We start from the raw sequence: 57,671 nt of genomic DNA on the forward strand, positions 1-57,671 counted from the left end.
GCAGCAAGTGAATAACAAATCGGTCGGGAACCGATTTGAACAGCATTTATGCTAGCCGTAGGGTGAGCCTCAAGGATGAGGCTCATTAATCCCGATGAGCTTACTTATATAAGGTCAACGACAAGTCAGTGATTCGGGTGAGTAAATATAGCTAACCCCCTGCAACTTCATGTAAGAAAGGTATATAATTGTATCTTTGTGTTTCCGTAATTTCCGTAAGGTGTAAGGCACAATGTTTGAATGGATTGCCGATCCAAATGCTTGGTTGGCGCTAGGCACACTGACTATCCTCGAGATCGTTCTCGGTATAGACAATATTATTTTCCTTTCTTTAGTGGTCGCAAAATTACCTAAAGCGCAGCAAAACAAAGCTCGCCGAATTGGTTTGGCCGGAGCAATGTTAATGCGTTTGGCATTACTTGCTTCTATTGCTTGGGTGATCCGCCTGACGGAGCCGTTGTTTACAGTGGCCGGCCATAGCATTTCCATGCGAGATCTCATTTTGCTGCTGGGGGGCTTATTCCTGATTTGGAAAGCTAGCAAAGAAATTCATGAAACCATTGAGGGCAGTGATACAGAGCACAGCAGCAATGTCAGCTCTTTCTTTGCGGCTATCGTGCAAATCATGCTGTTGGATATCATCTTTAGCCTGGACTCAGTGATAACCGCGGTGGGGCTGTCAGACCATTTATTTATTATGATGGCTGCTGTTGTTATCGCCGTGGGCGTGATGATGTTTGCCGCCCGGCCGATTGGTGAGTTTGTTAACCGTCACCCATCCGTCAAAATGCTGGCCTTGTCTTTCCTGATTCTGGTCGGGTTTACCCTGATGTTGGAAAGTTTTCAGATTCACATTCCGAAAGGTTATATCTATTTCGCCATGTTCTTCTCGATGGGTGTTGAAACCCTTAATCTCATGCGCGGGAAGAAAAATAAGCCAACGAAATAAAAATATCGGGGGTGCGATTCGTCGCCCCCGTTTCCCACTATTTTCTGCACTTTCTCCTTGTCCTCTTCCCCCTGCCGCAGTGCTTAGTTATAGTCGGATAAGGCGGGTTTGACTTAGCCTGATAACTTCAGACACAAAGGAAGGTCGGCAATGCAATATCATCGTATTCCCCACAGTTCATTAGAAGTAAGCCTGCTGGGTCTGGGCACCATGACTTTTGGTGAACAAAACAGTGAAGCCGATGCCCATGCTCAACTGGATTACGCCGTTGCAGCCGGTATTAACTTGATTGATACCGCAGAAATGTACCCGGTCCCCCCAAAGCCAGAAACCCAAGGGTTAACTGAGCAATACATTGGTAGCTGGATAAAAGCTCGCGGTAGCCGAGACAAAATCATTTTAGCCAGCAAAGTCTCCGGGCCATCACGTGGGAGCGATAAACCCATTCGCCCCAATATGGCGCTGGATCGGAAAAATATTCGTGTCGCATTGGAAGATAGCCTCCGACGCCTCAATACCGATTATCTTGATATCTATCAGTTACATTGGCCGCAGCGAGAAACCAACTGCTTTGGTAAGTTGAATTATCGTTACAGTGAACAAACCGCGGTTGTCACCTTGCTCGAGACACTGGAAGCCCTGAACGAACAGGTGCGCGCCGGTAAAATCCGTTATATCGGCGTGTCGAATGAAACACCTTGGGGTGTGATGCGTTATCTGCAACTGGCTGAAAAACATGATTTACCGCGTATCGTGTCGATTCAAAACCCCTACAGTTTGCTTAACCGCAGCTTTGAAGTGGGTTTAGCCGAGATAAGCCAACACGAAGGTGTGGAGCTGCTGGCTTATTCTAGTTTGGCGTTTGGCACTCTGAGCGGTAAATACCTGAATGGCGCACAACCTGCTGGGGCGCGTAATACTTTATTCAGCCGATTCACCCGCTATACCGGGCCACAAGCTCAGTTAGCAATAGCTGAATATGTGGCGCTAGCCAAACATCATGGGCTGGATCCCGCGCAAATGGCACTGGCTTTCGTGCGCCAGCAACCTTTTGTTGCCAGCACATTGTTGGGCGCAACCACACTGGAACAACTGAAAAGTAATATTGATAGCCAAGATGTGGTGTTGAGTCAGGAAGTATTGGATGCATTGGAAGAGATTCACACCCGTTTTACCTTTCCAGCACCATAATTTCTGCTCGATTCAATCGCCAAAAGGCCGCTTAGGCGGCCTTCAGATTGCTGACAAAGTAAAATGAAGGAGAATCGTGCCGTTGGGGTCGTAGTGGCGTAAGCCACCGAAGTGCCCCTAGGTGCGGTAAATCCTTCTATTACAGGGTTATAAGTAGGTTTAAGTTATTACACCGCTTTGCGCCGCTGTTGCCGCCACTGCCAGCCCCAGAGCAGCACTATCGCCAGTGCAAATATCACGCCGAAGCCAACGCCTACTGCCACCACTGGCACTCCTAGTTTCACCACCACCGAGAACAAACCCAGCATCAGTAGCATCGCGGTGTTTTCACCCAAATTTTGTACCGCAATAGCATTGCCCGCACCGACACTATTTTTACCGCGCTCCTGCAATAAAGCATTGAGCGGAACCACAAAGAATCCGCCTAAAATCCCGATGATAATCAACAGTAAATAAGCCATTGGCATACTGTGTTGTAGAGCAAAAATCGCCACTGCCACACCAATCAATACCCCGGCCGGTAAGCAGCGTTTCACCGTTTTTAAGGTGATAAAACGAGCCGCAGCCCCTGCCCCGACAACAATGCCAATCGCCACCATGGCATTGAGCAGTGTCGGAGTCGTGTTATCCGTAATTCCTAGCGCAATAGGCACCCACAGCACCAGTAGAAAACGCAATGTGACCCCCGCGCCCCAAAACAAGCTGGTTCCCGCCAGTGAGAAGCGTGTTTCGCCATCGCGCCATAAAATCCGGCAAGCTGCAAAGAAACTGCCGGTCATTGCCCGTGGCCGCCATGAGCTACCGGAGCGAGCGGCAGCTAACCTTGGGATAAACATATTCGCGACCACCGCAATAGCATAAACCAGCGCACACACCCCCAATGCCGCCCCCAGATGCCAATCAGCCAGCACGCCCCCGGCAACCGAGCCGAGTAAAATGGCGGCGATGGTGGAAGCTTCCATCATGCCGTTGGCTTTAACCAACTGTTCTCCGGAGGTAATTTCTCCCAAAATCCCATATTTAGCGGGTGAATAAGCCGCAGCCCCCACGCCCACCAGGCTATATCCCAAAAACGGATTAAAGCCAAAGCAGATAACCAACGCACCGGCCAGTTTCAAGCCGTTCGCCACCATCATCACCCGCCCTTTGGCAAAGCTATCGGCAAATTGCCCGACAAACGGCGCTAGAATGATATAGGTCGCGACGAATGCCATTTGTAAAATTGGCTGGCTCCAGTCGGGGTATAGCTGCTGCTTAATTAATGCCAATGTGGCGAAAAGCAGTGCGTTATCGCCAAAAGCCGAGAAAAACTGTGCGCAGAGAACCGCGACCATCCCTTTTGATAACAGTGGCTTATCTGCTAATGCTTGCTGACTCATGCGCTCATCTCCGGATCTTCCGCCATTTTAGTTAACGTCACAAAGTCAGGTTTGCCGCTCCCCAGCAAGGGCAAGGCATTCACCAGCCGAATATCACGCGGGACGGCCAGTTCAGGAACTCCGTTTTCCCGTGCTGCTTTGAGTAGTTTCTCGCGAGTTATTTCACTGTCGGTGGTAAACAGCACCAAGGCTTCCCCTTTGGCGCTGTCTGTTTTCGTGGCTACCGCATGTTGCTCAGCCGGTGAAATTCGCAGTGCAAGCTGCTCGACACTCTCCAGTGAGACCATTTCTCCGGCTAATTTAGCAAAGCGCTTCATCCGGCCACGAATGGCACAAAATCCTTGTTCATCAATTGCCACAATATCCCCGGTGTCATACCAACCGGCTTCCTGCTCACCCTGAGCATTTTCGGCTGTGGGTTGCTCCAGCACCCCTGGGTTTTCTACCCGCAGATAGCCGCGCATAATATTCGGGCCACGCAATTGTAACCGCCCGCCCTGCTCAATACCGGAGACCGGAATCACGCGGGATTCCATCGCGGGCAGAATACGGCCCACAGTATTCACTTTGGCCGCCATCGGCACATTAATGGCCACCACTGGCGCACATTCCGTGACGCCATAACCTTCCAAAATACGAATACCAAATTTATCCTGCCAAATCTGTTTGGTGCTATCGGCTAACTTTTCAGCGCCAGCCACCACATAACGCAAGCGGGCAAAATCATAAGGATGGGCAAAGCGGGCATAATTGCCCAAGAATGTGGACGTGCCAAACAGCACGGTACAGTTGCGGTCATACACCAGTTCAGGTACTACCCGATAATGCAGCGGGCTGGGGTAGAGGAATACACGGCTGCCAGTCATTAACGGGGTGAATAAACCAACCGTCAGGCCAAAAGCATGGAACAGCGGCAGTGACGACATAAAACGATCACGCGGTGTGAAGTCTGCGATGGTGCGGATCTGCTCGACGTTTGCCAATAAACTGGCATGCGAATGCACCACACCTTTAGGATTACCCTCTGAGCCGGAGGTGAATAAAATCAAGGCGCTATCGTCAGCCTGCTGTGGCACCATCGCCCGACGAGGGCAACATAAATGGAATAAAATCCATAGCTTATCGGCCAGAGTCACAGTGTCTTTTAAATCTTCCAGATAGACCCAATTAGCCTCTGTTACCTGCTCAGGCAAATGTGTCAGTTTGCCCTTTTCCAAAAACTGGCGCGAAGTGACGATAGTCTTCAATGAAGCTGCGGTAATGGCGCTTTTTAGGCCTTTAGCGCCGGAAGTGTAGTTGAGCAGCGCCGGGATACGGCCCCGCAAAGTCGCGCCGAAAATCGCCGCAGCCGTGATTGTGGCATTGGGCAAAAGCATCCCAACATGCTCTCCCTGCGCGGTAAAACGTTGCAGAATACGGCTGACACCTAAGATTTTCTTTAGCAGTGTTTGATAGCTATCTTCTTTAAAGGAAATGTCTTCGATGCAGGGCTTAAAGCGCCCATAGCGCGTTTGTGCGGATAGCAGCGCTTCGAATAGCGTTTCGCGCGGCACAATAGCCATACGCGCCGCCATCATAATGGTGTGTAAACGCTCACCCGCCAACACTCGGCGGTCACGAGCACGCAGAGCTTGCGGCATGGGTAAGGGGGTTGCGGGCAGCACATGAATACTGATTTTTGGGAACCAACGGACTTTTAGCACGTCGCCCAATCGGCCAAAATGAGTAAATTCCGGGCCTTCTAAACGGATAGGAACCACCATAGCGCCTGATTTCGCGGCCACAAATGCAGCGCCATCATAAATTTTCATCAATGAGCCGGTCACGGTAATTCGGCCCTCAGGGAATACCACCACCGGTCTGCCCTGCTCGACCATTCTGACCAAGTGTTTGATGGCCATCGGCTTGGTCGGATCAAGCGCGACAAAATCCACATAGGGCCGCAACCAGCGCATATACCAGCTTTCAGTGATGTTGGAATAGACCGCAAATACTGGTTTTATTGGGAGAAACAGCGCTAACAAAGCACCATCAAGGAAAGAAACATGATTAGGGGTAATAATCAGCTTTTGGTGTGAAAACTGGTCAGTAATACCCTCGATGGTGACGCGAAACAACCCACGAAAAAGAGCACGTAACAAGCGATAAGCCATATCTGTTTCTCTATAACTCGATGAATATGATAAGAAGAGAATACTATAATAGTGGCTGATTTATCTGTAAGAGGAGGCTGGAAATACGCGATGAAAGAACAAATAAAAAAAAACCTACGCATCTGCGTAGGTCGGTGCAAATAAAAAACTGGCTTTAACATACAGCGTATGTTGATTATTCACCAATTAATACCTCTGGGATCACTACTGTATCTGTTTCTGCGAACCCTCAGCCAGCAAGCAATCGCAACATTTACGTGCAAAGTGTAACCAGGAGTGAACATTGTGAGTAAGCCGAAAAGTTTTGTAATTCATTAGGGTACATTCTGCGCATTAGTACAGCGCCACCTCAACCAGGCAACTCATCGCATTCGGGCCTTGCGTCAAACGAGAAGTCCCAATATCCAATGTCAGGACATTCGGGTTACCGGATTGCTCAACCTGATGTTGTTGACTATCAATAGGTTTTTGGCTATCAATAGGTTGCTGACTACCAAAGCCGGGGTCAAACCATGCCCCTGTAGCCATCAGCACTACGCCACGAGTCACACCATCAGTAATGCGCACCCCCGCCAGACAATTACCGCGTAAGTTACTCACTTTCACCTGGCTGCCCTCAGTTATTGCACGGCTGGCCGCATCCTGCGGATGCATATAAAGAGTTTCGCGCCCTGCAGTTTTATTCCCCTGCGCCAAAGGGGCCGGATCAAGCTGGCTGTGCAAACGGTCACTCGGCTGGATAGAGATCAAATGCAGCGGCCATTGTTCCGCCTGCGGTGCGCCCAGCCATTCAATAGGGGGCTTCCATTGTGCATGCGGAGCAAAATCATCATATTGATAACTGGCGATTTTTTCACTGAATAGCTCAATTTTACCACTCGGCGTCTGCAGTGGATTAACCTGCGGATCAGATCGGAAAGCATCAAAGAAAACAAACTCTTTCTGTGGAGCCGGTAAATCCACATGCCCCCGTTGCCAGAAAGTATCGAAATCAGGCCATTCCACCCCATGAGGCTGTTGCGCGGCACCACATTCTTGATAGATATGCTTGATCCACGTCATTTCATCGCGCCCCTCAGTAAAGGTGTCGCGATAACCGAGCCGCTCAGCCAAATCAGCAAAAATATCGAAATCGTGTCGGGCTTGATGCTGCGGGGCAATGGCCTGATGCATCGCCAAGACATAGCGGTCTCGAGACGAGCCACCAATATCATTGCGCTCCAGCGAACTGGTCACCGGCAACACGATATCGGCCATTTTAGCCGCGGGTGTCCACCAGATATCCTGCACAATCACGGTATCCGGCTTTTGCCAGCCCTCCACCAGCCGGTTTAATTGCTGATGATGATGGAAAGGGTTGCCACCCGCCCAGTGCACCAGATGAATGTCGGGGTAGGTATGAGTTTCGCCCTGAAATTGATAAGGTTGCCCCGGTTGCAGCAACATGTCACAAATCCGCGCCACGGGGATCGCCAGCCCAGATGGATTTTTCCCCACCGACATAGTTGGCCCTGGGGTATCAATTCTGGGGTTACCCACGCCATTCATTGAGCCGTGACCAAATGAGAAACCGCCACCAGGCAAGCCCACTTGCCCTAACATGGCGGATAACGCGATTACCATCCAGTAAGGTTGTTCACCACGGTGTGCGCGCTGAACTGAATAGGAGCAAGTCATAAAGCTACGCACACCAATAAGTTGCTGTGCTAACTGACTTATTCTTGCCGCCGGAATGCCGGTGATTTCACTGGCCCAGTCTGGCGTTTTCGCGACTCCATCACTCACTCCACGAATGTAATCGGCTAATTGCTCATAGCCCACACAGTGGCTAGCCAGAAAAGCACGGTCTTCTCCCCCAACCCGCTGAATTTCATATGCCAGCGCCAGCATCAATGCCACATCGGTATTCGGGCGAATGGGTATCCATTCCGCATTAACAAAGTCTGGGCAGTCATCGCGCATCGGGCTGATGTTAATCACCGGCGTCCCTTTTTTTGCCAATTTCTCCAGCCAGGGTTTTAATGAGTGCTCCGCTGAACCGCCAGAGGATACCTGAGCATTTTTCAAGGCTAATCCACCAAAGGCGATAAACAGCTCGCAGTGCTCGACCACACTCGGCCAAGACGTCACTCTGCCGGTCAGTGGGCTAAAAGTCCCTATCACATAGGGTAAGAAAAACTGCGCCGAACCCCAACTGTAGTTACCAAGTTGATCAACCCCCCCACCGCCACCGAAATAGAAACGCCGAACTAATGAGCGAGCGTGATGTAAACGCCCAGCAGAAGACCAGCCATAGGAACCGGTAAATAGCCCTGATGGGCCATATTTGTCCCTCACACGGCGATTCTCTGCTGCGACTAAATCCAGTGCAACATCCCAATCCACCTCAACAAAATCTTCCCGTCCACGCAAAGTGCGGTCACTTTTTTCCCGGTGCTGTAACCACGAGCGACGTACTGCGGGTTTGCGGATACGTCTGTCGGAATAGACCATTGGGACAATGGAATCCAGCAAGGGTGACGGATTGGAGTCATCGGCAAAAGGTTCGCAGCGAATTAATTTGCCATCCTCAACGACGGCGGTGTATGCGCCCCAGTGGGCAAGCTGGGGGTAACGGGTGATGGACATAGCTATCTCAAACAATTAAATAGATCATAAAAGTAACATTTACCCAGCAGTAAACCCAAAGCACAATTTTGACTAAACCTAAATGTTTTGGACTAAGCAGGTACTGATGTTTTTTTTGTTCGCTGTCTGGCGATGTGACTTTTTTTGTCGCCCATCCGGGGGTAATGTTCCTAATTTTCGATGCTGCGCTTTTTTCTCACTAAGTTGCGATCATCCCCCCTTGCGGAGCGCCCTGTTTTCCGCAAAACTGGGCGATGTAAGCGATTACCCTGAAAATTTCTGGAAGAAAAATGGCCACTATTAAGGATGTTGCCAAGCTGGCGGGTGTTTCCGTCGCGACGGTATCTCGTGTTATCAATAATTCGCCCAAGGCCAGTGAAACATCAAGAAAAGCGGTATGTGACGCTATGGAGCAGTTGCAATATCACCCGAATGCCAATGCTCGGGCGCTGGCGCAACAATCAACAGAAACCGTCGGTATGATTGTCTCTGATGTATCCGACCCCTTCTTTGGCTCAATGGTCAAAGCCGTCGAGCAAGTGGCTTATGCCACCGGTAATTTTCTATTGATTGGAAACGGTTACCATGAAGAGGAAAAAGAGCGCCAGGCTATCGAACAACTGATCCGCCATCGCTGTGCCGCGCTGGTCGTCCATGCCAAAAAATTATCCGATGAGGAATTGACATCATTAATGCAGCAAATTCCCGGTATGGTGTTGATTAACCGCACTTTACCCGGTTTTGAAGCTCGCTGTGTCGCATTAGATGATCGTTACGGTGCCTGGCTGGCAACCCGCCATCTGATTCAACAAGGTCATAAACGGATTGCGATTATTTGCTCCAATCATCAGATTTCAGATGCTATTGATCGGCTGCAAGGTTATCTGGATGCACTGGAAGAGTTTGGTCTGCCGGTTGACGACCGCTTAATTTCCTACAGTACGCCAGATGAAATCGGCGGTGAGCAAGCCATGACCGAGCTACTTGGCCGCGGCAAACACTTCACCGCGGTCACCTGTTACAATGATTCGATGGCGGCTGGAGCATTATCCGTGCTCAGTGATAACAGTATCGAGGTGCCGCAAGAGATCTCACTGATCGGTTTTGACGATGTGTTGATCTCGCGTTATTTGCGCCCTCGCCTGACCACCATTCGCTATCCGGTGGTAGCGATGGCAACTCAGGCGGCAGAATTAGCATTGGCGCTCGCCAATAACACGCCACTGCCCGAAATCACTAATATGTTCAGCCCAACACTGGTGCGCCGCCATTCAGTCGCTAGCCCACAAACTAATATTAACTCCCCACTGGCAGATGAGTGAGGCATTGGGTCACTATGATTAAATCAGCTCTAATGCAATAAGTTCTTCGATGGTTTGGCGGCGGCGAATTAAACGCGGCTGCCCCTGCTCGAACAAAACTTCTGGTAATAATGGGCGGCTATTGTAGTTAGAAGACATTGATGCGCCATAAGCCCCGGTATCATGGAATACCAAATAGTCGCCAATTTTGGCGGTAGGTAATGCACGGGTTTCTAACCCACCACCGGCTTCTTGAGTAAACACATCCCCAGACTCGCAAAGCGGGCCAGCGACCACAGTATCAAGCAGTGGCTCGCCCGCTAGTGAGCGCCCATCGGCAGGTAGCAACGAAATATGATGGTAACTGCCATACATGGCCGGCCGCATCAAATCATTAAAGCCCGCATCCACCAAAACATAGTGTCGGCGGCCCATATTTTTCACCGCCCGAACTTGCGCGATTAGCACACCGGACTCGGCCACCAGGAAGCGGCCGGGTTCAATTTCAAGACTGACAGCATGGCCCAAATGGGCGGCAATTTTCTCGCGAGCGTGATTCCATAAACCATAATAATGTTCGGTATCAATCTCATCATCACCAAATTGGTACGGAATAGATAACCCGCCACCAGCCGAAATAGCGCTGATATCTTGCCCAAGCGCGATAACCTGCTGCACCATAGCATCACAAACTTGTTCCAAATGCTGATAATCAACACCGGAGCCAATATGCATATGGATGCCCACCAGCGTTAAACCATATTGCTGAATTTTCTCAATGGCTTGCGGCAAATCTTCATGCCAAATACCGTGTTTACTGTTTTCACCGCCGGTATTGGTTTTCTGACTGTGTCCATGGCCGAACCCCGGATTGACCCGCAGCCAGACAGGGTGGCCGGGCGCATGCTGCCCCAGTTGATCAAGCATATCGATGGAGCCAGCATTCACCGGGATGTTTAATTCCGTCACTCGCAATAATGTGGCCTGATCCAGCAAATCGGCAGTAAAGACAATCTCAGCAGGTTCCTGTCCCGGCTGGAAACCAGCCTGTAATGCGCGTTCTATCTCGCCCAGTGATACCGAGTCAACTTTGACCCCTTGCTCACGCATCAACCGCAAAATATGAATATTTGAACAGGCTTTCTGAGCAAAACGAATGACATCAAAATGACGCAATTGATTGATTTTTTGAGTAATGATTTCACCATCATAGGCCCAAACCGGGCAACCAAAACGCTCTGGTAAAGCAATCAGATTTTGGGCAGTCAGTGCCGTAGAAATATCGTTAAGTGCGCGCGGCATAGGTATGTCCTAATAATGGATGGTCAATATAGGGGGCGAAAATAAGGATTTCGCGGATGACTTATTATTAACGACAGAGTGGCGGTGAGGAAAATATCTATTTACCCTTAGTCTATTCATTTATGATATGGATTAGATGATTTTTACACCACCGCCGGAGCGCTGTGATGCCCGCTATTTCTCTACGACAAATAGAAATTTTTCATGCTGTTATGACCACCGGTAATCTGACTGAAGCCGCATTATTGCTCCAGACATCACAACCGACCGTCAGCCGTGAATTGGCTCGTTTTGAGCAATTAGTCCAGTTAAAGCTGTTTGATCGAGTGCGCGGGCGGTTGTATCCCACAGTGCAAGGTTTGCGCTTATTTGAAGAGGTTCAGCGCTCTTATTATGGGCTTGATCGTATTAAACAAGCCGCCGAGGGAATCCGCCAATTCCAACATGCACAGCTTTCTATTGCTTGCCTGCCGGTATTTTCTCAATCACTGCTACCGGCAGTGTGCAAACCCTTTATTGACCGCTATCCGGAAGTTAGCCTCAGTGTTATTCCGCAAGAATCACCTTTATTGGAAGAATGGCTTTCAGCCCAGCGGCACGACCTCGGCCTGACAGAAAATACGCAGACCCCAGCAGGCACGGTGCGTCATGCGCTGATGACGGTGAATGAAGTTTGTGTATTACCCAATGATCACCCGTTGCGGGAAAAAAGGGTTCTCACACCGCAAGATTTCCAGGGCGAGAATTTTATCAGCCTGTCAGTCACCGACAGTTATCGCCAATTGTTGGACAATCTCTTTATGGAACAAGGTATTAATCGAAGATTAGTTTTGGAAACTCACAGCGCGGCATCAGTTTGCGCCATGGTGCGGGAGGGGGTGGGGGTCTCCATTGTTAACCCATTAACCGCGCTGGATTATATCGGCAAAGGGGCCGCTGACGGCGTTTGCATACGGCCATTCAGTGTTGAAATTCCCTTTACTATCAGCTTGATACAGCCAATGCATCGCCCATCATCAACTCTGGTGGAGACCTTTATCGAGCATCTGAAACAACAGGCAATCACCTTCCAACAACGTCTGGCCGCGGTGATTGCCCAACAGTATTAAGCGGTTAATTAAGCGGCGGTGACCTTACTGGCACGCGCCCGAGAGAAAGTAAACAGACACAGCAGCAAACCAATCACTGCGAGTCCGGCGGCGGCCAGCGGAACGGCCGTCAATCCCAGCCCTTTGGCGATCACCACACCCCCAACCCACGCCCCTAAAGCATTACCAACATTAAAGGCCGCAATATTGAGGGTTGATACCAAATTAGGGGCTTTTTTGCCGTAAGTGACGACGTTAATTTGCAAAGCTGGCACGGCTGAGAATGCCGCAGCTGACCACAAGAATAAGGTCACTTCCGCCGCCAAGAATGAGTTACTTGTCCAGCTAAAGAGGGCTGAAAAAATCGCGATGAGCAAGAACGTCATGGTCAGGCTTACCGATAATCGCCAATCAGCTAACCGCCCACCAACAATATTGCCCAATGTCAGACCCACCCCCATCAACAACAATGTCCAACTGATACCGTGCTCAGAAACCTGAGTCACTTCAGTTAGAATTGGCGCAATATAAGTAAAGAGGGCGAACATCGCCGCAGCAAAAAAGACCGTCATCAGCAAAGATAACCAGATACCGCCACCGCGCAGCGCCACAATCTCTTTGCGTAACTCGGTCGGCGCTTCCTCCTGAGAAGAAGGCAGCTTGCTATAAAGTGTTGCCAGTGAGAATAAGCCGATGACCGAGACGACCCAAAATGTCGAACGCCAGCCGAAAGCTTGCCCCAAAGCGGTTCCCAAGGGGACGCCCAACACATTCGCCAGTGTCAGGCCGGTAAACATCAGCGCCACCGCAGACGCCCGTCTATTGGGGGCCACCAGATTAGAAGCCACCACAGCACCAATACCAAAAAAGGCCCCGTGGCTCAGCGCGGTAATGACCCTGGCTAACATCAGGAAATCATAACTGTATGCCAGTGCACACATCAGGTTACCAATGATAAAGATAACCATTAATAACAATAATGTCTTTTTACGCGGTAACTTAGCCGTCAAAACCGCCATGATAGGTGCGCCGATAGCCACCCCCAGCGCATAGCCACTGATTAACCAACCTGCAGTTGGAATCGAGATGTGCAAATCACCCGCCACCTGCGGCAACAATCCCATAATGACAAATTCAGTGGTACCAATAGCAAAAGCACTCAGTGCTAATGCCAAGAGCGCAACAGGCATAATCAAAGCTCCCAGTCAGATAATATCTCCCCGTCGTAGGTCACAGGCAGATCAAATTGTTGCCAGTAATAATTAACCGACATGTAGCAGTAAGTAGAAAAAAGGCAAAAGAAAGCGGCCAATTGCCGAATAATGCAGCAATAACCCTATTATTTATAATTGTTTAATTTCTCAACTTGCCATACCCAATCAACTTCAACATGACGGGCATAGATAGAAATAACATGAGTTGAGGAATGATGACCAGTAATGAACAGAGTTATAACTAGCCTGATAAGTAATAATTTATCATTTTTAGCGATAACCAAATGAAATAAATAATGATTTAGACACATCGCCAACAATAAAAATATGTTTGAGAATGTAACCGCGCAGCTAACACCGCTGTAGTTTCAGTTAGGCAGGGGATGAGTGGCAAACCACTCCACCAAAAAGTCCAACATCGACCTTAATGTCGCTGGCATTTGCCGACGTGAGGTATAGATTCCATAAATTCCCATCGCCTGTGGTTGATAATCTGGCAATAATCTTATTAGCTCACCACGGGCAATATAAGGCGCGGCGGAGTAGCAGGGTTGCAAAGTGATACCGGCACCTTCTAATGCTGCGCTGAGCAAAACAACCGATTCATTGGCACTGAGATTCCCCCCGACCGCAACAGATGATTTAATTCCTTGTTGATCAAAATGCCATAAACTTTTACCAAAATAGGAATAGGTCAGGCAGTTGTGAACTGCCAAGTCAGATGGGATTTTCGGCGTTCCTTTAGCAGATAAATAACTCGGCGAAGCGCAAACCACCGAATGGCAAATGGAGAGCGGACGAGCGATTAAATTGGGATCTAAATCATTGGTAATACGCAGTGCCAAATCAATACGTTCCTCCACCAAATTGACAGTTCGGTTATTCATTTGTAAATCCACTGCGACCTGAGGATGACGGCGTAAATACTCAGTAACGGCGATCGCCACTGCATTTTGTCCTAGCGATTGAGAGCAACTGATACGCAACAAACCGCGCAGTTCATCATTTTCTTGCCCCTCAACTAAATCCATATCTTTAGCAAATTCAAGCATATGTCGGCAACGCGTGAGTGTGGACTCCCCAGCATGAGTCAGACTCAATTTTCGAGTTGTGCGGTGCAATAAACGTGCTCCGGCCCATTGCTCCATCTGCGCCAAATAGCGTGTCACCATGGCCCGCGACATATCCAAAGTCTCGGCAGCGGCAATCATACTGCCCCGCTCAACAATAGCGACAAACACCTCTGCTGCGGTAATCCTATCCATTATTAGCTCGATTTAAGCAACAAACAATTACCTATTATCGGGTTTTTCTATCGATATAAGCAATCTATTATCTAGCCCATACCCCAGTCACTCTCAGGAAAATGAACATGTTAAATAAAACTCTATTACAAATGGCCTTTGCTGGCCTGACAACTTTCGCTGCTGTATCAACCGCTAATGCAGCTGAACAGCTCAAAATGGAAGTTTATAACCCCGGTGAAAAAAGCATCTTCCCGGTATCGTCTGAAATTATCAGCGGAAAAACTGAAGTGGTGCTGATTGATACTCAATTTCAGCGCAATGATGCCGAAGCTCTGGTGAAGAAAATTCAGCAAAGTGGTAAGAAACTGACCACTATTTATATCAGCCAGGCAGATCCTGACTTCTATTTCGGCCTGGATGTGATTACCAAGGCTTTTCCACAAGCTAAAGTGATCGCAACCCCGCAAACCATTGAAGAAATTAAAGCCACCAAAGACGGGAAAATGGCCTATTGGGGCCCGATTTTGAAAGAAAAGGCCCCTATCCGTGTCATTGTCCCGCAAGAGCTGCAAGGCAAAAGTTTTACGGTTGATGGACAGGAAATTAATATTGAAGGCTTAGATGGGCCATCGCCAGAAAAAACATTTGTCTGGATCCCATCATTAAAAGCGGTCGTTGGTGGTGTTGCCGTCTCGGGTAATATTCATTTATGGGTCGCTGATACTCAAACAACTGAGTCACGCCAAAACTGGCTGACAACACTAGATAAAATCAAAGCATTGAAACCAGTCACCGTGGTTCCAGGGCATTATCTTGATAACGCACCACAAACATTAGAATCAGTGACCTTTACTCAACGTTATTTAACGACGTTAAATGCAGAAATTCCTAAAGCAAAAGACTCAGCTGAACTCATTGCAGCGATGAAAAAACATTACCCTGAACTGAAAGATGAATCTAGTTTGGAATTAAGCGCCAAGGTGCTTAAAAACGAAATGAAATGGCCGCAATAAAAGCCATTAACATTAATTGTCACTGAATAAGCTCATCAGAAAATATAATTTTAGGAAAACACAATGGCCGGTACAAAGTTACATTACATTTTTGATCCATTATGTGGCTGGTGTTATGGTGCCGCGCCGCTGGTACAAGCTGCACAAAATATTCCTAATCTCACTCTGGTATTGCACGGTGGTGGAATGATGTCAGGAGTTAATCGTCGCCAAATAGATAGCCAATGGCGTAGCTATGTTATGCCCCATGACCAACGCATTTCACAGCTAACCGGGCAAATTTTTGGTGATGATTACTTTAATAATTTACTGAAAGATACTTCAGTTATTATGGATTCCACACCGCCGATCGCCGCTATTCTGGCATCGGAGGCATTTGCAGGCCGGGGTGCAGAACTACTGCACCGCATCCAACACGCTCATTATGTTGAAGGCCGCCGCATTGCAGATACTCCTGTGTTAACGGAACTTGCTGTGGAACTTGGGCTAGATAAGGATTCATTTATAAACGCCTACAATAGCGCTTTAACAACATCCAGCCAGCATATTGCTGAAAGCCGAGCATTACTGGCTAAAGTACATGGACACGGCTTCCCTACTTTTGTACTGGAAGACGAACAAGGGAAAATAACGCCCCTGCCTGCAAATGAATATTATGGAAATCCGTCTGGCTGGGGTGAGTTGTTAAAAAGTATTACGGCACATTAAAAACTAACTGCGACCGCCTTATTAATATGGTGAGGAGGTTGTACTGTGGCTGGCAAACAAAAGCGAGCCACAGATTAATTGAGTTGAAAAGTTTGTTGCTGTAAAACCTCAGAGGCGCGAGTAGATTGGCCGACTAATTCAGCATTTAGTTTTGTAACTTCATTAATCGCCCCTACCCGCGCAGTTATATCCTCAATACCTTTACTTTGTGCATGTGATACAGCAGATATTTCTATCATCAAATCCATCACTTTTATAACCACGTCAATAAAAGCGCGTAAGTTGTCACCAGAGCGACCCACCAAACCGGCCCCTGCTGGAATGTAAGTTGAAGAGTTCCCAATAAGGCGCTTAATATTCAGTGCTGAATGACCAGTGCGCTAACATCCCCACTTCCCATGCAATAATGGAGAATCGCCGCCCGTGTTCACCTGCATGAGCAGCTGCAATTGCAGCATTTAAAGCCAGAATATTGGTTTGGAAAGCAACTGATTCAATCAAGGTGATAACCTCAGCTATCGCCTGCGAACCCGCAGAAATATCAGCCATCGAACTCACCACGCTCGACATCATGCTCCACCTTGGCTGGCGATATAATGCGAGAGAATATTTTTATTACAGTTAACGATGATTGGCATAACAATATTTCCCATCAAGTAGGACAGATATATCTCAATAAACAGAAAGATATATTTATATATCATTACGAGTCAGTAAACGTAAATTATTAACAGGATGCCCTTCGGACTGTTCTATCAACATCATATCTTCGTTCAGTCGATAGAAGATAGGGTGACTTACCGCATAGGGCGTATTCAGAAGGTCATCCAGATAACGATTCTCACCCTCTATAATTGTTAGAGATAATATTTTACCGATAAAAATATTAGCCTTAACATCTACCACATTAAAAGCAATATTTCTTCTTGCTTTTACATAACCATCACTACCATATACATCCGCAGATGATTTAACCTCTCTTCCAATAATACTAACCCTTGAACAAACATGATAGTTCTCTGTTAGATTATTAAAATCATGATTGACTGCCCAGTAGCCTTCTATATCTTTCATGGGATGAAAGCAGGAGTAAAAACGTCCAAATACATATCCTAATCCAATACTAAATAAAATTCCAAGATATAATATTTTCGTTATTTTTTTTCGCATACTAGCCCCATACTCTGACATTTGCAGATAGTGTAATCACCATTTTTTTGTTTTTTTAAAAATACATAGGGTTCTTTATTATAGGAAAACAAAAAATCTTTATCGCGAACTTCATCTAAATTCACTAATATAGGCAGTTTTTTCACATCAATAAGTTTCACTTGATAATAGTTAGATGTCATATTGAATGAAACCAATAAAAAAAAACAAAAAGTAATAAAAATAATAATTTTGCAAGTAAAACCAATAGACTCCGAGGGTGAATAGATACTTTTATCTTTAAGGTGATCGACAGAATCAACCTCAGTAATTAATAAGTTTGGCGCAAGATTATTGGCCGTAAAATCAGGTTTAATACCAATACTATATCCTTTTTTAGGAATTGTAGTAACCAATTCATGTTTTTTATCATCCAAAGCATTCCGTAAGTTACTAATAGTTTGAGTTAATGTATTGTCAGTAACATAACTTCCTAGCCATATTTTCTTCTCGATATCCTCACGAGAAATAGCCTCCGGATAGTGAGAACACAACAAAGACAAAACTTCAGACTCTTTGTTTCTTATTTTGGTAATACACCCTCTATTATTAATAATTCTCTTTCTCGGAGTAAAAACAATATCACCAAGAATTATTTCATCCATTTCATTTCTCACACTTTTAAATATAACTTAAGAAAGTAACAGAAATGACAACATTAGTCCTTAACTGAAGAAAATAAAAAAATCAAATACAATAATTTCAATAAAAATCAAATAGTCATAAAAAAACAGCGGTTACTTGATTTTATCAATCTATCAAAAAAAAACCATTATTAATAAAAAATGTGAATTATTTAGACATAGACTTTAAGATACAATTTATAAAGTAGTAATAAAAATAAACTTACTCTATAGAAGGCATATATGAAAACAAAAAAATACAAAGTCATTTTATTAATCATACCAACTATTTTTGGATGTGAATCACATAATAAAAAAAACTCATTTGATAGGGATGTAATAGAAAAAGTAACGGCCCTGACATCGGGTATCCACTTCCTAAAAGAAATATGTGATAGAAAAAACCTACCCAATGAAAATGAAATAGTCAATATAGCAATTAAGGCACTAAAAAAAGATAAAGCGGTAAACAATCGTGAGTTTAGGACTAAAATAGCAACTCTAACTAAGATCAGATATGAAGAAATAAAATCACATAAAACAGATGACAAAAAAAAATGCCATGAACTTGAAAGCATTCTTAAACGATTTATTAAAATAGTAAACTCGTAATATACTCACCCCAAAAAATATACCCAATGCCAGCTAACGAAATATAAGGTCCAAACGCTATAAATTTTCGTTTTTCATTTGAAAATATATCAATAAGTATATAGGCAATAATTCCCAGACTAGAAGAAATTAAAACTAGAAAAGGTATGGCAGTGATACCAAACCAAGCCCCTAAAGCTGCCATTAACTTAAAGTCACCATAACCCATACTATCAATATTTTTTAATAGCTTAAATATCCAATAAGGCAGCCATAAAAACATATATCCCATTACTGCGCCCAGAACGGAAAATGATAATGGTGAAAAGGTATTATTTATATTTAAAACAAGCCCACACCAGAGTAATGGTAATGTAATGCAATCAGGGAGAATATAGTAACTAAGATCAATAAATGTCAGAACAATAAGAACCCAAACTAATAACAAACTGCAAAAGACTAAATAAGTATCTTGAAAAAGAAAAGCAATAATCAGAGTTAGGAATGTTGTCAATAGTTCGACAATAATGTATCTAGGATTTATTCTCCGATTACAACATTTAGTCACACCGTGCAAAAATAACCAACCAAATATGGGTATGTTATATCTAAGCGGCAAGGGGCTATAACAATGTGAACAAAATGATTTAGGAAGGCACAGATTAAATCCGCGTTTAAAAACATCCGCATCTTTTTTGTTTATAGTATTTTCAGGAGCAGTATCTAGAAGCATAATAGGAAGACGATAAATAATAACATTTAAAAAACTTCCCACACATAATCCAAGAAAAATATAAAGTGAAAGCCGGGGCAAAAAATGCATATCAGTCATAATTGTATTCTATACCTTTCTATAGTTTATTTAACAAAACAATATCGCCAGAAATATAACCACCATCTTTATCAATAGTTATATTCACGTTACTTACTTCAATTCTTTCATCTTGTGATAATATAAGAAATACATTCAGAAATTGATAAGAATCAGCACTTTCAATGTTCACTAAAATAGACTCTTTTTGTAAGTCAGTAATTTTGAATGCGATAGAGTTTTCATTAAGCAATGTTATTAACCCATCCTTAAAACCTCCACTAGAATGGCTACTAAATACAGTATTTGAATTTCTTTTCATCTTTAGCCTTTCAGCAAGAGATGATAGATTAATAACATTATCATTTAATATATCATATTGTTGTAAATAAATTTCATTTTCCAACATTGATTTCATAGCAAAACAAAATAGAATAAATGCCATAAAAAAAACAAAACTCGGTTTGAACAACAATAAATATAAAATATTTTTTTTAAAATTCATAAACAACATTCAAATGTTATATCGTTAGTTCCATTATCATTAATAACTTTAGATATACTAAACCTTTTATTTTCATCATCTACTTCGTTTAATGCCAAATTTATCTCTCGCCCCTTAGGTGCAGTTACATTAAAGCTAATTTTATTTTTCTCTTTATCAAAAACAAGGCTATTTATAGCGATATCAGTCTTGCCAAAGACTTCACTCGACATATGCAAAAAACCAATAAAGTCATGATCTATCATATGAATATTATATATTCCCTTATGAACATTAATGCTTTCTGTGTTTTCATATTTTTTTATTACTGGGTATTGAGTATAAAAATCCTGCAAGACTACATTTAACATATGAATATCCCGTAATATATCAATATTATGAAGCCAAGAATTTAAACACATTACGATAGATAATAAAAAGCACAAGTAACCAGTTCTTAACACAGGTGTATTATGAGCAATTTTTTTTCTATGCCGATAGTATCTTCCACTCAATAAATTAACATTATTATGTTCAAGATTATTAGCCATAATGCGTAACACTTCGCAATAATGTGTTGAATGAGAGCTAAGAGTTTGAACATCAAGGTGACTAAGTAAATTTTCAGGGAGAGATAATGACTTTGACCGGTATAAAACTTCAAATATATCTTCCTTGATTGAAAAACCAGACATATCACCGTTTCTTATTAGCCATTCATTACCCAGCTTTATTGAAAACCACTCTTCATCACTAAATGGTAATGTTAGTACATCCGGTATCATAGCCGTTGCAGATATGCCCGCATCCTTTAACCAGCCTAGCCAAAAATTCATTAACTCATGCTCAATAGCTGCTATGTAACAAAAAGCACTATCCACTTTTAGTGTCACTATATGGAAATCATCTATATTACTAATAATTGAACGTTCAATAGAGAATGCAAGGGATTTTTTATTATTTAATATTTCTTTATTTTTTATTCTAACTCGCCTAAAAATCACAAAACTAGCGGGTATTAATATTCTCACATCACTATTAAACCATAGAGAAATACTTTTCAATTCAGTATGATGATCTAGTTTTCCATATTTTCCATTTTCCGCCCCTTCTATCTTGGCATACCAGTAAATGGGATCACTTGCATGACTTCCTAATCTAATAACTAGTGTTGTTCGAGGGGAATCTACTCTCTTGATATTCTTCACTAAAACTAAGTCTCCGTTGTAATACGATAATATCTTTCTCATTTACATGAAAAAGACTCATTAACTGATTCCCCCCCCCTTTGCTTTCTAACCTAAAGATAGATGAAAAATAATATTCATTATGCAAAAAACTCAATCCGTCAATATTTCTTATTTCATTAATCTTATCTATATTAACAGTTGCATTATTTACAAGAAAATCAAAGAAAGACTCAACATTTTCAAATTCATTATTATATTTAAATGATATCGTTTTGGTAATATCGCTTTCACTAATTTCATTCATAAATATTGCTTGTAATAACTGGATATGATTAACGTCAAGCATGTTTACATTGATTAATAACTTAGTGTCATTTCTATAGCAAAGAAATGGAATTATCTTCAAAAAATCCTCATCATTAATATTAAGTAGATCGCCTATTGAGTCACCCACTAAGAGAGCATTCCTTATAGCTAATATGGAATAGCTATGTTCATTATTTATATTGTTCTGTTTTGAATTGTATTGACTAGCATGGTTGAAATCCATTATTAACTCATTGAGCACTGTTGAAGTAATATTATTTAGTTGAAAAAGATACTTTAACACTAACCAATGATAGATATAGTCATCCTTATTAATATAACTATTATTGTAGCGAAGAGTGTTTACATTAAAACAGTTTGTTCTATCAATTAGCTTATAATGCACATCTCTATTATTTATTTTTATAACTGATTTCGATGTTAATAATAGCGATGAGATAGCTTCAAAATGTAATTTAGTTGGCATTTTTTCAATTATATTTTTTAGAAAAAAACCTTCAGAACCCAGCAGTAATTTTTTTTCAGATTTATTACGTTCACTATTAGTCACAAAATAAAATGTATCATTTAGATAAAAATAGGCAGTAAAAACCATTGTACTCATCAGTAGAGTGACAGATAAAACGAGTAATAAAGCAACACCACGTTGTTTCACTCTATTATCCTTAGTTATATATTATTATTTAATAAAACAATAACTTTTCTTATAGTGCCTATATTTTCCAGCTCAATAATCAACTCAATTCCTTCAGGTAAAATGGCTATTTCGTCCCACTCATTTATCCATTTATTTTCATGAAAGACTCTAATGCGAAATGCTGTCACACCATCTAGAATTTTTGATACTGTCGGTTGATCTTCATTTAAGTGATACGATAGTTTTTCCAAAATATGACTCCTTAACCTATACCCTAAAATTTGTGATTCCATGTGATAGGTGAAGCCAGTATTAACGCCAATGTCACACGAAAAGTAAATGCCAAAGTCATCACTACCCAATAAAAATTTACCAACCCTAATACCATTATTAAGTTTTTTATTATGGTGTGAATAAGCATATATCATTGTATGTGAAAGTTGATGATCTAGTGTATTTACTACCCTCTGCAATTTATTAACTTGTTTTGACTTTTTATTAACTGCACTACTTCCTTTGCTAACAACAGTCATAGCTTGGTAAACAGTTAAACTTATCAAAGTGAAAATGATTACAGCCAATAAAACCTCTAATAATGTAAAACCTTGAGTGGGACGTTTATTCATTAATAACACGATATCCTTCCAGGATAAATATAGGAACTTTACTATTTTCTTGGCTACGGACTTCAACCGTCACAATACCTATAGTTTCATTTATTATTTCTCTTGATTGCCAATACCATAATTTGTTAACAATAAAATCGCTTCCTTTTATCCAACTTTCAGTTTGCTCTATTCTTTTCAATTTAATTTCAGCTAAAGCATTCTCCGCAACCCAAGAGGCCGACACCCTATCTTCGAGTGTTTTGACCCATAGTAATTGTTCACTAATAATAGCCATTATTCCGATACCAACAACAGAAAAAATCGCCATCGATAGTATGGATTCTAGCAATGTGAAACCAGAGCAATATCGCAAGTTATCACCTATTAAACCCCAAGCATTTCATGATTTATAAACCATTATTCGTATCATTTTTTTCTAATGATGTTAACCAATTACCTATATCATCTTCAGTCCCGACTTCTCTATCTGGTCCAGCTGAAAATATATCGATATCTTCATATTGGCCGGGATTCTTCATCTGATATGAGTTACCCCATGGGTCTTTTGGTAATCGTCTAATATATCCATTACTCGGATAAATTCGTGGAATCGGTAGGTCTGTTGGTTTAATAACTAATGAAATAACCCCTTGAGATTCAGTTGGATAATAACCATTATCCAACTTATACATATCCAATGCATTCTCTATCGCCGCAATGTCACTTAATGCTTTTTGCTGATCAGCCCTACTTTTATTTTCCATTAGGCTGGGTACTGTCAAACTAGCAAGCAAGCCTAAAATAATAACGATCACCATCATTTCTAATAATGTAAAGCCATTATATTTAATATTATTCATAGTTCTCCTTAGACAGTAATTATAAAATCAAACTATTCATTTCCAGTATTGGTTGAAAAATTGCCAAAACAATAAAAAATATAAATCCGGCCATTAAAATCATTATTACTGGCTCAAGTAATATTACAAATATATTTATATTATCAATTAATTCCTGCTCTTGAATATCTGTTATTTTTTCCAAAATAACATCTAACGTCCCGCTACGCTCACCAGATATAATCATATGTAAAATCATAGGGGAGAATCCATTACTATTAGCTAGAGACGATGACAAACTCCCACCTTCGCTAACTAATTTTGCAGCATTTTCTAACCCCTGCTTTATATATAAGTTAGTTACCACAGAACTGCTAATTTCCATCGACTTGATCAAATTAACACCATTAGAACTCAAAATTGTCATCAGTCTTAAATACCTAGATATATTTAAAATAAATATTGCCTTACCTAAAAACGGGGTTTTCAAATAAAAAGATGAAAAGAACATGTTTATCATTTTTATTTTTGATAATCCACACCATCCCCAAAAAACAATAATGAAAAGCATAGTAATTAATAATATATTATCTTCAAGCCAATGAGTCGTCATTATTAGGACTCTAGTAGACAATGGTAATACTTTATCATAAGAAACAAACTGTTCAATTATATTAGGGACTACTACAGATAACAGTGTTATTATAACGCCGATAGATATTAAAATTAAAATAGCAGGATAGACTAGCGCTTGAGCTATTTTATTTTTCACTTTATATGCCTGTTCTATATGATCGGCAAGCTTAGATAGTACTAAACCTAAATGACCTGATAGTTCACCTGCAGCAATCATAGATCTGTATAGTGAATTAAAAATAACTGGAAATTGTGATAGTGAATCGGAGAACGAATGGCCTTCAAGGATTTTCTTCCTTATCTCATTAATCACACTATTAACATTGTTTTTCGTACTTTGCTTTTCAATTATCTCTAGTGCTTCATCTAATGGGATTGAAGCATTGACTAAAATAGACATCTGCCTGGTAATTAAAATAAGATCCATGTTATTTATTTTTTTAAAACACTTAGCCCAGCGTAAAAACAAACTTTCATGCTTAATTTTAATTTTTAATAAAACCATTTTTTTTTGATAAATAACATGTCTGGCCGCTAATATATTCTCAGCTTCAATATTGCCTTTTATTTTCACCCCTTTATTATTAATAGCTAAATAATTAAACTTTGGCATACTTATCTTCTAAACTTACCCTCATCACTTCCTCTATTGTTGTGAGGCCTCCAACTATCTTTTCAATACCATCTTGCTCTATACTGCGTATATATCCCTTAGCTATTTTACTTAATTCAAGTTCGCTCCTCCCTTTATAAATACCCTCACGTAAATTGTTATCGATAATCAGTAATTCGTGTAAAGCGATTCGGCCACGATAACCTGTTTTATTACAATTATTACAGCCAACCGCACGAAATCCATATCCCTCTATAGGAATTTGATCATGAATATTCAACATTTGCAGAGTATCCTGTAGGTAGGGGCACTGTTCTCGGCATTCAGCACATAATCGTCGAACTAAGCGTTGAGATAAAACAGCCAACAAAGAACTAGATAACATAAATGGTTCAATCCCCATATCTTTGAGTCTAGTGACAGCACCAATCGCACTGTTAGCATGCAATGTTGATAAAACTAAATGCCCAGTTAAAGAAGCTTGAACTGCTATTTGTGCGGTTTCTACATCTCGTATTTCACCGATCAAAATAACATCAGGGTCTTGGCGCAGAATGGCTCTTAAGCTACGTGAAAAAGTCATATCAATCTTTGAATTAACTTGTGTCTGAGAAATTCTATCTATGTCAAATTCAATAGGGTCCTCCACTGTCATGATATTTCTTTCGCATGCGTCTATTCCCATTAACGCAGCATAGAGCGTAGTGCTTTTACCTGCGCCGGTAGGCCCAACAATTAATATAATACCATGGGGTTTAACAACCAATTTTTTCATGATATGGCTGTTTTTTTTCGACATTCCCAAACATTCTAGATCTAGTTTAAGGCTATTCTTATCTAATAGACGCATGACAACTCGCTCACCATGATTTACTGGTAATACCGAAACGCGAACATCCAATGATCGCCCTGCTAAACTGAGTGCTATACGGCCATCTTGTGGGATACGTTTCTCTGCAATATCTAACTTTGCCATAATCTTAATTCTCGAAACCAATAGTAACGCAACCCTACGTTGTAGCTCTAATATATTTTTTAACACACCATCAACACGAAATCTTATAATTACTTTCTCACTAAAAGATTCTATGTGTATATCTGATGCCAATTCTTTTATAGCTTCTACCAATATTGTATTTATTAGTTTTATTACTGGAGCTTCATTATTACTATCGAGTAAATCCTCACTAATTGGAAGTTCACTACTAAATGAATAAATAGCAATTTCATCACTTATAGCGTTCATTATTTTATGTGATTGTACTGAACTATTCTGATATACAGCAGCAAGTTGAGTGTCAAACTCATCATCAGTTACAATTTGGAGCCCAATAGGGCGATTGCCAACTCTGTTACCTTCAAGTATTGACTCAAGAGAAGCGGAGTCACGACAAATAATTTGGTAACCTTGTTTAACCGGTACTAAAATAACACCATTATCCTTGGCCCAGCTAAACGCTAATGGCAATAATTCAGATTTTATGAGGGTCATTTTTTTACCCCTATCATTTCATAAAACTCTACTATATCGTTTTTAAGAGAATTAAATTCATCATTTTTTATTTTTTCTGATAATACCTCCAGCGGTTCTTTTATATCTATAGAATATAAATTATTATGTTCAGTATATTTATCTGCTGTTGCTTTGCTATAGTCACTTGTCTCTCTGAGTATTGTCGGCCTGATAAAGAGAATCAGATTACTTTTCTCAATCTTTTCTTTCCTCTGCTGAAATAGTCGGCCTATTAAAGGAATATCACCTAAAAAAGGAACTTTATTTATGACTTTATTCAATTTTTTATCTAATAGTCCCCCAACGACAACTGTTTCACCGCTTTTAACCAATACTGCATTATTAACCACTCTCTTATTAAAAACCGAACCTAAATTATTGGCATTAGCATCAGATCTGTCAGCAACACTTGATACTTCTTGCCGAATTTCTAGCAAAACTGAATCGCCTTGGTTTATCTGTGGTTTGACTTTCAACATAACACCAACAGATTGTCTCGAAATCGAGTTATATACTTTATCTGTGGCCGTTGTTTGTGTAGAGGTAAGCACCGGAACTTCTTGACCGACATTGAACTCTGCCTCCATATTATCCAGAGTGACAATACTTGGGGTTGCGAGAATATTATTATTTGAATTAGTTGCTAGAGCAGTGAACAGACCATCCCAATTTCCTTTGTAAAAACCAGCTGTTAATCCTGATATCACCATAGGAAGGGGATTTTCACTACTGCTATTTGCTCTTATACTATCTGGATTTTGGATAAAATTGACCCCTCCATGAAACTTATTAGCCCATTGAATACCCAGATTCAGTCCTTCTCCATTTTGAGTTTCAACTATAATCGCTTCGACCAATACCTGAGCACGTCTGACATCTAGCTTTTCAATAACCTGATCTAATTCTTTCATTATTTTTGGATGAGCAGTAATCACTAAAGCATTTGTTTGATCATATGCCTTTATAGACACATTTCTAGCGTTGCTCTTCCCCGCTATTTTTTTGGCATTGTCACTTTGAACGCCACTGCTGACACCATTTAATACATCCAATAACTTCGATGCTTGTGCATACTTCATATAAATAACTTTAGTCGTGCCATAACTATCTTGTTGATGGTCAAGCCTCTTTATTATTTTAATGGCTCTTTTTCTGGTATGACTATCACCACTGATTAAGACTGAGTTAGTTCTCTCATCTGCAATGACTTTCCCAGCATTAAATAAATCTTTTTTAGTTGTATTTACTGGATTTATAACTTGATTGACTAATTTAATAATATCGGCGGCGATAGCATGATTCAATTGATAGAGTTCAATCTCTGCATCTCCAGGTTGATCTAATGTACTAATAATACTATATAAACGATTTACTACTGCTGCACGCCCTGTAATAAGCACTACGTTTGATGGGTCATAGTGAATGATACTTCCTGACTCAGTATTATCATTTAACTGGCGAAGTAATGGAGCCAAGTTCTTAGCTAAAATGTATTTAAGTTTAAATACTCGGTTAATAAGCTCATCACCTTGGGTTTCTTCTGCATTCTTTTGCAGCGGAACAACGGAGTTTTTTGCACGTTTTGCAGGGATGACCTTTAATATATTATTAGGCATTTCAACAACTGTGTACCCATAAACATCAAGTACATTTAAAAAGAATTGATAATACTTATCTTTATCCAATTGCTCAAAGCTACGAACGCTGACTACCCCTTGAACCTTGGGATCTATAATTATAGTTTTATTAATGTTCTTACTCACCGTATTAATAAACTCTTTTATATCAGCATCTCTGAATGATGCGGAAAAGTTAGCACAATATACTACCGCAGGTAAATAAGAAGCTAAAATTACCAATCTAAATAAATTAATATAAAACGAACTGAATCTTAAAAAAAAACCAACCACATTAGTATAGACTATAAATATTTTATTGTAGTAGTACATGAAAACACCTTTCTCAACAAATCAGGGTGATTTATCTATAAAATCACGAGTGTGTAGTGCTCTCCATTTTCATTGATTATAATCCGGTCTTTTAATATTTTAACAATAGTAACAGCCTCTATTTTATCACCCTCTAAGTATAAATTTTGTTTCCCATCAAATTCTAAAATTACAATAGAGCTTGCCTCATCCGTATGCTCCAATACACCCACTAATTTTAGAGTACCAGTATAAATTGGTGAGTTTAAAATATTCACTATCTCTGGAGTTATTTCTTTATCATTGTCTTTTCTTTTAAAAATAATAGAGTTTTTAATATCCTCTACCATTTTAGTTTTACTTATAAAGTTATTGCTCCATTCCCCCTCATATAATGATGGGATTTTTCTTTTATTTCTCTCCATTACCATATTAAAACCAACGCTAACTTGATAAAAAAGGTACGATATGAGAATAATTTCTAATATGATATTTTTTCTATTAAGCAATACTTTATAGGGTGTTATAAGTATCAGGTTAAAAAATGATAACACCCTAGCCTCTCATACGAATTTTAGTTTAATATTAAAATAGACAACTATTATCAATAACCAACAAACCTATCAATTGTATTATTTGATACCATCGCGCTCAATATCCCAGAGTCTAATCTGAGTCCGTATCTATTTATGGTTTTTACGATCCCATCAGGTATGCCAGCATTCTTCAAATGCACTCTGAATTTATGTATTAATTGATGGTAATTATTATCTGAAATGCTCTTATGATTCTCATACCAAACAACTTTAATGATATCTTGTTTTCTATTAACATCATTAAACAGACACATCACCAATCTCTTTTGTTTTTCATTAATATCAATGGTTAATTTTTTAGAGTGGAAATGTATTTTATTCATACAGCAATCCAGTGATATCTCTTTTTCATAATCAATCACCCCTTTACCATTAATATCAATGAATTTACTGCCAGAAACAACAGAGACTGTATCAACGTACATATATGACCCCTACAAATATATTCACTCAGTTAATAATAATAAATCACACTACAGATGTGATAAGAGAACTAGTGATTAGTATCGTGCTTACTTAATGAATAAATCCAATTAAATTATATTTTTTAATTATATTTGATGTTTTAAATGGTTTTCCCACACAAAAAACATTCCAATCATAGGCAAGAAATAAACAGTAAGATTGTATAACAATACAATTGAAACCTATATCACCAACAATGAAATAACTCAGCCCTATGAAGGGAACGCTTCCATTTAAAATATCTATATATTACTTTATTCATTTAGAAAAATACACGCAACCACTGAGTTAACATACAATAATAATTAAAAAACTCAAGGAATAAATGTTGTTTAATAATGTCAAATAAAGCTATTCATTATTGAAACATAATAATAACATTATATGTCATTTTTACTTCTATCTGTAAGGTCTATTTATTGATTTATATAATTCATATAGCTCGGAGTTTAACTAAAAAACGCCCATCACCATATGGAAACTTCTGTTTTATCGTGCAAGACTTGCTTTAAACATATAATCACAAATTTTAATTATGACCAAGGGTGTTACGTCAACAAAAAAAATTAAAGGATATATAAATATTAAATTGAAAAATATTTGATATTCCCCTTGAATGCGCTCAAGGGGAATTGAGAAACTCAACTTATTACATGAAGAACTCGACTTCACCGCCATTTAAGTTATACATACTGCCTACTATTTTCACTTTCCCTTCTTTCTCTAATTTATTAATTATTTCGCTATTTTTACGAATCTCATCAATAGTGTGTTTTACATTATTCTTCGCAACAGCATCTACATATTTTTCGTTTTTGCCACTCTTCTCACCATCAAATTGAGTCGTTGCAATCGCGGGCTTAATTTTATCGAGGAGGCCAGTCAGGTTGCCGAGTTCTACGTTATCAATAGCACCTTTGACAGCACCGCATGCAGTATGCCCCATGACCAAAATAACCTTTGCCCCCGCGGCGGCACAAGCAAACTCCATGCTACCTAATAAATCATCATTAGAAATGTTACCGGCAATCCTGGCATTGAATGTTTCACCAATTCCTGTGTCCAGAACAATTTCAGCTGGCGCTCGAGAATCAATGCAGCTCAATATAACGGCCGAAGGAAATTGCCCCTCTGCACTACTGCGTTTTTGTGCGAGATAATCGTGTTGCTGCATTTTCCCAGAAACAAATCTTTTATTACCTTGCTTCAATCCTTCCACTATCTGGTCGGGTGTTAATTTATCCCGTTCTTCTCGTGTCAGGGAAGCTGCATATGATATCTGAGGTAACCCTAGCCCAATCCCGCCAATAACACCCGCAGCGGTGATGCCCAAAGCAGCTTTTAGCACGGTCCTTCGGCTATTTGGATGGCTATCTTCTGAACAACAACCTGTTATCTTACTCATACTCTCTCCTTGAAACTATTGTTGTTATTTTCGATGCTGCACAATTAGTGAGCAGCCTATTAAATGTAGTACATCCAACTTGTTTTACACAATAGATAATAGATAATAGATAATAGATAGATTACCAAAAAATAAGCCTATTCTTGATTTCTAACCCTCCGAATTACATGTTGTTATTAAGTTCTCGATGGTTATCCCTCATCCATTGCGCCAGAGAGTCCAGTGTTGGCTTTAATGTTTGTCCTAAAGAGGTAATCTCATATTCAACACGTGGCGGCACTTCGGCATAAATTGTGCGGCGGACCAACCCACGTTGCTCGAAAGCCCGCAGTTGTCGGGTCAGCTCTTTTTGGGTAATAGGGGCAATCGCCCGCTGTAGCTCGCCAAATCGAATCGGGCCAGCAGTCACGATCAAACGATAGAGAATAGGAATTGCCCACTTCCCGGCAATAAGCTCAACGAATTGCACCATTGGGCACTTTTCTTCCGCGCGAACTCCATCGGATAGCGATTTATTTTTAGCTGCGAGGGACTGATAAGCTGTCATTACGTTCCTGTTTCATCCTTAGTATCAAATTGGTACCTACTATACTTTAGATACTTTTGTATTAAAAATAGTCTTCCATTGCTCCCAATAGGAAGGCTCATCATGAATCGTTTGAAAGATAAGTATGCATTGATTACCGGTGGTACTAGCGGTATCGGGTTAGAAACGGCGCGCCAGTTCTTGGCCGAGGGGGCAACTGTCGCGATTACCGGCCGAAATGAAGCCGCATTGCAAGCGGTACATGCCGAACTCGGAGAGCATGTTTGGCTATTAAAAAGTGATGCCCGCAATATCGCCGACCAATCAAAACTGGCGGCTAAACTTGCTGAAAGCTGGCCACGTTTGGATGTTGTTTATATCAATGCTGGTGATGTGACTCACAATCTAATAGAAGAGTGGGATGAAGCTAGCTTTGAACGAGTGATATCAACCAATCTAAAAGGCCCTTTTTTCCTGTTGCAATCATTGCTTCCACTGCTGGCGAACCCCGCTTCTGTCATTCTTTGCGGTTCAGCAAGTGTCCATATTGGTTTGCCCCAAAGCAGTGTGTATGCCGCCAGCAAGGCGGGGCTGCTTTCTCTTGCGCGCACCTTATCCGGCGAGTGGGCTGCAAGAGGAATTCGGGTTAATGGGTTAAGCCCAGGGCCGACACAAACTCCGGCCCTGCAAAAGCTAGGGTTATCAGGGAGTGAAGAAGAAAAACTGACAGATCAAATTCGCCAGTTAGTGCCGATTAAACGAATGGGAACACCGGCTGAAATTGCGCACGCAGCAGTATTTCTGGCTTCGGATGAATCCAGTTTCGTGGTCGGAACGGAGTTTCGGGTCGATGGCGGCGTCAGCAGTCTTTAGAGGGTTATGACTGACAAGAATTAGGTGGGGATTGAGGCCTATTTTTGAAATAAAACATTAAAGTTAGAAAATATCGTGAAGGCTGCAATCATAATTATTGGGAGAGGCCCTATTTAATAGGATAAAAGGGGCATTTTCTGCCCTCCCCAACCCGGCGAAACAGGGCTGAATATTGTGGCCGCGGATATAAAACAATCGGCATCGGGTTGGGCTATGAGCACCAACCCGCGTTAGCCGTATTAAGATGTTTGAACAAAACGGTCAAGTTGCCTGCGCAATTGGTCGTTTTCTTTCTTGAGCTGTTCAATTTTCTCCAGCAGAGTCAAGGTCATGGCGACACCTGACCAGTCCAGATCCAACTCATTTTGCAAGCGCCGGGCGCGTTTAAGACAGTTCAATGCATCCGCATCAAAAATCCAAACTCTGTCTGTCGGCTCTAACGGCACAATCACACCCAGCCCGACGACCTCGACCAATTCATCCTGCATTATCCCCGTTGACTGGCATAATTCAGTTAGGGTGTAGGTAATTTCTATTTCAGCCATAATCTGTTACTCCCACCCAGTCCGAGGATTAAATGCCGCCTGCTCTGACAGTTGTTGCCAAAGCGCCCGCGTTTTCTCGTCTGGTTTCGGTGGCATGACCACTTTGAGGATTGCGTACAGATCGCCAGTTCCTTTTTTGCTGACCAGACCTTTGCCTTTAATGCGCAACCGCTGACCACTTTGGCTACCCGCCGGGATGGTTAAGGCAATTTTCCCCGTCAGGGTCGGCACCTCAACACTGGCCCCCAATGCCGCTTCCCATGGGGCTAGCGGTACGACTATTTGTAAATTCTGCCCATCAATATCAAACAACGGATGTGGTGCAATACGAATAATTAGGAATAAATCACCATTGGCCCCGCCTGCAATACCCGGTGCCCCCTGCCCTTTAAGGCGAATGCGCTCACCATCACCCACACCGGCAGGAATTTTTACTTTCAATGTCTTCGCGGTTTCAGCACCTGGGAAGCCCGATTCATCAATGGTCGGTATTTTGTAAGAGATCGAGCGAGTTTGTTCAGCTAACGTTTCTTCTAAAAAGAGGGGTAATTCCATCTCAAGATCCTGCCCACGCACTCCATGAGATGCCCGATGAGATGAGTGTTGAGCTGAAGAAGCGCGGTGACCAAAGAAGGATTCGAAAAAGTCAGAGTAATCGTGAGCGCCGGCACCGGCACGACTGTGCCATTGTTGACCACCCGCGGCCTGTCGTTGATCAAACTGATGTTGGCCAAACCTAGGGTCATTACGGTGCAATCTTAATTCGTCATACTCAGCTCGCCGCTCGGTATCCTTTAATACTTCGTAAGCCTCGGCAACTTCTTTAAACTTACTCTCAGCATCAGCTTCAGAACTGACATCCGGGTGATACTTACGGGCCAGCCTGCGATAGGCTGTTTTAATTTCTTTTAAGGAAGCCGTGGGCTCGAGGCCCATAACAGCATAATAGTCTTTGAATTCCATGCGGTTATATCCTTACATTCAATGTTCAATTAGGTATATCCCCAGCAGACTTAGATAAAACCTATTTATGTCTATTTTAAATTTTTTCAACCCCATCAAGTGGGTAAACCTAACAGTAAACTATAGCGGTAACTGCTTACTTGTGGGTGATCGGCCTCTATTTGCATAAAATTATTCTGATATTGTTTGTACGTCACCAATCATATAACCGATCCGTAGATTTACTGGCCACTGGCAGGGTTCTTTTCTGGTTAACCTGCTTCACCGAGGAACGAACAACTAATTTGCCAGGCAACAGGGTATTACTGAACGGAGCATCTGGCCGCAATATACGCCGTTGTAATAGCTGGATAGCTTCCGCCCCCAGCTCATCGCGCGGGACATGCACCGCCGTGAGTGGAACATCATGGATTTCAGCCAAATTAAAACCATCCATACTCATGACCGACACACTCTCTGGCACGTTTATATTCAATTTATTCAGCGCATTAACAGCACCAACCGCCATATAATCGCCCCCCGCCAAGATAGCCGTCGGCAGCTGGCTCTTATCCTCACAGCTGGCCATAAAGGCGGTGATTGCTTGCTCGGCTTCTTCTGCGCCAAAACCATGAGTGGTCACCAGATGCTGGTTATCATCAAAATGCATATTATTGCTGGCGAATGCCTCTTTAATTCCCACCAGCCGCAACTCCATGGTGTTACGCCGCAAACACTGCAAGGTTAAAATACGCCGATGCCCCTGTTGTATCAGATAGTTGGCAGAAAATTCGCCGATCAATTGGTGATCAGGAGACACACTGTCCAGTGACATTTCTTTGTCGCGACAATTTATTAATATCGACGGCTTATGCACACCAGCCGCTAAGGTATGAACCCGTGGGTCATCGATGCCAATAATAATTGCCGCTTCCGTCTGCGGATGGGTCATTTTTTCCAGGAATAGGGAAATATCGCAGTGAGTTTCAGATAACCCGCAGTAGCGAATCATTACCTCATGTTGACTGACCGCTTCAGTTATTCCCTGAATGACTTTGTAGTAAAAGATATCAGTGCGCACATCAAAAGCCCGGTGTGGCGCAAATACCATAATGTTATTGAGCATTAACCGCCCGCTAGATAAATTCTGTAAAATTCCCTGCGACTGCGCATAGGCCATAACCCGCTGTTTTGCTTTCGCACTGGTATTCGCTTTGCCGGCTAACACTCTGGATACTGTGCTAATTGAAAGGCCAGTCTGATTAGCTATTTCTTGTATTTTTAGCTTTCCATTCATTTTGTGATCTCTCTCAAATTAGCAAATGAAAAAATTTTCATGACCAGTAAATCCCTTATTCAGGGCGTTACCCAATACAAATGCTGAAATATTATTCAGCTTATGAAAATACTTTCAAAAAAATGCGTATTAAAGCCAATTTAAGCTAGTTACCTTGTTTTAACCAAAATAATCAAGCTTTGGTAAACCAATTTTAAAAACTTATCAGTCCGGTTATTTTTGATTAAAAATAAAAACACTACTAATATCAAATCTTTAAACTTTATTGGCCTATTTTAGTGTGAGAGGAATCACATTAAAACTCAGCTTAATCTTAATAACCAAAAATGGATCTTACCAAAATAATAAGTTGGTCCGGTTAATTTGCTACCGACTAATACTTTACTACCAACTGGCACCAGGAGGCAGGGATGAGTGTTGAGATTAATCAATCCGCAAAAGTTGTTGGGCGACGGAAAATAAAATCATTACGCTGGTGGATGCTGGCGCTATTTCTACTTGGGGTCACTGTTAACTATATTACCCGTAACTCGCTGGGTATCCTCGCCCCTGAGTTAAAAACCAGTCTGAATATGACCACTGAACAATATTCGTGGATAGTGGCATCATTCCAGTTGGCTTACACCGTATTTCAGCCGCTCTGTGGCTGGTTAATTGATGTCATCGGTTTGAAGATGGGGTTCCTGATCTGCGCCAGTGTTTGGGCGGTGGTGTGTATGATGCACGCCGGAGCGGGCACTTGGTTCCAACTGGCCGTACTGCGTTTCTTTATGGGCAGTGCTGAAGCCGCCGCCACACCGGCAAACGCCAAAGCTATTTCGGATTGGTTCCCGAAAAAAGAGCGCCCGATTGCAGCGGGCTGGGCTGGCGTCGGCTTCTCTATCGGCGCAATGTTAGCGCCACCGATTATTGTATTGGCCCATGTTGCCCTCGGCTGGCAAGGTGCATTTCTCTTCTCCGGTGCCTTAGCCATGGTGTGGGTGCTGTTATGGTGGCGTTTTTATCATTCACCAGATACCCACCCCAATCTGAGTAAAGAAGAGTTTGAACTGATTCATCAGGATAATGAGCCAGTATTACCACGGCTGCCGTTCCTGAAATCCTTAGCTATCCTCAGCAAAAACAAAAAATTCTACGGCATTGCTATCCCCGCATTCTTGGCAGAACCGGCATGGGCCGTGTTTAGTTTCTGGGTTCCGCTGTATTTGGCGACCGAGCGCGGCATGGATTTGAAGCAAATCGCCATGTTCGCCTGGCTGCCCTTCCTCGCGGCAGATATCGGGAGTGTTGCCAGTGGCTACTTAACTAAACTCTATCAAAAATGGTTTGGTTGCAGCCGCGTTAACTCGGTGGTGGCCAGCTCGGTCACCGGTGCTTTCATGATGATTTCACTGGCCTTTGTCGCCATCACCGAAAGCCCGTATCTGGCGATTGCATTAATCTCGATTGGCGGCTTTGGTCATCAGGTTATCTCCTGCATGCTCAGCGCATTAGTGGTTGAATCCTTTGATAAAAATCAAGTGGCCACTGTCAACGGGCTACGAGGTTCTTCGGCCTGGATAGCCAGTTTCCTGTTTACTTTATTAATCGGTGCGGTGTCCGACACTATCGGCTTTAACCCACTATTTATCGCCATGGGCTTCTTCGATTTGATTGGTGCAGTGTTCCTGGTCTCCCTGTTTGCTGAGCGCCGCAATAAAGCCCAACCGGCCGCCTGATGCTATACCCTTTAAGAGATAAACTAAGATGAAAACATTAAAAAACTGGTTATTAATCAATGAATTTCCCGACCATTTGGAATTACTGGTTGATGACCGTCATATATTTTGTCTGTATGTATTAGAGCCAAATCTCTGCCGCGTGCTGATTAAACGCAATGGCGAACTGGCACTGAACCGCACCTGGAGCATCGCGCCAGAAAGAGATGTGCCGTGGTCTGGGCGTGACCGCCTGAGTTTGGCGGGTTTCTCCGTGCCGGGCTATCAGTTACAGCACCATGAACAACAATTGATAGTGACCACCGACTGTTTGCGAGTCACTATTCATCAACCGCTGTATTTGGAGTGGGAATATAAGAATCAGCACGGCGAATGGCAGCCACTAGCAGCAGATAGGCCAACCAGCGCTTATTTACTCAGCCCACAAGGAGAAGCGATTGCTCACTATCAGCGCCGCTATCCTAATGAGCAATATTATGGACTGGGTGAGAAAGCCGGTGACCTTAACCGCGCGGGTCGCCGCTTTGAAATGCGCAATTTAGATGCCATGGGCTACAACGCCGCCAGCACTGACCCACTTTACAAGCATATTCCGTTCACCATTACTCGCCGTGATGATGTCAGCTTCGGCCTGTTCTATGACAATTTAAGCAACTGCTGGTTGGATTTGGGTAACGAGATTGATAATTATCATCTGGCTTATCGCCGTTATCAGGCCGAAGCCGGTGACCTTGATTACTATATGTTCCTCGGCCCGAAAGTGCTGGATGTGACTAAAGCCTTTGTTCGTCTGACGGGTAAAACCCAATTTGGCCCGAAATGGAGCCTCGGCTACAGCGGCTCCACCATGCACTACACCGATGCCCCCGATGCACAGGTGCAGTTACAAAAGTTCATTACTTTGTGTCAGCAGCATGATATTCCCTGTGACTCATTCCAGCTCTCATCCGGCTACACCTCCATCAATAATAAGCGCTATGTCTTTAACTGGAATAACGACAAAGTGCCGCAGCCCAAGGTGATGAGCCAGGCGTTCCTGCAAGCTGGTATCAAACTGGCGGCCAATATCAAACCGTGTTTATTGCAGGATCATCCTAAATATCAGGAAGTTGCAGAGCGCGGTTTGTTTATTCGTGATGGTGAAACCGGGCTGCCGGAGCGCTCTTCATTTTGGGATGATGAAGGTTCTCACCTTGATTTTACCAACCCCAAAACCGTGGATTGGTGGCAGGAAAACGTCACTAAGCAACTGCTAGAGCTGGGGATTGGCTCCACCTGGAATGATAATAATGAATACGAAGTGTGGGATGGCGAAGCGCAATGTAATGGATTCGGTGAATCCATCGCCATCAAACACATCAGGCCGGTGATGCCTCTGCTGATGATGCGGGCCTCAATGGAAGCTCAACAGGCATTCGCGCCAGAAATGCGCCCATATTTGATATCACGCTCCGGCTGTGCCGGGATGCAGCGCTACGCCCAAACCTGGAGTGGTGATAACCGCACCAGTTGGCAAACTCTGCGCTATAACATCCGCATGGGGCTGGGCATGAGCCTATCTGGGTTGTATAACCTCGGCCATGATGTCGGCGGTTTTTCGGGCGATAAACCGGAAGCTGAATTATTTATTCGCTGGGTACAAAACGGCGTGATGCATCCGCGATTTACCATACACTCATGGAATGACGATAATACTGTCAATGAGCCGTGGATGTATCCCGCTGCCACGCCAATGATTCGCGATGCAATGGCGCTGCGCTATCGGCTATTACCTTACTTTTACACATTACAATGGCAAGCCACTCATGATGATGAGCCGATGTTGCGCCCAACTTTCCTCGATCATGAGCATGATAGCAGCACGTTTAAGGAAAATGACGACTTTATGTTGGGCCGTGATTTACTGGTTGCCAGTGTGGTGGAATCGGGCCAGCGCCAACGTCAGGTCTATTTGCCAGATAATAATGTCGGTTGGTATTGTTTCTATACTGGACAGTGGTATAGCGGCGGGCAAACTATTGTTTTAGAAGCGCCACTGGAGCGCCTACCTCTGTTAGTGCGGGCCGGTGCCGCGCTGCCGCTGTCACGACGTATTGCTTTTGTGAATGCTGCGCAAGATACCCAACGCGAGTTAGTGCTGTACCCGACGAAAGGGGGCGGCCAATCTAGTGGGATGCTGTTTGAAGATGATGGTGAAAGCCACCGCTGGCAGCAAGGTCATGCATTATGGCTGAGCTGGCAGGTGACAACGGATAATCACCGCATTGATATGACTTTCAGCCGCACGGGAAGTTATCAACCCGCCTGGCATGAACTGACAATAACTCTCCCGGAGCACGAGCGCCGCGAGTTGTATATCAACGGGGTTGCCAGTCATACATTGCAGTTAAGTCAGCTTGGTTAATCGACGAAGAAACATACTGCCAGTCATTAGCCGCGGGTTCGATTCTTGAACCCGCTTATTTTTCATATTAATAAACAAAAGCTTAACGCAACAGTTTTAACGCGCCAGTCAATGAGCGCACCCACTTCTCCGGCCCCACTAATCCCAAACCATCCAACTGTTCATCAGCCAAAGAATGTAATGGAAACGCCTTTTCATAATCCTGGTAACTGTGCATCGAGCGCGCAAATGCAGGAAAAGGCACAATCGCCCGCTCATGAGTCGCCGCCAAAGCTTTCAGCAAAACTTCTCTTATCTGTACAGCATTCGCTTGCAAAATAGGTACCGGCAATTTTGAGCTAACATCAATTTCTTTCCCCCCCGAATCGGATAATACTGCTCCCGCCAATTGTGGAAATTTTGCCGCCAGACCAATCCCCACCGCACTAGTGGTATTGGCAATCAAGCCAACCGGAAGCTCAGGATTAACAATAATTGCAATCCGCATTTGTTCTGCCACAGCCATACCCTTTTCCTGATGATTTGTACCCAAGATCTTATCTCTCCGGCGTAGGTAAGTGCTTTCTTTTATCAGCTTCATTCCGCTAATATGGGTAAATCATACCCATACAAAACAATAATCAGGTAGAAAATGCCAACATCATTAATAACGCCGGCAGATATAAAAATTTTAAAACAATTACAGCACACGGGCCGGATGACTAACCAAGAGTTGGCCGATAAAGTGGGGATGGCGACCTCCCCATGTTGGCGGCGGGTGAAGCAGTTGGAAGAAAGCGGCATTATTACCGGTTATCAAGCCAATATTGATCGACGGAAAATAGGGTTGGGGATTTTGGCTTTTATTCGGGTGAAAATTGACAGTCACAGTGAAGAAGAAGCGAAGTTGTTTGAAATGCAGGTTGGGGCGCTAAAACCGGTGATTGCTTGCTATGCCGTTGCAGGGGATGCGGACTTTCTGCTGCAAGTGGTGGCCGAGGATCTCGACAGTTTTTCCACTTTCGCGATGTCGGTCATCCGCCGACTTTCGGGGATTAAAGAGATGCAAACGACATTCGTCCTGCGCGAAGTCAAACCACTGGTGAGTTTACCGCTGGAATAAGTCACATTGAAAGGCATCTGCCGATACCTGTTATCTGCTTAATTTTTATTTATCTGCTTATCTGTTGGTCTAGTTTTCTATGCGGCCAGCACTGTATAGAATTTGGAGTGTAGAGAATTTCTATACAGATAACTATACACGTTTGTATGTGGATTCCCGTGAGCAACAATAGCCGTCAAGAGACAACAACAGTGGCCTAGACCTTGTGTAAGTATCCCCTCAAAACGGCCCATTCACTTTTAGAGATCTTCCGACATACTGATTATGTCATCTGAGGAGATCACTATGCGTAAGATCCGATTCACCGAGCACCAGATCATCGCCGTACTGAAATCAGTCGAAGCGGGTAGGACCGTCAAAGATGTGTGCCGTGAGGCTGCTATTTCCGAAGCCAGCTACTACAACTGGAAGGCGAAATATGGCGGAATGGAAGCCGCTGATATCAAAAAAATCAAAGATCTTGAAGACGAGAATCGTCGTCTGAAGCAGATGTTTGCCGATCTGAGTCTGGAATGCCGGGCGCTGAAAGACGTCATCGAAAAAAAGCTTTAAAACCAGCGATAAAGCGTGAGCTCGTCAACTATTTGACCGCGCAGTTTACGATGAGCGTACGCCAGGCATGCAGGACGTTATCGCTGAGCAGGACGGTGTTTCGTTACCAACCGGATACGCGACGTGATGAACCGGTGATCCAAATGCTGACAGAGGTGGCCGAGCGCTATCCCCGCTACGGTTTTAAGAAGCTTTTTCAGGTGCTTCGCAGGCAGGGGCACGTCTGGAATCACAAGCGCGTACACCGGATTTACTGTCTGTTAAAACTGAATTTTCGTCGTAAGGGTAAACAACGCCTGCCGGTGCGCAATCCGGCTCCGCTGGCAACGCCGGAAGCCCTGAACCAAAGTTGGTCGATTGATTTTATGCACGACGCGCTGACATGTGGCCGACGTTTTCGGACCTTCAATGTCGTCGATGATTTTAACCGTGAAGCTCTGGCTATCGAAATTGACCTAAATATCCCGGCACAGCGTGTCGTCCGAGTGCTGGACAGGATAGTAGCAAACCGTGGATATCCGCTGAAGATGCGGATGGATAATGGGCCAGAACTGATATCACTGGCTCTGGCGCAATGGGCCGAAGAGCATGGCGTGATGCTGGAATTTATCAAGCCGGGCAAACCGACGCAAAACGCATTTATCGAACGGTTTAACAGGACGTACCGGACAGAAATACTGGATTTTTACCTGTTTAGAACGTTGAACGAAGCACGGGAAATTACGGAACGTTGGCTGAATGAATATAACAGTGAGCGGCCCCATGAATCCCTGAATAACCTGACACCGGAAGAATACCGGCTGATGGCTGAAAACCCGGAAATCTCAAAAAGTGCGTGGAACTAAAGCTGGGATACTTACAGTCATCAGTCTCAATAGTGAATGTCCTTGTGGTAACATCCAAAATATTTGTATTTTGGATCGCAACAGACTGTTTCATAGTGATCGTTTCACTATAATTCATAATGTATGGCTTCATACTATCTAACCCCTATTATGTTGTCATACTAACGGCTGAAAATTAAGTTTTGTTGTATTGACAAAATTATAATAAATTTCTGCATGGAAATATTTTTCAGACTCATGCCAACCGAAGTTGGATATAAAAAACACACAAACCCAAGTGACAATACATATGGAAATTAGTCGATAAAGATACTTTTCAATATTTTTTACCAAACTAGCGATATATCTGACGGCATCTTTTATATCATACCAATCCCTATAAAAAGAAATTGCCAATGCTGCTTTATTGGGATCTTTTTTTAGATCACCAAAGCTAGATTGATAAAATGAACTAATGGCAATAGAGGAAATAATAAATAATGCTAAATTTAATGCATAAAGTGATGAAACCCCCCATAAAGTATAGAGAATCCATGTCATTACCATCGGAGCATTAGAATTGATAATTTCACCTAACAGATACCCAAGAAAACCAAGTAGTGCTAAACCGATAGTGGAGTAGAAAGATACTTTGTTATGTAGTGAGTAGAGTGCCCCCGTAAGCTCCGTAATACGGATTTTTAAAAATTCCTCTTGCCGCTCCCTTTCTTGGTCAGAGATACCGGTTATATGTTCCTTATAAACAGCAACTTTTTCCTCAATCTCACTTGGTTTTACCCGGCTTTGGACCTGATCAAAAGAAAGTTTTTTGTAGCAATCCACATGATATGAATCATCCTTTTTATACAGAGTAAAAAGATAAAAAATAGATTTTCCCCAAGGTAGCGAGAACAGAGAATAACGAGCAGTATCAAGGTCGTTATAGGTTCCAAAATTTTGATCGTTGGAAATATGAAAAAATGGTAGATAATTGAATATCAATAAAAATTTACTCATCATTCAAGTAGTCCACTATAGCTTTAGAAATAATCATACCCGTCTCAAACTCAAGCCATGCCCATTGACCGTTTGCATTCATTTCAAGGAAATACCAAGTACCTTGATTAATAATGAAGTCAAAACAACCAAAATTAATATTATTTTCGGACATGAATTTCAGGCATTTATTATATATATCCTCTGGAAGTTCAAAAATTTCATAACTCACATTATTGTTTTTCTTGCGCCAGTCTATTTTGTTTTCTGATTCAATTTTTACTGAAAATACCTGTTCAGATACAAATGTCGCCCGAACTTCATAATCTTTACTAATATATTTTTGAAAATATGCTGGAGAGTATTTCAAACTATCGTTATTGATATTAAGATTATACTCGTTAGTCTGAACATATTCCTTTTTATTATCATAAGAGACTGATCCTATTGATAAAGGTTTAACAATTGCCTTGTGTTCTTCTAAAGCAGAAATTGCTAAATTATCATTAGTAATGACTAAATCAGGAATAATAAAACCAACACGTTGTGCTAAATAAGCCTGAAGAATTTTATTGTCAGCTCTGCGCATGACCGATGGCTTAGATAAACATCGGCCAGAAAAACTCTCAACGATGCCTTCAATAAGCGAATGGCTTTCTTTGTGAGAAAAGGCTTGATACTGGGCGTCAATCACACCAGTAAGATCTTCAGATGCAGGTTTACGGTAGTAAATTGATTTACAGTTAGCTGAATTTACTTCATCACCAGAACTATCTTTGATTCTAAACCCTGATAAATCGTAACTAATTCTATAGTTTGAAAAGTTATCTGTATTTAAACGGAAGAAAGCAATGTCTTTGTATCGTGCCATGATGTAGTCACATGTGCGATCAAAGCTGCTGGTGATGATCAGTATCCGGTTTTTCATCATATCCCTGATTGCAAAGAAGCATTTTCTAAATGATATGTAAAAAACTAAAATTAGCCAATGACAGTGGTAACAGTTTTGACGACCGACTTTAAATATTTGACTCTATTTTGTTGTCTATTTCTTCTAACAGAAAATCGATACTTACCCAGTAGACATACCAACCGCTAACTTCCGGTATTAATAATATTATATAGAGGCGTTTTTACTTTCTGTCTCACAAAATCATCTGTGCCGGCCGGCATTTATAAATTGCTGCTAATTTCTCTCTGGTCTTCTTCTGGGGACGAGAATCCACGGCTTCCCATTGAGATACAGCAGATTGGGTGGTGCCAAGCAGTTCTGCTATTTCATATTGAGAAAAACCACGGTAGATACGCCATGCAGCCAGCAAACTGACACCATCGTTTACCATGATTTGAACAACTTCATTCGGGATGGTCTGATCATCATCGTTATCAGCAACATAGGGAATATCCTCATACTTCGCATTAGAGATAAGCTGCTGATATTCGGCAATGGGTAAGACCACAAACTGAGGCTTTCCTGCTTCATCATGAATGTATTGTAGTTTTGCCATCTTATTCACCTTAGTTGAGAAAAATAACGCCATGCCTTTGAGGGGAAATCTACTGAGCCAGCCTAATAGGTTGTTGTGGTTCTGCGTTTAACTTCCTGGATCGTACATATCACAGGGGTTCCCTCTATAATCTGAAAAATAATCCTGTAATTCCCCACTCGCATCCGATACTGGCCAGTACCCATCTGTAACTTTTTGATATCCAAATCAACAGCAGGGAAATTTGCCAGTTTATTCACTTTTTCACTGATGGATTTTCGATATCTGACATCTATTGAAAGTAACTGCTTAACCGCTTTCCTCGACCAGTCAACCTTGACCATCGTTTCCTCACTTTTATAAGTGATCACATCCGCTGTTATGGTCAAATAGTAGAGCTATATGTAAGCATGGTCAACACAAAAACTGATTATTGGCTAATTTTAATCTTATTAAAAGCTAATATTTGAGTCTAAATAATAATTAATATTGATGAATTACATACGCATTACACCCACAAATGCGGCCCCTCTCGCATCTACAAAAATGTTTGTCCTAATTTACCACTGGTTAATTGAACAGTAGGGAATGGCCGGATATAGTGCCCCCGCAGCGGCAAATTCCGCTGCCGTGATTAGCGTCCCGGAATTCAATAGAGCGCACGACCGCACAGGCGGTTACTATGTGCGGGTACAGTTACACCTGTGAAAAGCAATGGTGGGCTGGACGGGGGCATCGAAAGATGCGCCGGGTTCTCTGTTGACCGGTTACGCTAACCTCGTTCAGCTCACCACCCTCTTGAGGTTAGCGTCTCTTGGTGGTGATTTTAAAACCATCAACTGAGAGGTTGTCATCATGGATTCGACGACTAAAGCCCCTTGCCGTACCGCTTTTCTTCACCTGCCAACATCACTAGCCGCCACTCTCCCGCCGGAGGTGCGCCATGTACGATAACTCGCCCCGCGAAGTGGAAGACCTGATTGATCATTGCCGTGCGCTCATTTACGCCGTTGTCGTGCTTGATCAACCCGCTGCAAAAGAAATACTCAATCTCGTCCTATGGCAGCAAATGGACCTGCTACATCAAACTTATCATCAAGCTATCAGTGAGCCTCTCGAGGCCGAATAATCTCTAAATGCAAAAAGGCATCGTGAGATGCCTTTCCTACAATGACGTAATAAATAGATTGAAATCCTTACCACGTAAGACTAAAATTAACATAGCCTAAGATCAGGCGACGTCAAGGATGACAACATAATGGATTTTTTGCAGTTTATTGAAACGCCGTTTTTTTCCAAACAACGGGATATCTTGCTAACCGAAGATGAGTTCAGAGAATTTCAGCAAGTTTTGTTATTAAACCCATCTTCGGGTGCATTAATTGTGGGGACTGGCGGCGTACGAAAGGTAAGATTTGCTATTGGCCAGAAAGGGAAAAGTGGTGGAGTCCGCGTTATTTATTACTATCAGGAACCGCAAGGCAGGATATGGCTTTTTACTGTCTACCCAAAAAATCAAGAAGATACGCTGACGAGTAGCGAGAAACAGCAATTCAAAGATGTGATAATACAAATCAAAGGGAGTACGGCATGAGTGATTTTTTCAATGATTTAATGACATCCGCGAAGCAGGCTGTAGCTATTAGTCATGATGAATTAAAAGCGGGCAGAGTTACAGAAATTCCCATCCCCGATGTGAAAGAAATTAGAAAGAAAACAGGGTATAAGCAAAAAGATTTTGCAAACCTTGTGGGAGTGAGTCCTTCATTGGTTGAAGCATGGGAGCAACATAGAAGAATTCCATCAGGTAGTTCACTTAAGCTATTGATAATGATTGATCGGCACCCCTCCCTAATTAACGAACTTTCAGGAATTTAGTACCTGAATAAGGGCGAATAAACGCCGAGGGAGATAGAGAAAACTTACCTCAGATACCTACCGGCGAGCTTGAGCAAAATGTAACCTGTAAGCCTTTCTTACAAGTTCGCCAGTAAGAGACTCGGCAAATAAATCGCAACACGATGCATTACAACTTATCGGTAATACTTGTTGTGGCGAGATCTTTGCTTTAGCCACTGACTATGAACCTTCATGGCAAGAGACGACCCATCCAAAAATGTCCCTTAAAGCATTGCGGGTAACTATCCTCTTACGGGCCAGCAGCAGCGGCCCGTTTCAATTTAACACCCCAGCCATCAAGCAAAAGTATTTGGGGGCATATCTCAGGCGCGGGATTTTAAAATGTAGTAAATACAAAAGATTATCTTGTAATACCGACTCCTGTGATCCGCTGCCTGCTGGCCGAATGCGTCGATCAGGACAAGGCGCGAAAGTTGCTACTTGAGCAGCGAGATTCACGGGAGGCGATGGGGGTTAAGCGGGATGCCGATCCGCTTTATGGTTTCTGCGCCCATATTGTCGAGCTGGGCGAGGCGGTCGGTATGCATATGAGAACGCTGGCAATTTTCCCTCGCGCCCCACGCATTTATCTGTATCACGCTTATCTGGCTTATATGGAGGCTTACGGCCATCAGCGTTCATTATCGTTAACCAAATTCGGCAAAGACTTTCCCAAAGTAATGAAAGAATTTGGCGCAGAATACAAAAAAGCCAGAACAGACAAAGGCTTCCGCTACAACATGGATTTATCCGACACCGCCAATGACTGGCTCCCCGCCCTGGCACTGCCCCACCATCCGCAACCGGAAGAGCCACCCTACTAATTATTTCTCACCTCTGGCTTATTCAGAGTGTTCAGAAATAGATTTAATCAATTGAAATACAAAGATAAAAACCGACTGAATAGTTTACTAATAACTGTTCAGTCAGTATTCAGAGGTGTTCATTAGCTCATGGAAGGTAGGTATTAAAAACTGAACACCTGAACAGTTGCTGAAGAGTCTAAGGGGGAGTGTTCAGAGAGGCTGAGGCCAGAGCGGGCAAGGGTTGTGGGGGTGATCTTGTAGATTGGTGAAGGGGGTGAATAGTGTGGGGTTGGAGTTGGGGAGTGGGGATGTTGCGTTATATAAATGTATTGAATTTATGTAATTTTTGCATATAGATGAAATATAGAATCAGCCTCAATAAGCTACTACTCAATTTATAGTAAGTTATTTAGAATAAATGATATATTAATGCCATCCTATTGGTATTCATGGATAGCATCCATAAAATCAAAAATAGCGAGAGAATTTATTCTCATCATCGCTCATTAAATTAATTAAATTATAATTAACAAAGAGCTTTTCTTTTCCTGAGTGAATTTCATGCAATATATTTATTTCACACAACTTCTTTAAATAGTTTGATGCTGTCTGCCTTTTTGCGATCCCATTACTCACTAAATTTTGTATTCTACAGTAGGGTTGCTCGAAAATACACTGCAATAATTCATAGCTATAAATATCGTTAATTTCATTTTTCATATGTAATGACGTATGTTCCATTAGTTCACGAATTGCATTTATTTTTTCTAACGTCCATTTTGATGTATTCTCAATCGCAGACAGTATAAATAAAATCCATGATTCCCAATCACCATCTTTTGTTACTTTCAATAATAAGGAGTAATAACTATTTTTATTTTTAATAATGTATCGACTCAAATAAAGAATAGGTAAGGTGATTAGATTTTTATCTATTAAAAACAATAAATTAATGACTCTCCCTGTGCGACCATTTCCATCAGAAAACGGATGGATAGCTTCAAATTGATAATGTGTAACTGCTAATTTAACTAAAGGATCAAGATCATCCTCTTGATGGATAAATTTCTCCCAATCTGAAAGTAATTCTATAATATTTCTCTCTCCAACTGGAGGTGTATAAATGGTCTCACCAGTAGCTTGGTTTTTTAATGCTGTCCCTGGAATTTTCCTGATCTCCATTTTTGAGTTTTTGATCGTATTACAAACCTTTAATGCCGTATTTACACATAGCGGTCTATCTTTTAATTCTTGATAACCTTCATAAAGTGCAGTCCTATATCTTAATGCTTCCTTTGTCATAGGATCAGCATTACTGTCCTCACTGGAATACTGGAATAACTTATCAGTAGTTGTCACAATATTTTCTATCTCAGAACTATCTTTAGCTTCTAAAATAGGAATTAGATTAATGAGAAGGTTCTGATTCGGTAATAACTCGCCCGCCCGTTTTAATCCTTCAAGTGCAGTTCTCGCTTCAACGCATGCTTTTAGTACACGCTTAGTCTCAATTTCTTGTTTTGGCGGCAATCGTGGCAGGTCATTATACGGTTGTGTAGGGTTCCATATCATGTTCATTCCTCATCCTTTTATCGACATTAAAATACTATAAACCTAAATCTGCGAATTTCAAAGTCACATGTCGAAAAATATGAAATAAATGTACATGATATGAAAACATGTCGATGCAATCGACACATAGTGATTACGCGTCTAAAATCATTGAGTAAATGTACATGTTGTGAATACATGTCGATACAATCGACATATGATGAGAGTATGTCGAAAAATATGAGTCAAATGTACATAATATAAAGTGGCTGTTTTACTGAAACAAAAACTCAATGATCAATTCCCCCCACAAATGCGGCCCCTCTCGCATCTACAAAAATGTTTGTCCTAATTTACCACTGGTTAATTGAACAGTAGAGAATGGCCGGATATAGTGCCCTCGCAGCGGCAAAATCCGTTGCTGGGTTTAGCAGCCTGAGACAAAACAGAGCGCACAACCGCGCAGGCGGTTACTATGTGCGGGTACAGTACACCTGTGAAAAACAATGGTGGGCTGGACGGGGGCATCGAAAGATGCGCCGGGTTCTCTGTTGACCGGTCTGCTAACCCCGTTCAGTCCACCACCCAAAGGGATTAGGAGCTCTTGGTGGTGGGATAAAGCCATCAACTGAGAGGTTGTCATCATGGATTCGACGACTAAAGCCCCTTGCCGTACCGCTTTTCTTCACCTGCCAGCATCACTGGCCTCCACTCTCCGGTCGGAGGTGCGCCATGTACGATAACTCGCCCCGCGAAGTGGAAGACCTGATTGATCATTGCCGTGCGCTCATTTACGCCGTTGTCGTGCTTGATCAACCCGCTGCAAAAGAAATACTCAATCTCGTCCTATGGTAGCAAATAGACCTGCTACATCAAACTTATCATCAAACCACCAGCGAGCCTCTCGAGGCTGAATAATATCTAAATGTAAAAAGGCATCGTGAGATGCCTTTAAAAAGTTTGGGTAACTATTTCAGCCAGATAATCAATATCCCTACTTTATGCCCGTTTCCCAAACCTACCATGAATCACATTCTCGCCATTTTCCAGACTATCCATATAGTCGGCATACCATTGCAGCATTTCTCTGCGACCATCCAGATATTGAGCGTGATTATAGGTACCGCGAATACTGTTTTTATCGACGTGAGCCAGTTGTGTTTCTATCCAGGCCGTATTGAAACCCTGCTCATGCAAAATAGTGCTCATTGTGTGGCGAAAACCGTGGCCGGTGGCTCTGCCGCCATAACCGATACGTCGGATTAGTACATTGAGTGTCATCTCACTGATAGGCTTGCTGTGCTGTATTCTGCCGGGGAACACAAACTGATAGCGCCCGCTGATAGGTTGAATCTGCTTTAGTATCGTAATGGCTTGATCCGGAATCGGCACCATATGTGGCCGACGCATCTTCATTCGCACCGCGGGGACCTCCCATAAGGCATTATCAAAATCAAACTCTGCCCATTCGGCCTGCCGCAATTCACCTGGGCGGGTACCGGTGAGGATCAACAACCGCATAGCCAACTTAACCAACATGCTGCCGCTATAACTGGCAAGGCTGGAAAGAAATTCAGGGATTTCATTAATCGTAAGATGTGGATAGTGTTCGCGTTTATGAGGAGCAAAAGCACTGGCAAGGTCAGGGGCGGGATTATATTCGGCTCGGCCAGTGATGATGGCGTATTTCCAAACCTCACCACATCGCTGCCGAACCTTACGCATTTTCTCAGTGGCACCCCGTTTTTCTAACTTGGACAGCACGGCCATTAGCTCAAGTGGTTTAATTTCTTTGATTGGCCGGTAACCGATATATGGAAAAACATCTCTTTCAAACGTGCTCATCATTTCTAAACGATAGGATTCAGACCATCTATCATAACGCCGCTGATACCACTCTCGGGTGATAGCTTCAAAGGTATTCGTCGCTTCACCTTGTCGGGCTAGTTTTTCCTGTTGTTTGTTCTGGCTGGGATCACCGCCACCAGCGACAATCTTCTTAGCCTCGTCACGTTTTACTCTGGCAACCGCTAACGACACGTCTGGATACACCCCCACGGCCAACAACTTCTCTTTCCCCGCAAAGCGGTACTTTAAACGCCAATAACGCGAGCCATTGGTATTGACTAATAAGTACAAACCGCCCCCATCCGCGAGCTTATAGGCTTTGTCTTTGGGTTTGGCTGTTTCAACCTGCCGGGCGTTTAGCTTCATCTGGGGGTACCTTTTAGGTGGGTACAATTTGATACCCCCATATATACCCCCCGCTATAAGTAGATTTCAATAGACGAACATGTATATAGGAATAACTAGATTAGCCTGAGAAGTGCAGATTTACTGGGTTTTATGGACTTCGGGAGATACTGCGAGACGTTAAGTTGGAGCGGGTGAAGGGAATCGAACCCTCGTATAGAGCTTGGGAAGCTCTCGTTCTACCATTGAACTACACCCGCTTCGGTGTGCGGTTTGCATTATAACCGGTTATTTGGCATGGGCAAGTGAAGATATAGTCTAAGCGTCGGTATTTTAAGCGATTAGATTAAACAAAGTATAACCACGGATGTTTTGCTCAGTAAAAAGGGCGCCATAGCGCCCTAATAAGATTTACTGTTAACCGGATAAACTTATTTTACCGGGCGCATCGCCGGGAATAAGATAACATCACGGATAGTATGGCTGTTGGTAAACAACATGACCATACGGTCGATACCGATGCCCAGACCCGCAGTTGGCGGCAAACCATGTTCCAGCGCGGTAACATAGTCTTCATCGTAGAACATCGCTTCGTCATCACCAGCTTCTTTAGCACTGACTTGATCAGCAAAACGCTGAGCCTGATCTTCAGCATCATTCAGCTCAGAGAAGCCGTTACCAATCTCACGGCCACCGATGAAGAATTCGAAACGGTCAGTGATAAACGGATTATCGTCATTGCGACGAGCCAATGGAGAAACCTCGGCTGGGTATTCAGTAATGAAAGTTGGCTGAATCAGATGGCTCTCGGCGGTCTCTTCAAAGATCTCGCATTGAACACGGCCCAGGCCCCAACTTTTCTCAACTTTAATACCCAATGACTCGGCAATTGCCACAGCTTTGTCCATATCGTCCAAATCTGCCACATTGGTTTCAGGACGGTATTTGCAAATAGCTTCTTTCATGGTCAATTTGGCGAAAGGCTTACCAAAATCAAATGTCTGTTCGCCATACTGCACCACACTGCTGCCCAGCACATTTTCAGTCAGAGTGCGGAATAACTCTTCAGTCAGCACGATCAAGTCTTTGTAGTCCGCGTAAGCCATATAGAGTTCCATCATAGTGAACTCTGGATTATGGCGCGGTGAAACACCTTCATTACGGAAGTTACGGTTGATTTCGAACACACGTTCAAAACCACCGACAACCAGGCGTTTCAGATACAATTCTGGCGCGATACGCAAATACATATCGATATCCAGCGCATTGTGATGAGTCACAAACGGACGTGCTGAAGCACCGCCAGGGATCACTTGCATCATAGGTGTTTCGACTTCCATGAAGCCTTTTTCCACCATGAAGCTACGAATACCGGCCATCACTTGCGAACGAACTTTGAATGTATTGCGGGACTCATCGTTAGCGATCAGATCCAGATAGCGCTGGCGATAGCGCGTTTCCTGATCAGCCAGGCCGTGGAATTTATCCGGCAATGGGCGCAGTGCTTTGGTCAGCAAACGCAATTCACTACAGTGGATAGACAACTCACCGGTTTTAGTTTTGAACAACTTACCGCGCGCACCCAGGATATCGCCCAGATCCCACTTTTTGAATTCTTCGTTATACACGCCTTCCGGCAGGTCATCACGGGAAACGTACAGTTGAATACGGCCACCGACATCTTGCAGCGTCACAAATGATGCTTTCCCCATAATACGGCGAGTCATCATACGGCCAGCAACAGTGACTTCTATATTCAGCGCTTCTAATTCTTCATTCTCTTTGCTGCCGTACTCAGCATGTAGCTGGTCAGAGAGATGCTCACGGCGGAAATCATTAGGGAAAGCAATTCCCTTCTCCCGCAGTGCAGCCAGTTTTTCCCGACGAGCTTGTAACTCACTATTGAGTTCTTGCGCTTGCTCAGCGACTTGTGGTTTTTGCTCTGACATCTCAGTTCCTTATAGCCCAGCGTTATAGCCCAGCTTTCAAACTTGCTTCAATGAATTTGTCCAGATCACCATCCAGTACCGCTTGCGTGTTGCGTGTTTCCACGCCGGTACGCAAATCTTTGATTCGGGAATCATCCAGTACATAAGAACGGATCTGACTACCCCAGCCAATATCGGACTTATTATCTTCCAGCATCTGTTTATCAGCATTTTTCTTTTGCATCTCAAACTCATACAGCTTCGCTTTCAGCTGTTTCATGGCTTGATCTTTGTTCTTATGCTGAGAACGGTCATTCTGGCACTGAGTCACAATATTGGTCGGAATATGGGTAATACGCACCGCAGATTCTGTTTTGTTGACGTGCTGACCACCCGCACCAGATGCGCGGTAAACGTCAATACGCAAATCCGCCGGGTTGATTTCGATATCAATATCGTCATCAACTTCTGGATAGACAAAAGCAGAACTGAAGGAAGTATGACGACGGCCGCCGGAGTCAAATGGGCTTTTACGAACCAAGCGATGTACGCCAGTTTCGGTGCGCAACCAACCAAACGCATATTCGCCAATGATCTTAATAGTGGCAGATTTCAGGCCCGCAACATCACCATCAGATTCTTCAATAATTTCGGTTTTGAAACCTTTAGCTTCAGCCCAACGCAGGTACATGCGCAGCAACATGCTGGCCCAATCCTGAGCTTCTGTACCACCGGAGCCAGCTTGCAGGTCCAGATAACAGTTGGCGCTATCATATTCACCGGAGAACATGCGGCGGAATTCAAGTTGGCCCAGTTTTCCATCAAGGATATCTAACTCGGCAACCGCTTCATTAAATGTCTCTTCGTCGTCAGCTTCGATAGCCAACTCCAGCAAGCCAGACACGTCTTCCATCCCCTGATCCAGTTGATCAATGGTGGTGACAATCTCTTCTAGCGTTGAACGCTCTTTACCCAGCGCTTGAGCGCGCTCAGGTTCATTCCAGACGTCGGGCTGTTCCAGCTCGGCGTTTACTTCTTCCAGCCGTTCTTTCTTGGCATCATAGTCAAAGATACCCCCTAAGAACGGCCGTCCGATCAGACAAGTCCTGAATTCGGTTTTTTACCGGGTTTATTTCAAACATAATTTAAAGTCTTACGTTAGGTCGTAGATGACGGAATGTCATTAGAACCAGTAATTCTAACGGATCTGTACGGCGGTTTATAGCAAGTTGACTGTATTTATAGCTATCCCTTTCCTATTTGCTGCTGCAGCTGTGTTAGCGGCTCTCTCTCACCCGAATCACTGACTAATGTCAGCTCATCGGGGGTCATTCGCTTGCTGCCTTGCTGCAACACCAACTACTTTGGGTATATAACAATATCGTAGCTAATTAATAAGGCCATAAGTGCTGAACCAGTAATTGCACACTGCGATTGCCGCGATACTCATTAATATCGAGTTTATAAGCCAGCTTAACTTCACGCACACTGCTGTCAGGCCATAAAGTGGTATCAATATTAAAGGCGATAGCATCCAGCAAAGGCCCACCATTCAAGGGTTCAATCATAAGCTTCAGATGACGTTCGCCCACCAGCCGTTGTTGCAAGATGCAGAATTTCCCGTCAAATGTGGGTTCCGGGAAGGATTGCCCCCATGGGCCACCATCACGCAGCAACTCTGCGGTTTCCAGCGACAATTCGTTGCCTTTCAGTTCGCCGTCTGACCAGATAACGCCCTCTAACTGTGAGGCATCCATCCATTCACCGACTAAATCTGCAAAGCGCTGACGAAATTCATCGAACTTATCCTGCTCCAACGATAATCCCGCCGCCATGGCATGGCCGCCAAATTTCAACATCAATCCTGGGTTCAAGGTGTCCAGTCGTTCCAGAGCATCCCGCATATGTAGGCCAGCCACACTGCGCCCCGAACCTTTAAGTAAACCGTCACCTGCTGGAGCAAAAGCAATCACTGGCCGGTGGAAACGCTCCTTAATACGTGAAGCTAGAATCCCGACAACCCCTTGATGCCACTCTGGATGGTACATCGCGATACCGTAAGGTAATTCTGTGCTGGTGCGCTCTAATTGGTCACACAGTTGCAAAGCTTCAACTTGCATACCTTGCTCTATCTCGCGGCGCGTTTGGTTTAGCGCATCAAGATCAATTGCCAGTGCTCTGGCCTGAGCAATATCATCACTAAGTAACAGCGCCACTCCGATGGACATATCATCCAAACGCCCGGCAGCATTGAGCCGTGGGCCAAGGGAGAAGCCCAGATCGTTTGCCGCCAATTGGCGAGCATCACGGTTGGCAACCTCCAATAATGCACGAATCCCTGGGCGGCATTTTCCAGCGCGAATACGGCTTAGCCCTTGATGTACCAAAATTCGGTTATTGGCATCCAATGGCACCACATCAGCCACAGTCCCCAATGCCACCAAATCCAGCAACTCAGCTAAATTAGGTACCGCTAAAGCCCGTTGCTCAAACCAACCACTGTCTCTGAGACGAGCACGTAACGCCAGCATCAGATAAAAAGTCACACCCACCCCGGCCAGTGATTTGGAGAGAAAATCACATCCGGTCAAATTCGGGTTAATGATAGCTTCAGCTGCTGGCAAGGTTTCACCCGGCAGATGGTGGTCGGTCACCAACACTTGGATACCCATGGCATGAGCCAAGTCCACTCCAGCATGGGAGGAAATACCGTTATCAACAGTAACAATCAGTTCTGCACCACGGGCAGCAACTTGCTCGACGACTTCAGGGCTAAGCCCGTAGCCATCTTCAAAACGATTGGGCACCAGATAATCAATATTGCTGCCGCCCATGCTACGCAACGCCAGCACTGCCAGCGCCGTGCTGGTCGCGCCATCAGCATCAAAATCACCGACAATCACGATGCGCCGTCGATCCGCCAATGCTTGCTGCAATAGAGTAACACCGGCATCAATCCCGTCGAGTTGCTGCCATGCAAGTAAGCCTTTTACACCACGTTCAAGTTCCTCGGCACTTTTTACCCCACGGCTGACATAGAGACGGCGCAACAGCGGATGTAACTGTGTGGGCAAGTGGCTATCATCAGCCGCCTCACGACGGCGAAGCTGAGTTTTCAATGTCACGAGTGATTAACCCGCCACTTTTGAGGAAGCCTGATGCTTATTCAGCATCTGTAGCATTTCTTTCGGCTCCAGATATCCCGGAACGATAGTGCCATTTTGTAGCACAATGGCCGGTGTACCCTGAATACCAAACTGAACACCGAGCTTATAGTGTTCGGAAATATCAGTTTTACAGGTAGCTGGTGATATCGCGGTGCCTTTCATTGCATCATCAAAAGCTTTATTGCGATCAGCCATGCACCAGATAGAACGCATGTCTTTTTCTGCCTGAGAGCTTAAACCCTGACGCGGGAAGGCCAAATACCGTACGGTAATCCCCAGCGCGTTATAGTCACTCATCTGCTCGTGTAATTTATGACAATAGCCGCAGGTGATATCGGTAAATACCGTGACAACGTGTTTCTCTTGTGGCGCTTTATACACAATCATTTCGCTGCTCAATGCTTCCAATTTTTTCAGCAGCATCTGGTTAGTCACATTCACCGGTTGGTTACCACTCACGTCATACAGTGGCCCTTGCAGCAGATGTTTGCCGTCGGCGGAAATATAAAGCACACCGCTGTCAGTCATCACTGAACTCAACCCTGGAATAGGCGATGGTTGGATGTCAGCTTTCTGGATATCCAATTTTTTCAGTGTTTGTTGAATAGCGGCATCATCAGCATGAGCCAAACCAGTGAGGGCGGCGATAACAATCGGCAGCAGCAATAAACTTCTTTTCATTTATAAATCCTATCCTTATTCCACACGCTGTGGTTTTCATAAAAAACAACTATGCGCGCGGATGATGCTGTTGATGTAGCAACTTCAAACGCTCAGTCGCTACATGGGTATAAATCTGGGTCGTCGACAGATCACTGTGGCCCAGTAACATTTGTACCACACGCAAGTCCGCACCGTGATTCAACAGGTGCGTGGCAAAAGCATGCCGCAATACGTGGGGCGAAAGCCGTTCACTATCAATACCGGCAAGGATCGCATAGTGTTTGATTCGATGCCAGAAAGTCTGCCTCGTCATTTGCTGGCTGCGGTTACTGGGGAATAGCACATCCAACGATTGACCATTGATAAGCCACGGGCGGCCGTGCTCCATGTAATTCTCAATCCAGTACACTGCTTCTTCGCCCAAAGGCACCAGCCGCTCTTTATTCCCTTTACCAATAACTCGCACCACCCCTTGGCGCAAACTCACATCGCTGATGGTCAGTCCAACAAGTTCCGACACCCGCAAACCGGTGGCATAGAGCACCTCCAGCATAGCCTTATCACGCAACTCTAGCGGAATATCGACATTGGGAGAGTTGAGCAACGCGTCAACCTGCGCCTCACTCAAATCTTTAGGTAAGCGCTGCGGTAATTTGGGTGATGACAGCAATGCGGTCGGGTCATCTTCGCGCAATTTTTCGCGGTATAAATATTGGAATAGCCGGCGCATCGCACTGAGCAAGCGGGCTGAGCTGGTGGCTTTATAACCGCCCTCAATACGCTCGGCAAGGAATGACTGCAAGTCCTGCGAACCGGCGCGCAATAAATCACTACCGTGATGCTCTAACCATCCGCTCAATGCATGTAAATCCAAACGGTATGAGGCCAATGTATTCTCCGCCAAATTCCGCTCCAGCCACAAGGCATCAAGAAACTGTTCAATCAGCGGGTTATTTTGCTGTTGCATGACTGTTCCTCTCTTTGATGGGATGGGCTGCCATTATGCCTGATGACGGGACAAATCTGATACACTCGATACTATTCCTTATTAGTAATGCTATGGCTATACATCATGAAGATTGGTCTCTTTTACGGCTCCAGCACCTGCTATACCGAAATGGTGGCAGAAAAAATCCGCGACATCCTCGGCGAAGATTTGGTTGATTTACATAACCTAAAAGATGTCAGCCCGCGCCTGATGGAAGAATACTCCATTCTCATTCTGGGTATTCCTACTTGGGATTTCGGCGAATTACAGGAAGATTGGGAAGCCGTCTGGCCACAATTAACCCAACTGAATCTGAAGGGAAAGATTGTCGCCATGTATGGCATGGGCGATCAATTCGGTTATAGCGAATGGTTCCTCGATGCTCTTGGGATGCTGCACGACCATATTGCCCCGCTGGGGGTGAAATTTATTGGTTTTTGGCCAACAGAAGGCTTTGAGTTTACCAGCCCGAAACCGCTCAGTACTGACGGCAAACACTTTGTCGGCCTGGCGCTAGATGAGGTCAATCAATACGATTTAAGTGAAGAGCGCATCGAACATT

General features: G+C 43.2%; 53 protein-coding genes, 1 tRNA gene and 4 pseudogenes (1 of these 58 running past the window's edge). 18 read left to right on the forward strand and 40 right to left on the reverse strand.

The features are described from left to right. Positions 1-232 precede the first annotated feature (232 nt). Positions 233-949 (forward strand): TerC family protein, encoded by a 717-nt coding sequence (locus DXZ79_RS15820; protein ID WP_038631178.1) that lies wholly within the window; start codon positions 233-235, stop codon positions 947-949. Positions 950-1,099: 150 nt separating this feature from the next. After that, a complete protein-coding gene (locus DXZ79_RS15825; protein WP_038631176.1) occupies positions 1,100-2,140 on the forward strand; it encodes an NADP(H)-dependent aldo-keto reductase in 1,041 nt (346 codons plus the stop codon). 167 nt (positions 2,141-2,307) lie between these two features. On the opposite strand, the gene lplT is transcribed toward DXZ79_RS15825, so the two are convergent. The 3 genes from lplT to DXZ79_RS15840 form a co-directional block, all read right to left on the reverse strand. After that, entirely contained in the window at positions 2,308-3,519 is a 1,212-nt protein-coding gene (gene lplT / locus DXZ79_RS15830) for a lysophospholipid transporter LplT (protein WP_038631173.1), read from the reverse strand. Next, entirely contained in the window at positions 3,516-5,672 is a 2,157-nt protein-coding gene (gene aas / locus DXZ79_RS15835) for a bifunctional acyl-ACP--phospholipid O-acyltransferase/long-chain-fatty-acid--ACP ligase (protein ID WP_038631170.1), read from the reverse strand. The genes lplT and aas overlap by 4 nt, the downstream gene beginning before the upstream one ends. A 333-nt stretch (positions 5,673-6,005) precedes the next feature. Continuing rightward, on the reverse strand, positions 6,006-8,300 hold the full coding sequence (locus tag DXZ79_RS15840) for a molybdopterin guanine dinucleotide-containing S/N-oxide reductase (protein WP_042562465.1): 2,295 nt from the start codon (positions 8,298-8,300) through the stop codon (positions 6,006-6,008). Positions 8,301-8,590: 290 nt separating this feature from the next. Here DXZ79_RS15840 and galR point away from each other — a divergent pair, with 290 nt between their 5' ends. Further along, positions 8,591-9,622 (forward strand): HTH-type transcriptional regulator GalR, encoded by a 1,032-nt coding sequence (gene galR, locus DXZ79_RS15845; RefSeq protein ID WP_038631166.1) that lies wholly within the window; start codon positions 8,591-8,593, stop codon positions 9,620-9,622. Positions 9,623-9,640: 18 nt separating this feature from the next. Here the strand turns inward: galR and lysA are convergent, their stop codons facing one another. Then, positions 9,641-10,903, reverse strand: a complete 1,263-nt coding sequence (gene lysA, locus DXZ79_RS15850; protein ID WP_120011434.1) for a diaminopimelate decarboxylase — start codon at positions 10,901-10,903, stop codon at positions 9,641-9,643. Between the two features lie 167 nt (positions 10,904-11,070). Here lysA and DXZ79_RS15855 point away from each other — a divergent pair, with 167 nt between their 5' ends. Beyond that, the gene (locus DXZ79_RS15855) at positions 11,071-12,012 is read left to right on the forward strand and encodes a LysR family transcriptional regulator (RefSeq protein ID WP_038631163.1); all 942 of its coding nucleotides are present in this window, start codon (positions 11,071-11,073) and stop codon (positions 12,010-12,012) included. Positions 12,013-12,020: 8 nt separating this feature from the next. Here the strand turns inward: DXZ79_RS15855 and DXZ79_RS15860 are convergent, their stop codons facing one another. Together DXZ79_RS15860 and DXZ79_RS15865 are read right to left on the reverse strand one after the other, a co-directional pair. Then, a complete protein-coding gene (locus DXZ79_RS15860; protein WP_120011435.1) occupies positions 12,021-13,181 on the reverse strand; it encodes an MFS transporter in 1,161 nt (386 codons plus the stop codon). Between the two features lie 392 nt (positions 13,182-13,573). Further along, positions 13,574-14,470 (reverse strand): LysR family transcriptional regulator, encoded by an 897-nt coding sequence (locus tag DXZ79_RS15865; RefSeq protein WP_038631159.1) that lies wholly within the window; start codon positions 14,468-14,470, stop codon positions 13,574-13,576. 107 nt (positions 14,471-14,577) lie between these two features. On the opposite strand from DXZ79_RS15865, the gene DXZ79_RS15870 reads away from it, so the two are divergent. Continuing rightward, a complete protein-coding gene (locus DXZ79_RS15870) occupies positions 14,578-15,465 on the forward strand; it encodes an MBL fold metallo-hydrolase (RefSeq protein ID WP_120011436.1) in 888 nt (295 codons plus the stop codon). Between the two features lie 63 nt (positions 15,466-15,528). Continuing rightward, on the forward strand, positions 15,529-16,173 hold the full coding sequence (locus DXZ79_RS15875; RefSeq protein ID WP_038631155.1) for a DsbA family protein: 645 nt from the start codon (positions 15,529-15,531) through the stop codon (positions 16,171-16,173). Here DXZ79_RS15875 and DXZ79_RS21145 read toward each other — a convergent pair. The 3 genes and pseudogenes from DXZ79_RS21145 to DXZ79_RS15890 all read right to left on the reverse strand — a co-directional run. After that, positions 16,170-16,763 (reverse strand): annotated as a pseudogene (locus tag DXZ79_RS21145) (methyl-accepting chemotaxis protein); the annotation flags it as partial. The gene DXZ79_RS15875 and the pseudogene DXZ79_RS21145 sit on opposite strands and share 4 nt — an antisense overlap. A gap of 103 nt (positions 16,764-16,866) precedes the next feature. Then, entirely contained in the window at positions 16,867-17,343 is a 477-nt protein-coding gene (locus DXZ79_RS15885) for a hypothetical protein (RefSeq protein ID WP_038631154.1), read from the reverse strand. Next, on the reverse strand, positions 17,328-17,987 hold the full coding sequence (locus DXZ79_RS15890; RefSeq protein ID WP_042562466.1) for a winged helix-turn-helix domain-containing protein: 660 nt from the start codon (positions 17,985-17,987) through the stop codon (positions 17,328-17,330). The genes DXZ79_RS15885 and DXZ79_RS15890 overlap by 16 nt, the downstream gene beginning before the upstream one ends. Before the next feature lie 261 nt (positions 17,988-18,248). Between DXZ79_RS15890 and gspS the strand changes: the two genes are divergently transcribed. Beyond that, entirely contained in the window at positions 18,249-18,617 is a 369-nt protein-coding gene (gene gspS / locus DXZ79_RS15895; protein ID WP_038631152.1) for a type II secretion system pilot lipoprotein GspS, read from the forward strand. Here gspS and DXZ79_RS15900 read toward each other — a convergent pair. The 15 genes and pseudogenes from DXZ79_RS15900 to DXZ79_RS15965 form a co-directional block, all read right to left on the reverse strand. Next, positions 18,598-19,428, reverse strand: coding sequence for a prepilin peptidase (locus tag DXZ79_RS15900; protein ID WP_120011437.1), 831 nt, complete (start codon positions 19,426-19,428; stop codon positions 18,598-18,600). The genes gspS and DXZ79_RS15900 overlap by 20 nt on opposite strands. Positions 19,429-19,447: 19 nt before the next feature. After that, complete coding sequence (locus DXZ79_RS15905; protein WP_144242875.1) at positions 19,448-19,912, reverse strand: hypothetical protein; 465 nt, start codon at positions 19,910-19,912, stop codon at positions 19,448-19,450. After that, positions 19,909-21,099, reverse strand: a complete 1,191-nt coding sequence (gspL, locus tag DXZ79_RS15910) for a type II secretion system protein GspL (RefSeq protein ID WP_244942290.1) — start codon at positions 21,097-21,099, stop codon at positions 19,909-19,911. Before gspL ends, DXZ79_RS15905 begins: the two co-directional genes overlap by 4 nt. Further along, entirely contained in the window at positions 21,050-22,063 is a 1,014-nt protein-coding gene (locus tag DXZ79_RS15915) for a type II secretion system protein GspK (RefSeq protein WP_120011439.1), read from the reverse strand. The genes gspL and DXZ79_RS15915 overlap by 50 nt, the downstream gene beginning before the upstream one ends. 14 nt (positions 22,064-22,077) lie before the next feature. Then, entirely contained in the window at positions 22,078-22,671 is a 594-nt protein-coding gene (gene gspJ / locus DXZ79_RS15920; RefSeq protein WP_120011440.1) for a type II secretion system minor pseudopilin GspJ, read from the reverse strand. Beyond that, on the reverse strand, positions 22,664-22,981 hold the full coding sequence (locus DXZ79_RS15925; RefSeq protein WP_244942291.1) for a type II secretion system protein GspI: 318 nt from the start codon (positions 22,979-22,981) through the stop codon (positions 22,664-22,666). Before DXZ79_RS15925 ends, gspJ begins: the two co-directional genes overlap by 8 nt. Beyond that, positions 22,982-23,026 (reverse strand): annotated as a pseudogene (locus DXZ79_RS21340) (hypothetical protein); the annotation flags it as partial. Positions 23,027-23,060: 34 nt separating this feature from the next. Further along, the gene (gene gspG / locus DXZ79_RS15930) at positions 23,061-23,513 is read right to left on the reverse strand and encodes a type II secretion system major pseudopilin GspG (protein WP_120011442.1); all 453 of its coding nucleotides are present in this window, start codon (positions 23,511-23,513) and stop codon (positions 23,061-23,063) included. A 19-nt stretch (positions 23,514-23,532) separates the two neighbouring features. Then, the gene (locus DXZ79_RS15935) at positions 23,533-24,741 is read right to left on the reverse strand and encodes a type II secretion system F family protein (protein WP_120011443.1); all 1,209 of its coding nucleotides are present in this window, start codon (positions 24,739-24,741) and stop codon (positions 23,533-23,535) included. After that, positions 24,728-26,233: a type II secretion system ATPase GspE gene (gene gspE, locus DXZ79_RS15940; protein ID WP_038631139.1), complete on the reverse strand. Its 1,506-nt coding sequence runs from the start codon at positions 26,231-26,233 to the stop codon at positions 24,728-24,730. Before gspE ends, DXZ79_RS15935 begins: the two co-directional genes overlap by 14 nt. Next, on the reverse strand, positions 26,230-28,203 hold the full coding sequence (gene gspD, locus DXZ79_RS15945; protein ID WP_244942292.1) for a type II secretion system secretin GspD: 1,974 nt from the start codon (positions 28,201-28,203) through the stop codon (positions 26,230-26,232). The genes gspE and gspD overlap by 4 nt, the downstream gene beginning before the upstream one ends. Before the next feature lie 35 nt (positions 28,204-28,238). Then, the gene (locus DXZ79_RS15950; protein ID WP_080987143.1) at positions 28,239-28,607 is read right to left on the reverse strand and encodes a type II secretion system protein N; all 369 of its coding nucleotides are present in this window, start codon (positions 28,605-28,607) and stop codon (positions 28,239-28,241) included. A 179-nt stretch (positions 28,608-28,786) separates the two neighbouring features. Further along, positions 28,787-29,203 carry a winged helix-turn-helix domain-containing protein gene (locus DXZ79_RS15955; RefSeq protein WP_120011444.1) on the reverse strand — a complete coding sequence of 139 codons (417 nt, stop codon included), beginning with the start codon at positions 29,201-29,203 and terminating at the stop codon, positions 28,787-28,789. A 689-nt stretch (positions 29,204-29,892) separates the two neighbouring features. Further along, a complete protein-coding gene (locus DXZ79_RS15960) occupies positions 29,893-30,648 on the reverse strand; it encodes a carbonic anhydrase (protein ID WP_038631132.1) in 756 nt (251 codons plus the stop codon). A 163-nt stretch (positions 30,649-30,811) separates the two neighbouring features. Continuing rightward, positions 30,812-31,195, reverse strand: a complete 384-nt coding sequence (locus DXZ79_RS15965) for a winged helix-turn-helix transcriptional regulator (protein ID WP_120011445.1) — start codon at positions 31,193-31,195, stop codon at positions 30,812-30,814. A gap of 102 nt (positions 31,196-31,297) precedes the next feature. Between DXZ79_RS15965 and DXZ79_RS15970 the strand changes: the two genes are divergently transcribed. Then, entirely contained in the window at positions 31,298-32,047 is a 750-nt protein-coding gene (locus DXZ79_RS15970) for an SDR family oxidoreductase (RefSeq protein ID WP_038631128.1), read from the forward strand. A gap of 239 nt (positions 32,048-32,286) precedes the next feature. Here DXZ79_RS15970 and cbpM read toward each other — a convergent pair whose 3' ends face one another. The 3 genes from cbpM to DXZ79_RS15985 form a co-directional block, all read right to left on the reverse strand. Next, on the reverse strand, positions 32,287-32,592 hold the full coding sequence (gene cbpM, locus DXZ79_RS15975) for a chaperone modulator CbpM (protein ID WP_038631126.1): 306 nt from the start codon (positions 32,590-32,592) through the stop codon (positions 32,287-32,289). A 6-nt stretch (positions 32,593-32,598) separates the two neighbouring features. Beyond that, a complete protein-coding gene (cbpA, locus tag DXZ79_RS15980; RefSeq protein ID WP_038631124.1) occupies positions 32,599-33,555 on the reverse strand; it encodes a curved DNA-binding protein in 957 nt (318 codons plus the stop codon). A gap of 193 nt (positions 33,556-33,748) precedes the next feature. Further along, positions 33,749-34,831 (reverse strand): LacI family DNA-binding transcriptional regulator, encoded by a 1,083-nt coding sequence (locus tag DXZ79_RS15985; RefSeq protein ID WP_050292099.1) that lies wholly within the window; start codon positions 34,829-34,831, stop codon positions 33,749-33,751. 410 nt (positions 34,832-35,241) lie between these two features. On the opposite strand from DXZ79_RS15985, the gene DXZ79_RS15990 reads away from it, so the two are divergent. Continuing rightward, positions 35,242-36,549 (forward strand): MFS transporter, encoded by a 1,308-nt coding sequence (locus DXZ79_RS15990; protein ID WP_038631120.1) that lies wholly within the window; start codon positions 35,242-35,244, stop codon positions 36,547-36,549. Between the two features lie 28 nt (positions 36,550-36,577). Beyond that, positions 36,578-38,953 carry a glycoside hydrolase family 31 protein gene (locus tag DXZ79_RS15995; RefSeq protein ID WP_038631118.1) on the forward strand — a complete coding sequence of 792 codons (2,376 nt, stop codon included), beginning with the start codon at positions 36,578-36,580 and terminating at the stop codon, positions 38,951-38,953. An 82-nt stretch (positions 38,954-39,035) separates the two neighbouring features. Here the strand turns inward: DXZ79_RS15995 and DXZ79_RS16000 are convergent, their stop codons facing one another. After that, complete coding sequence (locus DXZ79_RS16000; RefSeq protein WP_038631116.1) at positions 39,036-39,458, reverse strand: DUF2000 domain-containing protein; 423 nt, start codon at positions 39,456-39,458, stop codon at positions 39,036-39,038. 126 nt (positions 39,459-39,584) lie between these two features. Between DXZ79_RS16000 and DXZ79_RS16005 the strand changes: the two genes are divergently transcribed. Both DXZ79_RS16005 and DXZ79_RS16010 read left to right on the forward strand, forming a co-directional pair. Beyond that, positions 39,585-40,055: an Lrp/AsnC family transcriptional regulator gene (locus DXZ79_RS16005; protein ID WP_038631114.1), complete on the forward strand. Its 471-nt coding sequence runs from the start codon at positions 39,585-39,587 to the stop codon at positions 40,053-40,055. Positions 40,056-40,340: 285 nt separating this feature from the next. Continuing rightward, positions 40,341-41,452, forward strand: a protein-coding gene (locus DXZ79_RS16010; protein ID WP_120011099.1) for an IS3 family transposase whose coding sequence is annotated in 2 segments (ribosomal slippage) — positions 40,341-40,602 and positions 40,602-41,452 — 1,113 coding nt in all. Because the reading frame shifts where the segments join, the coding sequence is not laid out codon by codon here. Positions 41,453-41,608: 156 nt separating this feature from the next. Here the strand turns inward: DXZ79_RS16010 and DXZ79_RS16015 are convergent. From DXZ79_RS16015 to DXZ79_RS16030, 4 genes are all read right to left on the reverse strand, one after another. Next, entirely contained in the window at positions 41,609-42,451 is an 843-nt protein-coding gene (locus tag DXZ79_RS16015) for a hypothetical protein (protein WP_038631101.1), read from the reverse strand. Continuing rightward, positions 42,441-43,298, reverse strand: coding sequence for an MvdC/MvdD family ATP grasp protein (locus DXZ79_RS16020; protein WP_244942293.1), 858 nt, complete (start codon positions 43,296-43,298; stop codon positions 42,441-42,443). Before DXZ79_RS16020 ends, DXZ79_RS16015 begins: the two co-directional genes overlap by 11 nt. Before the next feature lie 274 nt (positions 43,299-43,572). Then, positions 43,573-43,935 (reverse strand): helix-turn-helix domain-containing protein, encoded by a 363-nt coding sequence (locus DXZ79_RS16025; RefSeq protein ID WP_038631097.1) that lies wholly within the window; start codon positions 43,933-43,935, stop codon positions 43,573-43,575. A gap of 62 nt (positions 43,936-43,997) precedes the next feature. Then, positions 43,998-44,258 carry a type II toxin-antitoxin system RelE family toxin gene (locus DXZ79_RS16030; RefSeq protein ID WP_038631095.1) on the reverse strand — a complete coding sequence of 87 codons (261 nt, stop codon included), beginning with the start codon at positions 44,256-44,258 and terminating at the stop codon, positions 43,998-44,000. A 599-nt stretch (positions 44,259-44,857) separates the two neighbouring features. On the opposite strand from DXZ79_RS16030, the gene DXZ79_RS16040 reads away from it, so the two are divergent. From DXZ79_RS16040 to DXZ79_RS16055, 4 genes and pseudogenes are all read left to right on the forward strand, one after another. Then, complete coding sequence (locus tag DXZ79_RS16040) at positions 44,858-45,043, forward strand: hypothetical protein (protein ID WP_038631094.1); 186 nt, start codon at positions 44,858-44,860, stop codon at positions 45,041-45,043. A gap of 129 nt (positions 45,044-45,172) precedes the next feature. Beyond that, positions 45,173-45,508 carry a type II toxin-antitoxin system RelE/ParE family toxin gene (locus DXZ79_RS16045; RefSeq protein WP_120011447.1) on the forward strand — a complete coding sequence of 112 codons (336 nt, stop codon included), beginning with the start codon at positions 45,173-45,175 and terminating at the stop codon, positions 45,506-45,508. After that, complete coding sequence (gene nadS / locus DXZ79_RS16050; protein ID WP_050093157.1) at positions 45,505-45,792, forward strand: NadS family protein; 288 nt, start codon at positions 45,505-45,507, stop codon at positions 45,790-45,792. Before DXZ79_RS16045 ends, nadS begins: the two co-directional genes overlap by 4 nt. Before the next feature lie 404 nt (positions 45,793-46,196). Continuing rightward, positions 46,197-46,637, forward strand: a pseudogene (locus tag DXZ79_RS16055) (winged helix-turn-helix domain-containing protein); the annotation flags it as partial. Between the two features lie 450 nt (positions 46,638-47,087). On the opposite strand, the gene fic reads toward DXZ79_RS16055, so the two are convergent. Continuing rightward, positions 47,088-48,191, reverse strand: a complete 1,104-nt coding sequence (gene fic / locus DXZ79_RS16060) for a protein adenylyltransferase Fic (RefSeq protein ID WP_050292120.1) — start codon at positions 48,189-48,191, stop codon at positions 47,088-47,090. Between the two features lie 711 nt (positions 48,192-48,902). Here fic and DXZ79_RS16065 point away from each other — a divergent pair. Continuing rightward, positions 48,903-49,088, forward strand: a pseudogene (locus DXZ79_RS16065) (hypothetical protein). A gap of 81 nt (positions 49,089-49,169) precedes the next feature. Here DXZ79_RS16065 and DXZ79_RS16070 read toward each other — a convergent pair. From DXZ79_RS16070 to xerD, 7 genes are all read right to left on the reverse strand, one after another. Next, positions 49,170-50,384 carry a tyrosine-type recombinase/integrase gene (locus DXZ79_RS16070; protein WP_050292107.1) on the reverse strand — a complete coding sequence of 405 codons (1,215 nt, stop codon included), beginning with the start codon at positions 50,382-50,384 and terminating at the stop codon, positions 49,170-49,172. 165 nt (positions 50,385-50,549) lie between these two features. After that, a tRNA-Gly gene (locus tag DXZ79_RS16075) sits at positions 50,550-50,623 on the reverse strand. A 171-nt stretch (positions 50,624-50,794) separates the two neighbouring features. Next, positions 50,795-52,312, reverse strand: a complete 1,518-nt coding sequence (gene lysS / locus DXZ79_RS16080) for a lysine--tRNA ligase (RefSeq protein ID WP_038631089.1) — start codon at positions 52,310-52,312, stop codon at positions 50,795-50,797. 22 nt (positions 52,313-52,334) lie between these two features. Continuing rightward, positions 52,335-53,433, reverse strand: a protein-coding gene (gene prfB / locus DXZ79_RS16085) for a peptide chain release factor 2 (protein ID WP_120011449.1) whose coding sequence is annotated in 2 segments (ribosomal slippage) — positions 52,335-53,357 and positions 53,359-53,433 — 1,098 coding nt in all. Because the reading frame shifts where the segments join, the coding sequence is not laid out codon by codon here. A 249-nt stretch (positions 53,434-53,682) separates the two neighbouring features. Then, a complete protein-coding gene (recJ, locus tag DXZ79_RS16090; RefSeq protein ID WP_120011450.1) occupies positions 53,683-55,416 on the reverse strand; it encodes a single-stranded-DNA-specific exonuclease RecJ in 1,734 nt (577 codons plus the stop codon). Positions 55,417-55,422: 6 nt separating this feature from the next. Next, positions 55,423-56,139, reverse strand: coding sequence for a bifunctional protein-disulfide isomerase/oxidoreductase DsbC (gene dsbC / locus DXZ79_RS16095; protein ID WP_050292108.1), 717 nt, complete (start codon positions 56,137-56,139; stop codon positions 55,423-55,425). Positions 56,140-56,188: 49 nt separating this feature from the next. Further along, complete coding sequence (gene xerD / locus DXZ79_RS16100) at positions 56,189-57,088, reverse strand: site-specific tyrosine recombinase XerD (protein ID WP_019078983.1); 900 nt, start codon at positions 57,086-57,088, stop codon at positions 56,189-56,191. Positions 57,089-57,193: 105 nt separating this feature from the next. Between xerD and fldB the strand changes: the two genes are divergently transcribed. Next, positions 57,194-57,671, forward strand: the 5' portion of a protein-coding gene (fldB, locus tag DXZ79_RS16105) for a flavodoxin FldB (RefSeq protein WP_038631082.1). Its footprint extends 41 nt past the window's final position; only the first 478 of its 519 coding nucleotides appear in the window; it begins with the start codon at positions 57,194-57,196; its stop codon lies beyond the right edge, outside the window.

Source organism: Yersinia rochesterensis (assembly GCF_003600645.1).
In the GTDB taxonomy this organism is placed as follows: Bacteria; Pseudomonadota; Gammaproteobacteria; order Enterobacterales; family Enterobacteriaceae; genus Yersinia; species Yersinia rochesterensis.

Excerpts from the sequence above, each read along its gene's own strand:
- DXZ79_RS15820 (WP_038631178.1), top strand. The coding sequence starts at position 233 with ATGTTTGAATGGATTGCCGATCCAAATGCTTGGTTGGCGCTAGGCACA.
- DXZ79_RS15825 (WP_038631176.1), top strand. The coding sequence starts at position 1,100 with ATGCAATATCATCGTATTCCCCACAGTTCATTAGAAGTAAGCCTGCTG.
- lplT (WP_038631173.1), bottom strand. The coding sequence starts at position 3,519 with ATGAGTCAGCAAGCATTAGCAGATAAGCCACTGTTATCAAAAGGGATG.
- aas (WP_038631170.1), bottom strand. The coding sequence starts at position 5,672 with ATGGCTTATCGCTTGTTACGTGCTCTTTTTCGTGGGTTGTTTCGCGTC.
- DXZ79_RS15840 (WP_042562465.1), bottom strand. The coding sequence starts at position 8,300 with ATGTCCATCACCCGTTACCCCCAGCTTGCCCACTGGGGCGCATACACC.
- galR (WP_038631166.1), top strand. The coding sequence starts at position 8,591 with ATGGCCACTATTAAGGATGTTGCCAAGCTGGCGGGTGTTTCCGTCGCG.
- lysA (WP_120011434.1), bottom strand. The coding sequence starts at position 10,903 with ATGCCGCGCGCACTTAACGATATTTCTACGGCACTGACTGCCCAAAAT.
- DXZ79_RS15855 (WP_038631163.1), top strand. The coding sequence starts at position 11,071 with ATGCCCGCTATTTCTCTACGACAAATAGAAATTTTTCATGCTGTTATG.
- DXZ79_RS15860 (WP_120011435.1), bottom strand. The coding sequence starts at position 13,181 with ATGCCTGTTGCGCTCTTGGCATTAGCACTGAGTGCTTTTGCTATTGGT.
- DXZ79_RS15865 (WP_038631159.1), bottom strand. The coding sequence starts at position 14,470 with ATGGATAGGATTACCGCAGCAGAGGTGTTTGTCGCTATTGTTGAGCGG.
- DXZ79_RS15870 (WP_120011436.1), top strand. The coding sequence starts at position 14,578 with ATGTTAAATAAAACTCTATTACAAATGGCCTTTGCTGGCCTGACAACT.
- DXZ79_RS15875 (WP_038631155.1), top strand. The coding sequence starts at position 15,529 with ATGGCCGGTACAAAGTTACATTACATTTTTGATCCATTATGTGGCTGG.
- DXZ79_RS15885 (WP_038631154.1), bottom strand. The coding sequence starts at position 17,343 with ATGCGAAAAAAAATAACGAAAATATTATATCTTGGAATTTTATTTAGT.
- DXZ79_RS15890 (WP_042562466.1), bottom strand. The coding sequence starts at position 17,987 with ATGGATGAAATAATTCTTGGTGATATTGTTTTTACTCCGAGAAAGAGA.
- gspS (WP_038631152.1), top strand. The coding sequence starts at position 18,249 with ATGAAAACAAAAAAATACAAAGTCATTTTATTAATCATACCAACTATT.
- DXZ79_RS15900 (WP_120011437.1), bottom strand. The coding sequence starts at position 19,428 with ATGACTGATATGCATTTTTTGCCCCGGCTTTCACTTTATATTTTTCTT.
- DXZ79_RS15905 (WP_144242875.1), bottom strand. The coding sequence starts at position 19,912 with ATGAATTTTAAAAAAAATATTTTATATTTATTGTTGTTCAAACCGAGT.
- gspJ (WP_120011440.1), bottom strand. The coding sequence starts at position 22,671 with ATGAATAAACGTCCCACTCAAGGTTTTACATTATTAGAGGTTTTATTG.
- DXZ79_RS15925 (WP_244942291.1), bottom strand. The coding sequence starts at position 22,981 with ATGGCGATTTTTTCTGTTGTTGGTATCGGAATAATGGCTATTATTAGT.
- gspG (WP_120011442.1), bottom strand. The coding sequence starts at position 23,513 with ATGAATAATATTAAATATAATGGCTTTACATTATTAGAAATGATGGTG.
- DXZ79_RS15935 (WP_120011443.1), bottom strand. The coding sequence starts at position 24,741 with ATGCCAAAGTTTAATTATTTAGCTATTAATAATAAAGGGGTGAAAATA.
- gspE (WP_038631139.1), bottom strand. The coding sequence starts at position 26,233 with ATGACCCTCATAAAATCTGAATTATTGCCATTAGCGTTTAGCTGGGCC.
- gspD (WP_244942292.1), bottom strand. The coding sequence starts at position 28,203 with ATGTACTACTACAATAAAATATTTATAGTCTATACTAATGTGGTTGGT.
- DXZ79_RS15950 (WP_080987143.1), bottom strand. The coding sequence starts at position 28,607 with ATGGAGAGAAATAAAAGAAAAATCCCATCATTATATGAGGGGGAATGG.
- DXZ79_RS15955 (WP_120011444.1), bottom strand. The coding sequence starts at position 29,203 with ATGTACGTTGATACAGTCTCTGTTGTTTCTGGCAGTAAATTCATTGAT.
- DXZ79_RS15960 (WP_038631132.1), bottom strand. The coding sequence starts at position 30,648 with ATGAGTAAGATAACAGGTTGTTGTTCAGAAGATAGCCATCCAAATAGC.
- DXZ79_RS15965 (WP_120011445.1), bottom strand. The coding sequence starts at position 31,195 with ATGACAGCTTATCAGTCCCTCGCAGCTAAAAATAAATCGCTATCCGAT.
- DXZ79_RS15970 (WP_038631128.1), top strand. The coding sequence starts at position 31,298 with ATGAATCGTTTGAAAGATAAGTATGCATTGATTACCGGTGGTACTAGC.
- cbpM (WP_038631126.1), bottom strand. The coding sequence starts at position 32,592 with ATGGCTGAAATAGAAATTACCTACACCCTAACTGAATTATGCCAGTCA.
- cbpA (WP_038631124.1), bottom strand. The coding sequence starts at position 33,555 with ATGGAATTCAAAGACTATTATGCTGTTATGGGCCTCGAGCCCACGGCT.
- DXZ79_RS15985 (WP_050292099.1), bottom strand. The coding sequence starts at position 34,831 with ATGAATGGAAAGCTAAAAATACAAGAAATAGCTAATCAGACTGGCCTT.
- DXZ79_RS15990 (WP_038631120.1), top strand. The coding sequence starts at position 35,242 with ATGAGTGTTGAGATTAATCAATCCGCAAAAGTTGTTGGGCGACGGAAA.
- DXZ79_RS15995 (WP_038631118.1), top strand. The coding sequence starts at position 36,578 with ATGAAAACATTAAAAAACTGGTTATTAATCAATGAATTTCCCGACCAT.
- DXZ79_RS16000 (WP_038631116.1), bottom strand. The coding sequence starts at position 39,458 with ATGGCTGTGGCAGAACAAATGCGGATTGCAATTATTGTTAATCCTGAG.
- DXZ79_RS16005 (WP_038631114.1), top strand. The coding sequence starts at position 39,585 with ATGCCAACATCATTAATAACGCCGGCAGATATAAAAATTTTAAAACAA.
- DXZ79_RS16015 (WP_038631101.1), bottom strand. The coding sequence starts at position 42,451 with ATGATGAGTAAATTTTTATTGATATTCAATTATCTACCATTTTTTCAT.
- DXZ79_RS16020 (WP_244942293.1), bottom strand. The coding sequence starts at position 43,298 with ATGGCACGATACAAAGACATTGCTTTCTTCCGTTTAAATACAGATAAC.
- DXZ79_RS16025 (WP_038631097.1), bottom strand. The coding sequence starts at position 43,935 with ATGGCAAAACTACAATACATTCATGATGAAGCAGGAAAGCCTCAGTTT.
- DXZ79_RS16030 (WP_038631095.1), bottom strand. The coding sequence starts at position 44,258 with ATGGTCAAGGTTGACTGGTCGAGGAAAGCGGTTAAGCAGTTACTTTCA.
- DXZ79_RS16040 (WP_038631094.1), top strand. The coding sequence starts at position 44,858 with ATGTACGATAACTCGCCCCGCGAAGTGGAAGACCTGATTGATCATTGC.
- DXZ79_RS16045 (WP_120011447.1), top strand. The coding sequence starts at position 45,173 with ATGGATTTTTTGCAGTTTATTGAAACGCCGTTTTTTTCCAAACAACGG.
- nadS (WP_050093157.1), top strand. The coding sequence starts at position 45,505 with ATGAGTGATTTTTTCAATGATTTAATGACATCCGCGAAGCAGGCTGTA.
- fic (WP_050292120.1), bottom strand. The coding sequence starts at position 48,191 with ATGATATGGAACCCTACACAACCGTATAATGACCTGCCACGATTGCCG.
- DXZ79_RS16070 (WP_050292107.1), bottom strand. The coding sequence starts at position 50,384 with ATGAAGCTAAACGCCCGGCAGGTTGAAACAGCCAAACCCAAAGACAAA.
- lysS (WP_038631089.1), bottom strand. The coding sequence starts at position 52,312 with ATGTCAGAGCAAAAACCACAAGTCGCTGAGCAAGCGCAAGAACTCAAT.
- dsbC (WP_050292108.1), bottom strand. The coding sequence starts at position 56,139 with ATGAAAAGAAGTTTATTGCTGCTGCCGATTGTTATCGCCGCCCTCACT.
- xerD (WP_019078983.1), bottom strand. The coding sequence starts at position 57,088 with ATGCAACAGCAAAATAACCCGCTGATTGAACAGTTTCTTGATGCCTTG.